This is a genomic window from Amycolatopsis anabasis (genome assembly GCF_009765355.1).
GTDB classification, from domain to species: Bacteria; Actinomycetota; Actinomycetes; order Mycobacteriales; family Pseudonocardiaceae; genus Amycolatopsis; species Amycolatopsis anabasis.
Genome location: NZ_VTHK01000006.1, coordinates 226192 through 283451 on the forward strand (window position 1 = coordinate 226192; position 57260 = coordinate 283451).

General features: G+C 69.0%; 55 protein-coding genes (2 of these 55 only partly in view). 23 read left to right on the forward strand and 32 right to left on the reverse strand.

Going from position 1 to position 57260, the window contains the following annotated elements; all coding sequences use genetic code 11:
• The 3 genes in view from FXO23_RS10610 to FXO23_RS10620 are tightly spaced (at most 6 nt apart) and all read left to right on the forward strand, a layout consistent with a single transcriptional unit that may run on beyond the window.
• A protein-coding gene (locus FXO23_RS10610; RefSeq protein ID WP_158883434.1) for an FG-GAP repeat domain-containing protein crosses the window boundary here: on the forward strand, positions 1–1145 show its 3' portion. 814 nt of this gene lie to the left of the window's left edge; 1145 of the gene's 1959 nt are visible here — the last part of the coding sequence; its start codon lies beyond the left edge, outside the window; it ends in the stop codon at positions 1143–1145.
• Between the two features lie 5 nt (positions 1146–1150).
• Positions 1151–2191, forward strand: coding sequence for an enediyne biosynthesis protein (locus FXO23_RS10615; RefSeq protein ID WP_246257110.1), 1041 nt, complete (start codon positions 1151–1153; stop codon positions 2189–2191).
• 6 nt (positions 2192–2197) lie between these two features.
• Complete coding sequence (locus FXO23_RS10620; protein WP_158883436.1) at positions 2198–3556, forward strand: cytochrome P450; 1359 nt, start codon at positions 2198–2200, stop codon at positions 3554–3556.
• 64 nt (positions 3557–3620) lie between these two features.
• On the opposite strand, the gene FXO23_RS10625 is transcribed toward FXO23_RS10620, so the two are convergent.
• On the reverse strand, positions 3621–4394 hold the full coding sequence (locus FXO23_RS10625) for a helix-turn-helix domain-containing protein (protein WP_158883438.1): 774 nt from the start codon (positions 4392–4394) through the stop codon (positions 3621–3623).
• 482 nt (positions 4395–4876) lie between these two features.
• On the opposite strand from FXO23_RS10625, the gene FXO23_RS10630 reads away from it, so the two are divergent.
• The 10 genes from FXO23_RS10630 to narI all read left to right on the forward strand — a co-directional run bounded on the left by FXO23_RS10630 (position 4877) and on the right by narI (position 18181).
• Positions 4877–5446 (forward strand): DUF5987 family protein, encoded by a 570-nt coding sequence (locus FXO23_RS10630; protein ID WP_425484854.1) that lies wholly within the window; start codon positions 4877–4879, stop codon positions 5444–5446.
• Positions 5443–7101: a GMC family oxidoreductase N-terminal domain-containing protein gene (locus FXO23_RS10635; protein ID WP_158883442.1), complete on the forward strand. Its 1659-nt coding sequence runs from the start codon at positions 5443–5445 to the stop codon at positions 7099–7101. Before FXO23_RS10630 ends, FXO23_RS10635 begins: the two co-directional genes overlap by 4 nt.
• Positions 7102–7154: 53 nt before the next feature.
• A complete protein-coding gene (locus FXO23_RS10640) occupies positions 7155–8243 on the forward strand; it encodes a carboxymuconolactone decarboxylase family protein (RefSeq protein ID WP_158883444.1) in 1089 nt (362 codons plus the stop codon).
• 49 nt (positions 8244–8292) lie between these two features.
• Positions 8293–9105 carry a TIGR03084 family metal-binding protein gene (locus FXO23_RS10645; protein ID WP_158883446.1) on the forward strand — a complete coding sequence of 271 codons (813 nt, stop codon included), beginning with the start codon at positions 8293–8295 and terminating at the stop codon, positions 9103–9105.
• A gap of 65 nt (positions 9106–9170) precedes the next feature.
• Positions 9171–10052 carry an NAD-dependent protein deacetylase gene (locus FXO23_RS10650; RefSeq protein WP_158883448.1) on the forward strand — a complete coding sequence of 294 codons (882 nt, stop codon included), beginning with the start codon at positions 9171–9173 and terminating at the stop codon, positions 10050–10052.
• A 111-nt stretch (positions 10053–10163) separates the two neighbouring features.
• A complete protein-coding gene (locus FXO23_RS10655) occupies positions 10164–10985 on the forward strand; it encodes an NmrA family NAD(P)-binding protein (RefSeq protein ID WP_158883450.1) in 822 nt (273 codons plus the stop codon).
• Positions 10986–11444: 459 nt separating this feature from the next.
• Positions 11445–15074, forward strand: a complete 3630-nt coding sequence (locus FXO23_RS10660) for a nitrate reductase subunit alpha (RefSeq protein WP_218951951.1) — start codon at positions 11445–11447, stop codon at positions 15072–15074.
• Complete coding sequence (narH, locus tag FXO23_RS10665; RefSeq protein WP_158883452.1) at positions 15074–16705, forward strand: nitrate reductase subunit beta; 1632 nt, start codon at positions 15074–15076, stop codon at positions 16703–16705. The genes FXO23_RS10660 and narH overlap by 1 nt, the downstream gene beginning before the upstream one ends.
• Before the next feature lie 73 nt (positions 16706–16778).
• Positions 16779–17447 carry a nitrate reductase molybdenum cofactor assembly chaperone gene (gene narJ / locus FXO23_RS10670; protein WP_158883454.1) on the forward strand — a complete coding sequence of 223 codons (669 nt, stop codon included), beginning with the start codon at positions 16779–16781 and terminating at the stop codon, positions 17445–17447.
• Complete coding sequence (gene narI, locus FXO23_RS10675; protein WP_158883456.1) at positions 17444–18181, forward strand: respiratory nitrate reductase subunit gamma; 738 nt, start codon at positions 17444–17446, stop codon at positions 18179–18181. The genes narJ and narI overlap by 4 nt, the downstream gene beginning before the upstream one ends.
• 19 nt (positions 18182–18200) lie before the next feature.
• On the opposite strand, the gene FXO23_RS10680 is transcribed toward narI, so the two are convergent.
• From FXO23_RS10680 to FXO23_RS10690, 3 genes are all read right to left on the reverse strand, one after another.
• Positions 18201–18875 (reverse strand): GAF and ANTAR domain-containing protein, encoded by a 675-nt coding sequence (locus FXO23_RS10680; protein WP_158883458.1) that lies wholly within the window; start codon positions 18873–18875, stop codon positions 18201–18203.
• A gap of 117 nt (positions 18876–18992) precedes the next feature.
• Positions 18993–19316: a DMT family transporter gene (locus FXO23_RS10685; RefSeq protein WP_158883460.1), complete on the reverse strand. Its 324-nt coding sequence runs from the start codon at positions 19314–19316 to the stop codon at positions 18993–18995.
• 77 nt (positions 19317–19393) lie between these two features.
• Complete coding sequence (locus FXO23_RS10690; RefSeq protein WP_218951943.1) at positions 19394–19948, reverse strand: TetR/AcrR family transcriptional regulator; 555 nt, start codon at positions 19946–19948, stop codon at positions 19394–19396.
• Positions 19949–20088: 140 nt separating this feature from the next.
• Here FXO23_RS10690 and FXO23_RS10695 point away from each other — a divergent pair, with 140 nt between their 5' ends.
• Together FXO23_RS10695 and FXO23_RS10700 are read left to right on the forward strand one after the other, a co-directional pair.
• Positions 20089–21540 carry an amidase gene (locus FXO23_RS10695; RefSeq protein ID WP_158883464.1) on the forward strand — a complete coding sequence of 484 codons (1452 nt, stop codon included), beginning with the start codon at positions 20089–20091 and terminating at the stop codon, positions 21538–21540.
• Between the two features lie 105 nt (positions 21541–21645).
• A complete protein-coding gene (locus tag FXO23_RS10700; protein ID WP_158883466.1) occupies positions 21646–22596 on the forward strand; it encodes a pseudouridine-5'-phosphate glycosidase in 951 nt (316 codons plus the stop codon).
• 47 nt (positions 22597–22643) lie between these two features.
• On the opposite strand, the gene FXO23_RS10705 is transcribed toward FXO23_RS10700, so the two are convergent.
• The 14 genes from FXO23_RS10705 to FXO23_RS10770 form a co-directional block, all read right to left on the reverse strand.
• Positions 22644–23663, reverse strand: a complete 1020-nt coding sequence (locus FXO23_RS10705) for a hypothetical protein (RefSeq protein WP_158883614.1) — start codon at positions 23661–23663, stop codon at positions 22644–22646.
• A 1035-nt stretch (positions 23664–24698) separates the two neighbouring features.
• A complete protein-coding gene (locus FXO23_RS10710; RefSeq protein ID WP_158883468.1) occupies positions 24699–24956 on the reverse strand; it encodes an RICIN domain-containing protein in 258 nt (85 codons plus the stop codon).
• Positions 24957–25044: 88 nt separating this feature from the next.
• Entirely contained in the window at positions 25045–25398 is a 354-nt protein-coding gene (gene mihF, locus FXO23_RS10715; protein WP_158883470.1) for an integration host factor, actinobacterial type, read from the reverse strand.
• A gap of 165 nt (positions 25399–25563) precedes the next feature.
• The gene (locus FXO23_RS10720; RefSeq protein WP_158883472.1) at positions 25564–25983 is read right to left on the reverse strand and encodes a hypothetical protein; all 420 of its coding nucleotides are present in this window, start codon (positions 25981–25983) and stop codon (positions 25564–25566) included.
• A 139-nt stretch (positions 25984–26122) separates the two neighbouring features.
• Positions 26123–26485, reverse strand: a complete 363-nt coding sequence (locus tag FXO23_RS10725; RefSeq protein WP_158883474.1) for a hypothetical protein — start codon at positions 26483–26485, stop codon at positions 26123–26125.
• Positions 26486–26860: 375 nt separating this feature from the next.
• Positions 26861–27241, reverse strand: coding sequence for a hypothetical protein (locus tag FXO23_RS10730; protein WP_246257112.1), 381 nt, complete (start codon positions 27239–27241; stop codon positions 26861–26863).
• Positions 27242–27498: 257 nt separating this feature from the next.
• The gene (locus FXO23_RS10735; RefSeq protein WP_158883476.1) at positions 27499–28059 is read right to left on the reverse strand and encodes a hypothetical protein; all 561 of its coding nucleotides are present in this window, start codon (positions 28057–28059) and stop codon (positions 27499–27501) included.
• Positions 28060–28218: 159 nt separating this feature from the next.
• Positions 28219–29106, reverse strand: a complete 888-nt coding sequence (locus tag FXO23_RS10740; RefSeq protein ID WP_158883478.1) for a hypothetical protein — start codon at positions 29104–29106, stop codon at positions 28219–28221.
• Positions 29107–29473: 367 nt separating this feature from the next.
• Positions 29474–30412: a glycoside hydrolase family 43 protein gene (locus FXO23_RS10745; protein ID WP_158883480.1), complete on the reverse strand. Its 939-nt coding sequence runs from the start codon at positions 30410–30412 to the stop codon at positions 29474–29476.
• A gap of 32 nt (positions 30413–30444) precedes the next feature.
• Positions 30445–31140 (reverse strand): hypothetical protein, encoded by a 696-nt coding sequence (locus FXO23_RS10750; RefSeq protein WP_246257114.1) that lies wholly within the window; start codon positions 31138–31140, stop codon positions 30445–30447.
• Positions 31141–31727: 587 nt separating this feature from the next.
• The gene (locus tag FXO23_RS10755) at positions 31728–32783 is read right to left on the reverse strand and encodes a lysyl oxidase family protein (RefSeq protein WP_158883484.1); all 1056 of its coding nucleotides are present in this window, start codon (positions 32781–32783) and stop codon (positions 31728–31730) included.
• Positions 32780–34015, reverse strand: coding sequence for a non-hydrolyzing UDP-N-acetylglucosamine 2-epimerase (gene wecB, locus FXO23_RS10760; protein ID WP_158883486.1), 1236 nt, complete (start codon positions 34013–34015; stop codon positions 32780–32782). Before wecB ends, FXO23_RS10755 begins: the two co-directional genes overlap by 4 nt.
• A complete protein-coding gene (locus tag FXO23_RS10765; protein WP_158883488.1) occupies positions 34008–35324 on the reverse strand; it encodes an FAD-dependent oxidoreductase in 1317 nt (438 codons plus the stop codon). The genes wecB and FXO23_RS10765 overlap by 8 nt, the downstream gene beginning before the upstream one ends.
• Positions 35325–35330: 6 nt before the next feature.
• Entirely contained in the window at positions 35331–36122 is a 792-nt protein-coding gene (locus tag FXO23_RS10770) for a glycosyltransferase (protein ID WP_158883490.1), read from the reverse strand.
• 263 nt (positions 36123–36385) lie between these two features.
• Here FXO23_RS10770 and FXO23_RS10775 point away from each other — a divergent pair, with 263 nt between their 5' ends.
• On the forward strand, positions 36386–37852 hold the full coding sequence (locus FXO23_RS10775) for a sugar transferase (RefSeq protein ID WP_158883492.1): 1467 nt from the start codon (positions 36386–36388) through the stop codon (positions 37850–37852).
• An 11-nt stretch (positions 37853–37863) separates the two neighbouring features.
• Complete coding sequence (locus FXO23_RS10780) at positions 37864–39069, forward strand: putative glycoside hydrolase family 15 protein (RefSeq protein ID WP_246257115.1); 1206 nt, start codon at positions 37864–37866, stop codon at positions 39067–39069.
• Between the two features lie 4 nt (positions 39070–39073).
• On the opposite strand, the gene FXO23_RS10785 is transcribed toward FXO23_RS10780, so the two are convergent.
• The 10 genes from FXO23_RS10785 to FXO23_RS10830 form a co-directional block, all read right to left on the reverse strand.
• Complete coding sequence (locus tag FXO23_RS10785; protein ID WP_158883496.1) at positions 39074–40195, reverse strand: glycosyltransferase family 4 protein; 1122 nt, start codon at positions 40193–40195, stop codon at positions 39074–39076.
• A complete protein-coding gene (locus FXO23_RS10790; RefSeq protein WP_158883498.1) occupies positions 40192–41301 on the reverse strand; it encodes a glycosyltransferase in 1110 nt (369 codons plus the stop codon). Before FXO23_RS10790 ends, FXO23_RS10785 begins: the two co-directional genes overlap by 4 nt.
• The gene (locus tag FXO23_RS10795) at positions 41298–42776 is read right to left on the reverse strand and encodes an oligosaccharide flippase family protein (protein WP_158883500.1); all 1479 of its coding nucleotides are present in this window, start codon (positions 42774–42776) and stop codon (positions 41298–41300) included. The genes FXO23_RS10790 and FXO23_RS10795 overlap by 4 nt, the downstream gene beginning before the upstream one ends.
• On the reverse strand, positions 42773–44068 hold the full coding sequence (locus FXO23_RS10800) for a glycosyltransferase family 87 protein (RefSeq protein ID WP_158883502.1): 1296 nt from the start codon (positions 44066–44068) through the stop codon (positions 42773–42775). Before FXO23_RS10800 ends, FXO23_RS10795 begins: the two co-directional genes overlap by 4 nt.
• Positions 44065–44967: a hypothetical protein gene (locus FXO23_RS10805; RefSeq protein ID WP_246257116.1), complete on the reverse strand. Its 903-nt coding sequence runs from the start codon at positions 44965–44967 to the stop codon at positions 44065–44067. Before FXO23_RS10805 ends, FXO23_RS10800 begins: the two co-directional genes overlap by 4 nt.
• The gene (locus FXO23_RS10810; RefSeq protein ID WP_158883504.1) at positions 44964–46043 is read right to left on the reverse strand and encodes a glycosyltransferase; all 1080 of its coding nucleotides are present in this window, start codon (positions 46041–46043) and stop codon (positions 44964–44966) included. Before FXO23_RS10810 ends, FXO23_RS10805 begins: the two co-directional genes overlap by 4 nt.
• Positions 46018–47199, reverse strand: coding sequence for an O-antigen ligase family protein (locus FXO23_RS10815; protein ID WP_158883506.1), 1182 nt, complete (start codon positions 47197–47199; stop codon positions 46018–46020). Before FXO23_RS10815 ends, FXO23_RS10810 begins: the two co-directional genes overlap by 26 nt.
• Positions 47200–47246: 47 nt before the next feature.
• Positions 47247–48230, reverse strand: coding sequence for a polysaccharide deacetylase family protein (locus tag FXO23_RS10820; RefSeq protein WP_158883508.1), 984 nt, complete (start codon positions 48228–48230; stop codon positions 47247–47249).
• Positions 48231–48266: 36 nt separating this feature from the next.
• A complete protein-coding gene (locus FXO23_RS10825; protein WP_246257117.1) occupies positions 48267–49109 on the reverse strand; it encodes a hypothetical protein in 843 nt (280 codons plus the stop codon).
• Positions 49110–49328: 219 nt separating this feature from the next.
• Entirely contained in the window at positions 49329–49727 is a 399-nt protein-coding gene (locus FXO23_RS10830) for a hypothetical protein (protein WP_158883510.1), read from the reverse strand.
• 306 nt (positions 49728–50033) lie between these two features.
• Here FXO23_RS10830 and FXO23_RS10835 point away from each other — a divergent pair, with 306 nt between their 5' ends.
• Positions 50034–51032 carry a ScbA/BarX family gamma-butyrolactone biosynthesis protein gene (locus tag FXO23_RS10835; RefSeq protein ID WP_281356507.1) on the forward strand — a complete coding sequence of 333 codons (999 nt, stop codon included), beginning with the start codon at positions 50034–50036 and terminating at the stop codon, positions 51030–51032.
• On the opposite strand, the gene FXO23_RS10840 is transcribed toward FXO23_RS10835, so the two are convergent.
• The 3 genes from FXO23_RS10840 to FXO23_RS10850 all read right to left on the reverse strand — a co-directional run bounded on the left by FXO23_RS10840 (position 50951) and on the right by FXO23_RS10850 (position 54078).
• Positions 50951–51631: a ScbR family autoregulator-binding transcription factor gene (locus FXO23_RS10840; RefSeq protein WP_158883514.1), complete on the reverse strand. Its 681-nt coding sequence runs from the start codon at positions 51629–51631 to the stop codon at positions 50951–50953. The genes FXO23_RS10835 and FXO23_RS10840 overlap by 82 nt on opposite strands.
• 219 nt (positions 51632–51850) lie before the next feature.
• Positions 51851–53023: a lanthionine synthetase LanC family protein gene (locus FXO23_RS10845; RefSeq protein ID WP_246257118.1), complete on the reverse strand. Its 1173-nt coding sequence runs from the start codon at positions 53021–53023 to the stop codon at positions 51851–51853.
• Between the two features lie 44 nt (positions 53024–53067).
• On the reverse strand, positions 53068–54078 hold the full coding sequence (locus FXO23_RS10850; protein ID WP_158883518.1) for a thiopeptide-type bacteriocin biosynthesis protein: 1011 nt from the start codon (positions 54076–54078) through the stop codon (positions 53068–53070).
• A gap of 378 nt (positions 54079–54456) precedes the next feature.
• Here FXO23_RS10850 and FXO23_RS10855 point away from each other — a divergent pair, with 378 nt between their 5' ends.
• The 3 genes from FXO23_RS10855 (at position 54457) to FXO23_RS10865 (ending at position 55711) form a co-directional block, all read left to right on the forward strand.
• The gene (locus tag FXO23_RS10855; RefSeq protein ID WP_158883520.1) at positions 54457–54792 is read left to right on the forward strand and encodes a WGxxGxxG family protein; all 336 of its coding nucleotides are present in this window, start codon (positions 54457–54459) and stop codon (positions 54790–54792) included.
• Between the two features lie 121 nt (positions 54793–54913).
• Positions 54914–55294 (forward strand): STAS domain-containing protein, encoded by a 381-nt coding sequence (locus tag FXO23_RS10860; protein ID WP_158883522.1) that lies wholly within the window; start codon positions 54914–54916, stop codon positions 55292–55294.
• 162 nt (positions 55295–55456) lie between these two features.
• Positions 55457–55711 (forward strand): hypothetical protein, encoded by a 255-nt coding sequence (locus FXO23_RS10865; protein WP_158883524.1) that lies wholly within the window; start codon positions 55457–55459, stop codon positions 55709–55711.
• Between the two features lie 35 nt (positions 55712–55746).
• Here FXO23_RS10865 and FXO23_RS10870 read toward each other — a convergent pair whose 3' ends face one another.
• Complete coding sequence (locus FXO23_RS10870) at positions 55747–56115, reverse strand: hypothetical protein (RefSeq protein WP_158883526.1); 369 nt, start codon at positions 56113–56115, stop codon at positions 55747–55749.
• 420 nt (positions 56116–56535) lie between these two features.
• On the opposite strand from FXO23_RS10870, the gene FXO23_RS10875 reads away from it, so the two are divergent.
• Together FXO23_RS10875 and FXO23_RS10880 are read left to right on the forward strand one after the other, a co-directional pair.
• The gene (locus tag FXO23_RS10875; protein ID WP_158883528.1) at positions 56536–56676 is read left to right on the forward strand and encodes a hypothetical protein; all 141 of its coding nucleotides are present in this window, start codon (positions 56536–56538) and stop codon (positions 56674–56676) included.
• A gap of 117 nt (positions 56677–56793) precedes the next feature.
• Positions 56794–57260 carry the 5' end (the start) of an asparagine synthase-related protein gene (locus FXO23_RS10880; RefSeq protein WP_158883530.1) on the forward strand. The gene runs 1390 nt beyond the window's last position, so the window shows 467 of its 1857 coding nt (coding positions 1–467); it begins with the start codon at positions 56794–56796; the stop codon falls past the right edge of the window.

Genomic DNA, 57260 nt, shown 5'->3' on the forward strand with positions numbered 1-57260 from the left:
CATTCCAGCGAATCGACGACGCACTGCCGGCCGAAGTCTCGAAGGGCTGGGAGCTCGCCGCCGCGGCGAATGATCTCGACGGCGACCTGCTGCCGGAGTTGTACTTGGCGAACGACTTCGGACCGGACCGGATGCTCTACAACCAGTCCACCCCCGGCGCCCTCCGGTTCTCGCTCGTGGAAGACATCCGTGCTCCCCTGACGCCGAAGTCGAAACAGGTTGGCCGGGATTCCTTCAAGGGAATGGGAGTCGACTTCGGCGACCTCGACGGCGACGGCCTCTACGACATGTTCGTCAGCAACATCACCACGTCCTGGGGTATCCAGGAAAGCAACTTCCAGTTCATGAACACCGCGAAGGATCAGGCCGACCTGCGTTCGAAGCTGGCGCGGGGAGAGCCTCCGTTCGAGGACCGCAGCGGTCCCGCGGGCACCGCGTGGTCGGGCTGGGGCTGGGACCTGAAGATCGCGGACTTCAACAACAGCGGCCAGCCGGCCGTCGCGCAGACCAACGGATTCGTCAAGGGCGAAGTCAACCGGTGGCCGCAATTGCAGGAACTCGCCACGACCAACGACGCGTTGCTGGACAATCCGTACTGGTGGCCACGGGTGAACCACGGTGACGACATCGCCGGGAACCAGCGGCTGCACTTCTACGCCAAGGGACCGGACGGCCGATACGTCAACCTCGCGCCACGGCTCGGGCTCGACGTCCCGGTGCCCACGCGCGGCGTCGCCACCGGTGACGCCGACGGCGACGGCAGGCTCGACCTGGCCGTGGCCCGGCAGTGGGACCAGCCGGTCTTCTACCGCAACACGAGTCCCGCACGCGGCGACTTCCTGGGCCTGCGCCTGAGCCACGACACGGCGACGCCCTCGGGGCCCGGCTCGCCGGCCGTCGGGACACAGGTGACCGTCACCAGGCCGGACGGGCGCCGGCAAGTCACCCGGGTCGACGGAGGTGGCGGACACGGCGGCAAGCGCAGCAACGAGGCACACCTCGGCCTCGGCGAGAACGTAACCGGCCCCGTCGCGGTGCACCTGAAGTGGCGCGACCGGTCCGGTCAGGTCCACGAACAGAACCTTCAGCTGACGCCGGGCTGGCACACGCTACGACTCGGTTCCCAAGCCCAGGAAGAGAGGTAACCGACATGCCGGAGAATGCAGTGACGCCACCCCACCACCCGCCTCAAGTCACCATCGCACTCCGCAATTTCGCCATATCCATCACCGTGTTCAACATCGTCGGATACGCGCTGCTCGGCTTCGAACAGCCGTGGGTGTGGCCGTTCGTCGCCTTGGCGACCGGCTATGTCGTCGAGCTGGGTCTGGAAATGATTGCGTCCAAAGTGGAGGGTCGCGAGCCGCGATTCGCCGGCAACCGCGTACGTGGGATCGTCGAGTTCCTGTACCCGGCCCATATCACCAGTCTCGCGATGAACATGCTCATCTACGTCAACGACCAGATCCTGGTCCTGATCTTCGGTGTCACGGTCGCGGTCGGCGCGAAATGGGTGTTGCGAGCTCCGGTGCGCGGCAAGCTGCGGCACTACATGAACCCATCGAACTTCGGCATCTCGATCATCCTGCTGCTGTTCCCCTGGGCCAGTATCGCGCCGCCGTACCACTTCACGGAGCACATCGCCGACTGGATCGACTGGCTCGTCCCCGCCATCATCGTGCTCGGCGGCACCATGCTGAACGGCAAACTCACCGGCAGGATGTGGCTGATCGGCTCGTGGTTGTTCGTATTCGCGCTACAGGCGATAGTTCGCGGAATCTTCTTCGGCACCTCCATCCCGGCCGCGCTCGGCATGATGACCGGGGTGGCCTTCGTGCTGTTCACCAACTACATGGTCACCGACCCCGGCACCAGCCCGTCCAAGCCCGCCGCCCAGGTGGCATTCGGTGGTGGAGTCGCCGCGGTCTACGGCTTTCTGATGGTCGCGCACATCGCGTACGGAATCTTCTTCGCCACCGCGATCGTCTGTCTCATCCGGGGCGGATTCCTCTGGGGGCTGCACTTCGCCAACAAGGCCAGGGACAGGTTCGAAGCACAGCAGCGAGCCGGCGCGGAACCAGCCCCGCGGACGCCGAACGGCAACGGAGAGCTTCCGGTGCTTGAAACGACCGGCACCGCCGCTGGCGCGCGGTCGCCGGCGTCGTCCGGGACCGCGAGCGGGACGAGGTGAAGCAAAGTGGCTCTCGTCGACCGACCGCGCGAAGTGCCACCGGGCCCCTCTCGCTCCGCGACCATCGCGCTGCTCAGAAAGCTGGCCGGTGACCGGCTTGAGCTGATGACCTCGTCCGCCTCGGTCTACGGCGACGCCGTCCGGCTGGCGATCGGCCCCAAGACCCTCTATTTCTTCAACCACCCCGACCACGCCAAGCATGTGCTGGCCGACAACAGCGACAACTACCACAAGGGAATCGGATACATCCAGGCGAAGCGAGCGCTCGGTGACGGGCTGCTGACCAGCGAGGGCGACCTCTGGCGCAAGCAGCGCAGGACCATCCAGCCGGTATTCCACCCCAAGCGCATAGCCGCGCAGACCGGGATCGTCGCCGAGGAAGCGGCGAAGCTGGTGGCCCGGCTGCGTGCCCACGTGGACGGGGAGCCGTTCGACGTACTGGCGGAGCTGACCTCCCTCACCCTCGGCGTGCTCGGCCGCGCGTTGCTCGACACCGATCTCGGTGCCTTCGACTCGATCGGGCATTCGTTCGAAGCGGTGCAGGATCAGGCGATGTTCGAGATGGAAACCATGGGGCTGCTTCCGACCTGGTTACCGCTGCCCAAACAGCGCCGGTTCCGGCGGGCCCGCCGGGACCTGCAACACGTCGTCGACCGGCTGGTCGCCGAGCGTCTCGGCAACCCGCGGCGGGAAAGCCGCGATGTGCTGACCAGACTGCTCGATTCCACCCGTCAGGAGCCCAACCCCCGGGTTGGCGCGCAACGCAGGCGCGACGAACTGGTCACCTTGCTGCTCGCCGGACACGAAACGACGGCCAGCACCCTCGGCTGGACCCTGTTCCTGCTCGACCGGCACCCGGACGTGCGGGAACGACTGCGTGCCGAAGCCGTCGAGGTGCTCCAGGACCGGCTTCCGGTCCACCAGGACCTGCATCGCCTGACCTACACGACCATGGTGATCGAGGAGGTGATGCGGCTCTATCCCCCGGTGTGGATTCTGCCGCGGCAGGCCCTGGCCGACGACGACGTGGGCGGTTACCACGTGCCCGCGGGCACCGACGTGCTCGTGTGCCCGTACACCCTGCACCGCCACCCGGCGTTCTGGCCGGCACCATCCAGATTCGACCCGGAACGTTTCGCTCGGCACCGGAAGGACCATCGCCCCCGGTACGCGTATCTCCCCTTTGGCGCGGGCCCGCGATTCTGCGTCGGCAACACGCTCGGCATGCTGGAGGCTGTCTTCGTCACGGCCATGATCGCCAGGGAACTCCGGCTGCGCACGAAGCCCGGCTACCAAGCGGTTGCTGAGCCGATGCTGTCACTTCGCGTCCGCGGTGGCCTTCCGATGACCGCGCACCCATCCTGAGCCCATGGGGAAAGGCCGCTGGAGCGGAAGTTTCCCCCGCTCCAGCGGCGGACAGCACTCGTAGTCATCCCACGTTGGCGTGGAAAGCCCATTCCCGGATGTCGAGCAACGCGAGAAGCACCGGTGGATCGAGGGCACGCTTGGGCCGAAGCGAAAGGTCGATCAGCATGGTGGATCGGCCGGGTCTTACCGTGAACGGGCCGGCCGCCCCGATCGAGATTCCGGCGTACTCACCGAGGGGGGCGCGAATCGCCTCGTCGCGGTCCGCGGACACCGAATGCGCCAGCAGATACCAGTTTCCTTGCGGAACATCCTCGAGTACGTATGGTCCCGGGCGGGGGATCACGGTGCAACGCAACGGACGCCCCTCGGGAATCCGCCCAGGAAAGACCCCGGCGAACACCAGCCCGAGATCCTCCGGGTGCTGGGCACGGATACGCCCGCGAATGGTCGACCCCCCGGCGCTTCGGGCCGGACGAACGTCGGAGTAGCAGCTCAGCGGGGAGAAACCGCCGCGCTGACGGTACGTCGTCGGGGACGCGCCGACGCTGCTGGTGAATCGGGTACTGAACGTGCCGACACTCGTGTAGCCGACCCGGTGACTGATCTCGGTGACGCTCAAGGAAGTCGACACGAGCAGGCGTTTGGCCTCGTACAACCGCAACGCGGAAAGAAATCTTGCCGGCGAAACACCGGTGGCCTGCTGAAACAGACGTGAAAAGTGGAACCTGCTGAACTTGGCCACCCGGGCCATGTCTTCAATAGTCAGGTTCTCGCCAAAATTCTTGTGCAGGGAATCAACAACTTGAATTATCGCTTGTTCTGCATTTCGTTCCATTACTCCTCCCCGATCGCAGGAAATCAAATAGAAACCCTTTCGCACACCGACGAGACACCCCCAACATGCCTCCAACCCCCAGCCTTAAGTCGACAATAGCAAAACTTGCATTCACTAAGAAATTGTCAAGTTTTTACCGACTCTTTGCAAGGTAGCAGGACCGTTAGCGGCCCGCAACCTGCTGACTGTCCCTTTAGCAAGATCGTTAATTGATCACACAAAGTGACGTGGTGATGCGTAGCGCGAACCACCAAGATCCATAATTCGATGAAGAATCGCATTTCAGAAGTTGCACGAGCAAGTCCGCACCGGGAAGATCGAAGTTGGGACAGGGTGGGCCGACACGAAGTGTGGACAACACGCGGCCTCGTCGCCAACCGGCACGTTCATTTCCTGCCGAGGTCTCCCACTTACCGGCCCCGCCTGCCGAGTCCCCCTATTCGACTGCGCGCGGACATTCACAAGGCACACTGGAGGTACCCATGCACTCCGCCGGCCCGCACACAGAACGGTCTCGGACAATGACGCTGGAGGCATTCGCGGACACCATAATTCCCGGTGAAAAACGCACCGGCGACGACCGGGCGATCGCCGGCGCCGCCACCGGGGGTGGCGCGGTCGCCGCGGGGGCACTTGAACTGCTGCGAATGTCCGCACCGGGCCTGGACACCGGGCTGGACGGATTCGCCGACAGGCTGAACGAGCACGCCGGGGCCTACGCGGCCGAGCATGAGCTGGCACCGGAACGATCGGTGCCGCCGTTCGTCGCACTGCCCTACCGGCACCGGGCGGCGCTGGTCGAACGGCTGACCTCGCCCGGGCACCCGGAGAAGGACGGGTGGGTGCTGCTCGCCCTGTTCTCGAACATGGCTTTCGACAGCGCCGCTCACCGCCACACCGCGGAGGCGTTGCGGGCCGGGCATCCGGGATTGGTGGCGATGGGCTTCGCCGAACCGGACTCGGACGGCGTATGGCGCTTCCCCCAGTACTCCTACGGGCGACCGCTCGCCGACCTGCACCCGGCCACCACCGATTCGGGGAGCCCCGAATGACCGCCGTCGAACGAACCGACGTGGTCGTGGTCGGCAGCGGGTTCGGTGGCGCGGTCGCGGCCTATCATCTCGCCGCGGGCGGAGCCGAGGTCGTCGTTTTCGAACGAGGGCCTTGGCTGACAGGTAAGGACTTCGACCACGACTACCTGCTCGGATCGTCCTATACCCGGGTATTCGACTTCGTAGCCGGGGACGGAATGAGCGTGCTCGGTGGCAACTGCGTCGGTGGCGGCAGTGTCGTCTACTTCGCCGCGTTGCCCCGTGCGCCGAAGTTCGTCTTTGAGCGCACTGGCAGCATTCGCCGGCGCATGTGGCCTGCCACCATCTCGCGGGAGACCCTGGACCCCTGGTATGACCGGGTTTCCGAAGCCATCCCGGTTCGCAAGCAGCATTGGCACGACGTGAGTTACGCGGGCGGTCTGTGGGCTGCGGCCTGCCGCCACGCGGGCAGGACCGCGAACCCGGTGCCGGTGGGGGTCGACAACACCAAGTGCACGAACTGCAACTGGATGATGGCCGGTTGCCGCTTCGACGCCAAACAATCGCTGCTGTTCAACTACCTGCCCGGCGCCTTGGCGCATGGCGCGGAAATCCGGCCGCTGCACGAGGTGCAACACATCGCCAAGACCGACGACGACCGGTATCGGTTGCATTACTCCCAGGTGGACGAGGTCGACTACCGGGTGCACACGGGGGCCGGGGCCATCGACGCGAAGATCATCGTGCTCGCCGCGGGCGCCGGCGCGACACCGGTGATCCTCAAACGGTCGGAGCCCTTTCTCGGTACCATGCCGTTCGCGGTCGGCCGGTATTTCTCCGGCAACGGCGAACGGCTGAACACCGCGGTCATCAACGAAGACCGGGTGCGCGAGGTGCTGGGGCTCGATCGCGGCAACGGCATTGCCTACCAGGCCAACCAAATCGGCAAAGGTCCGGTGGTCGCGAGCTGGGACAACCTCGACGGTGCCCTGCCGGAGTACACACGATACTCGCTCGAGCAACTGTACTTTCCGCCCGGCCTCGGGACGATACTGGCGCAGGCCCCCGGCGCCGACAACGCCGCATGGTTCGGCGTCGCGAAGAAGGAAATGCTCCGGCGATGGCGGTCCTGGCTGACCATCTTCCTGATGACCGAGGACGACAACGAGGGCGTGTTCGGTGCTCCCCCACCGACCGGTAACGCATACCGGATCTCTCAGCAGATGCTTGGCAGGGGCACACTGCGCTACGACCCGACACCCAACACCCGGCGCGGGTGGGCGCTGGCGGACGCCGCGGTCAAGGAGATTCTCGAGCGTGACGGGCTCGCGTCGGTCCGGCCATGGACCAACGACCTGGTCGGCGCCTACACGGTGCATCCGCTCGCCTCCTGCCGAATCGGTGACGATCCGGCGACCTCGGCGCTGGACGACCGGCACGAACTCCGCGGACATGACGGAATCTTCGTGACGGATGGCTCCGCGGTGCCCTGCGGCCTCACCGTGAACCCCGCGCTGACCATCGCCGCGCTCGCCGAGCGCGCGATTCCGTCCATTGTGGAATCGGCGCGTGCTCGGGGAGTGCCGGTGAGCTACGGCGCTCCGCTGCCGGGCAACGGCACCACCAGTCCGTTGTATGCGAACGGCAGGACGGCACAGCCGGGCATCCTCCGGTGACCACCCGTCGGACCACCGTCCCTTCGAACCCCGACAGCGACCTAGGAAATCCCATGGCAAACGAGGCATTGGGCGCGGGCCTGAGCCGAGCCGTGTTGCGGCGGGCGCCGAATCGGATCAACCATGTCACGCCGATCCCCCGCCGGGCCGCCGGGGGACTCGTGGCCACCGTTTACGCCCAGGTCGAACGCGAATTCGGTCTGCTCGCGCCGCCGATCATGCTGCACTCGCCGGCGCCCGCGGCGCTCGCCGCGGTGTGGGTCCTGCTGCGCGAAACCCTGCTCGCCGACGGCGTCGTGGACCGCGCCACCAAGGAGGCCGTCGCCACGTCGGTATCACTCGCCAACGACTGCCCGTACTGCGTGGAGGTGCACGCGACGGCGCTCGACGGCATGGGCCACGCCTCAGCCGAAGACACGATCGCCCACCGGCAACTGGACTCGATTTCCGATCCCAGCATCCGCACGGTAGCGGCATGGGCTCGCGAAAGCGGGACCCCTGACCACACGGTGACGCCGGCGGTCACCCCAGCACAGCTCTCCGAGTTGCTCGGCGTGGCGACCACTTTCCACTACCTCAACCGCATGGTGAACGTATTCCTTGAGGATTCGCCATTGCCGCCGGCCGCGCCGTCTCCGGTACGAGTTCTGGCCAGGAGGGTTCTCGGGCTGTCCCTCCGGCCGACTCGCCCCATTCCGCCTGGCGCCGCGGCGCGACTGCTCCCGGCCGCGATGTTGCCGAACGACCTCCGCTGGGCCCGGGCCAGCGCGCCAGTCGGCACAGCCATGGCCCGCGCGGCGCACGCGATCGACCAGGCCGCGACGAGTTCGGTCCCCGAATCGGTGCGCGATCTCGTCACGCGAACGGTCGCCGAATGGGATGGCACGCCGGCGGGGCCGAGCCGCCGGTGGGCTCGGACGGCGGTGCGGCCGCTACCCCCCGGGGACCGGGCCATCGGCGAGCTGGCTCTGCTCACCGCGCTCGCGTCACATCAGACGAGTACTGCCGACATCACCGCGGTTCGGGAACATGGCGCCGATGATCGCGCATTAGTCGAGCTCACCTCGTGGGCCAGCATGCTCGCCGCCCGGCAGATCGCCGAACGAAGTTCCCACCCCTCGACGAAGGCAGCCGGAACCTAGTGGCTCGATCTCTGTCCCGCCTACACAACCCACGACGAAAGGACAAGAGGTGACCCGTCCCAAGGAAGTAATCTCCGACTTCGTCACCGATGGTGAAGAGCTCGACCGGGCGGTCGCCACATTGCGGCCGGAGCAGTGGGAATTGCCGACCCCGGCCCCGGGCTGGACCATCGCGCATCAGGTAGCCCACCTCACCGCGACCTTCAACCTGGCCGCGCTCGCCGCGTCCGACCCGGCGGCCTTCACCCGGTTGGCCAACGGGTTGTCCGACGACTTCGCCAAGAACGTCGAGGACGCGCTCGCGCCCTATCTCGCCAAGCCGCCGGACGAACTACTCACCCACTGGCGCGGATCACGCAGCAGCGCCGCGAACGCACTGCTGGCGGCGCCGCCCGAGGAGATGCTCCCCTGGCTGGTCAATCCGCTGCCACCGGCAATCCTCGCGGCGGCGGGCGTGATGGAGTTGTTCGCGCATGGCCAGGACATCTTCGACGCACTCGGGGTATCGCCGGCTCGAACCGACCGGATCCGGCATCTCGTCGCGTTTTCGGTCCGAACCTGGACCTTCGGCTACGTCGCACGCGGCCTGCCCGTTCCTGACGTGGCGTTTCGGTTCGAGCTGGTGGCGCCCTCCGGAGCGCTCTGGACTTACGGGCCGGCCGATGGCGACCAGACGATCCGCGGTCCAGCGGTTGACTTCTGCCTCCTGACCACCAGGAGGAGGCATCGCGCCGACCTCGCGCTGCGCGCGGTCGGCGCCGACGCCGACCACTGGCTCGACATCGCCCAGGCGTACCGAGGGCCCGCGGGCGCCGGCCGGCGACCCGGCCAGTTCGCCACCACCGCCGCGAAACACACCTGACTCGCATCGGCGAAGGTCACATCCGCCAGCCCATCCGCGGGATCGGCGGACGTAAGCTGCGTGGTGTGCGGACCCGACCCACGCTGAGCTGGACACCCACCGGTGCTCCGCTGCCGCGCACGGCCGAGCTGGGCGAGGTGGTCGAACTCGTCCGGCGGGGCGGGGTGCTGGTGCTCAGCGGGGCGGGGCTGAGCACGGAGTCCGGCATCCCCGACTACCGGGGCGCGGCGGGCAGCCTGCGCAAGCACACCCCGATGACCTACGGCGAGTTCGTGGGCAGTGCCGAGGGCCGTCGCCGCTACTGGGCGCGCAGTCACCTGGGCTGGCGCACGATCGCTCGCGCCCAGCCCAACCACGGCCACCGCGCGGTGGCCCGGTTGCGTGCGCTGGGGCAGGTGTCCGGGGTGATCACCCAGAACGTGGACGGGCTGCACCAGGCCGCCGGCACCACCGGCGTGGTGGACCTGCACGGCAACCTGGACCGGGTGATCTGCCTGTCCTGCGGGCGAACCAGCCCGCGGGAGGAACTGGATCGGCGGTTGCGGGCGGCCAACCCGGGCTTCCGGGCCGCCGCGGCCGCGATCAACCCGGACGGTGACGTGGACCTGGCCGAGCACGAGGTCGCCGGGTTCACCTTGGTGGACTGCGCCGACTGCGGCGGCGTGCTCAAACCCGATGTCGTGTTCTTCGGGGAGAACGTGCCGGGGGCGCGGGTCGAGCAGTGCTACCGGATGGTGCGGGACTGCTCGGCGCTGCTGGTGCTGGGTTCCTCCCTGACGGTCATGTCCGGCCTGCGTTTCGTGCGGCGCGCGGCCACGGCGGGCATTCCGGTCGCGATCATCAACCAGGGCGTCACCAGAGGCGACGAGCACGCGGCCGTGCTCGTCGACCGGCCACTCGGCGACGCGCTGACCGAACTGCTGGCCAGGGTCGCTCCCACCGGCTGATGCGTGCCAGCTCGGTGCACGTCGAGTTTCTCGTTGATTTCTCCCGGAAATCGCGGACAGCAGTTGACCGCCACTGGTCATAGTGTCGCTGCCGCAACGAAAGGAGAATTCATGACCATTCTCGTGACCGGCGCCACCGGCAACGTCGGCCGTCCCCTGGTGGCCCAGCTCCTGGCCGCCGGGCACCCGGTTCGCGCCCTCACCCGCGGTCCGGCGAGGGCCGACCTTCCGGCGGGCGCCGAGGTGGTGGCCGGCAACCTGGCCGAGACCGCGAGCCTGGCCGCGGCCTTCGACGGCGTCACCGCCGCGCACCTGGTCACCTTCGGCGGCGACGACTTCTCGCCGCTGACCAACGGCGCCGAGATCGTGGACCTGGCCAGGAAGGCCGGTGTGCGCAAGGTGACGGTGCTCAAGGGGGACGTGACGCAAAGCCCGCTGGAAGAGGCCATCGAGGCCGGTGGCCTGGACCGCACCTACCTGGCTCCCGTGGAGTTCATGTCCAACGCCCTGGAGTGGGCGGAATCCGTGCGGACCGAAGGCGTTGTCCGGGAAGCCTTTCCCGACGCCAAAAGCGCGATGATCCACGACGCGGACATCGCCGCGGTGGCCGCGGCCGCGCTGACCACCGACGGCCACACCGGCCAGGAGTACTGGCTGACCGGGCCGGAGGCGCTGACCCCGCCGGAGAAGGTGCGCACCATCGGTGCCGTGCTCGGCCGCGAGGTGCGGTTCGTGGAGCTGACCACGGACGAAATCACCGCGCAATGGCGCCGGACCGGCTACTCCGACGACGACATCGAGTTCTTCCTGGCCATGCGGACCGATCCGCCGGAAGCCGGCTACACCGTGCTGCCCACCGTGGAGCAGGTCACCGGCAAGCCGCCCCGGACCTTCGCGGAATGGGTGCGGGAGAACGCCGCCGCCTTCCGCTGACGGTTGCGCTGACCGGTTCAGGTGCTGCGGATTACTGACCGGATTGGCAATGAAATGCGCATTGCGCAACTCTTTCGAAAATGAAAAAACTTGTCCCCGCACATTAAGCCGCGCGAACCGGACGTTAAATATTGTTCGACGAGGCACGCCTCGCCCTCGCCCCGGAGCGACGGCGAGGCGTGCCGCCGGGTGCGCGGCCACCCGTGTTTCCCCTGCTAGTGGCCGATGTCACGGCAGCGGTAAGGACGATCGACGGTGAAGCTCGTGTTACGGACGGCTCACCCGACCACTGGGCGTTGAGTGAGAATTTAGCGTCATTCTGGCAAAGTGGAGTGACACCTTCTAGGCTACCGCTGGAACGACGTCGATGACGACGGTCGAATTAGCCCGGAGGTGGCGGCGTTGTCAGATTTCGCCAACCCTGAAACCAGTGTCCGCGGCGCTACCGACGAGGTCGGCATCGGCGATTCCCTGCTGCGGTTCGGCAGGCATTTTCAGCGCGGCGAGACGTCGGCGGACGGGCGCACGCTGCATCAGATCGGCGGGCGCGGCGCCGACGCGTTCTACCGGGACCGCTGGGCCTACGACAAGGTGGTGCGGTCCACCCACGGCGTGAACTGCACCGGCTCCTGCTCCTGGAAGGTGTACGTCAAGGACGGGGTCATCACCTGGGAGGCGCAGCAGACCGACTACCCGTCGATCGGGCCGGACAAGCCGGAGTACGAGCCGCGCGGCTGCCCGCGTGGCGCGTCGTTCTCCTGGTACACGTACTCGCCGGCCCGGGTGCGCTACCCCTATGTGCGCGGCACGCTGCTGGAGTTCTACCGCGAGGCGAAGCAGCGGTTGAAGGACCCGGTGCTCGCGTGGGCGGATGTCGTCGAAGATCCCGAGAAGTCGCGCCGGTACAAGGCCGCCCGGGGCAAGGGCGGGTTCGTGCGCGCCGAGTGGTGGGAGGCGGCCGAGATGGCCGCGGCCGCGCACGTGCACACGATCAAGCGGTACGGCCCGGACCGGGTGGCCGGCTTTTCGCCGATCCCGGCCATGTCCATGGTGAGCCACGCGGCCGGCGCCCGGTTCATCTCGCTGATCGGCGGCAGCATGCTGTCGTTCTACGACTGGTACGCCGACCTGCCGGTGGCCAGCCCCCAGGTGTTCGGCGACCAGACCGACGTGCCGGAGTCCGCCGACTGGTTCGACGCCGGGTACCTGATCATGTGGGGCTCCAACGTGCCGGTGACCCGCACACCGGACGCGCACTACATGACCGAGGCGCGCTACCGCGGCCAGAAGGTCGTGGTCGTGTCACCGGACTACGCGGACAACACCAAGTTCGCCGACGAGTGGCTGCCCGCGCGGCCGGGCACCGACGGCGCGCTGGCCATGTCGATGGGGCACGTGATCCTCAAGGAGTTCTTCGTCGAGCGGACCACGCCGTACTTCACCGACTACGTCAAGCGGTACACCGATCTGCCGTTCCTGGTCACGCTGTCCGAATCCGGCGAGGGGTACGTGCCGGGCAAGTTCCTCACCGCGGCCGATCTCGGCGAGGACGGCGACGGCGCCGAGTTCAAAACGGTTCTCCTCGACGCACAAGGGAACCCGGTGGTCCCGGCCGGTTCGCTCGGGCACCGGTTCACCGACTCGGGACGGGGTGCGTGGAATCTCGACCTCGGCGAGGTCGACCCGCTGCTGTCGTTGAAAGAGGGCGAGCCGGTGACGGTGGCGTTGCCGCGGTTCGACACCAGCGAGCCGGGCGTGCTGCACCGCGGGGTGCCCACCCGGATGATCGCCGGGCACCGGGTGACCACGGTGTTCGACCTGCTGCTGGCGCAGTACGGGGTGTACCGCGACGGCTTGCCCGGCCAGTGGCCCGGCGGCTACGACGACGCGAGCCAGCCGTACACCCCGGCCTGGCAGGAGGCGATCACCGGCGTACCGGCCGCGGCGGCGGCCCGGATCGGTCGGGAGTTCGCCGACAACGCGGCGAAGTCGCGGGGCCGGTCGATGATCCTGATGGGGGCGGGCACCAACCACTGGTTCCACTCCGACCAGATCTACCGGTCGTTCCTCGCGCTGACCATGCTCACCGGCTGCCAGGGCGTCAACGGCGGCGGCTGGGCGCACTACGTCGGCCAGGAGAAGTGCCGCCCGATCACCGGGTGGTCCACGCTGGCGTTCGGGCTGGACTGGCAGCGCCCGCCCCGGCACATGCAGGGCACGGTGTTCTGGTACCTGGCCACCGACCAGTGGCGCTACGACCCGTTCACCGCGGAGGCGATGGCCTCGCCGCTGGGCACCGGGCGGTTCGCCGGGCGCACCGCCGCGGACAACATCGCGCTGGCGTCGCGGCTGGGCTGGATGCCGAGCCACCCGACGTTCAACCGCAACCCGCTGGACCTGGCCGACGAGGCGCGGCGCCTCGGCAAACCCGCGGCCGAGCACGTGGTGGACGGGTTGAAGGCCGGTCACCTGCGGTTCGCCTGCGAGGACCCGGACGCGCCGGAGAACTTCCCGCGCTGCCTGACGGTGTGGCGGGCGAACCTGCTCGGCTCCTCGGCCAAGGGCAACGAGTACTTCCTCAAGCACCTGCTCGGCACCGACGCCAACCTGCGCGCCAGCGACGCGGACGGGGTGCGGCCCGCGGAGCTGCGGTGGCGCGAGGAGGCCCCGGCCGGCAAGCTGGACCTGTTGCTGTCACTGGATTTCCGGATGACCTCGACGACGCTGTACTCCGACATCGTGCTGCCCGCCGCGACCTGGTACGAGAAGCACGACCTGTCCTCCACCGACATGCACCCGTACGTGCACGCTTTCTCCCCGGCGATCTCCCCGCCGTGGGAGACCAAGACCGACTTCGAGGCGTTCCACCGCATCGCCCGCGGATTCTCCTGGCTGGCCGGGAAACACCTCGGCAAGCGCACGGACATCGTGGCGGTCGCGCTCACCCACGACACCGCGGACGCCACCGCGCAACCGGGCGGGCGGGTGCTCGACTGGAAGGCCGGTGAATGCGAGCCGGTGCCCGGCAAGACGATGCCCCGGCTGGTCGTGGTCGAGCGGGACTACCCGGCGACCGCGGAGAAGCTGGCCGCGCTCGGCCCGCTGGTGGAAAAGGTGGGGCTGACCACCAAGGGCGTCACGGTCCACCCGGACGAGGAGGTGGCGTACCTCAAGGGCGTCAACGGCGCGATCACCTCCGGCGTGGCGGCGGGGCGGCCGTCGCTGGCCCGGGACACGCACGCCGCCGAGGCGATCCTGGCGCTGTCCGGCACCACCAACGGAAGGCTTGCCACCGAAGGATTCCGTGCCCTGGAACGCAGAACGGGCACCAAGCTCGCCGACCTCGCCGCCGAGAGCGAGGGCAAGCGGGTCACCTTCCCGGACACGCAGTCGCGGCCGGTGCCGGTGATCACCTCGCCGGAGTGGTCGGGCAGCGAGACCGGCGGCCGCCGCTACTCGCCGTTCACCATCAACACCGAGCGGCTCAAGCCGTGGCACACGCTGACCGGGCGGCAGCACTTCTTCCTCGACCACGACTGGATGTTCGAACTGGGCGAGCAACTGCCGGTGTTCCGGCCACCGCTGGACATGACCGCGCTCTTCGGCGAGCCGAAGGTCGGCGCGGTGCGAGGCGGGGTGACCGTGCGGTACCTGACACCGCATTCCAAGTGGTCGATCCACTCCGCCTACCAGGACAACCTGCACATGCTCACGCTGTCCCGCGGCGGTCAGGCGATCTGGATATCCACTCCGGACGCCGAGAAGATCGGGGTGGCGGACAACGACTGGATCGAGGCGGTCAACCGCAACGGCGTCGTGGTGGCGCGCGCGATCGTCAGCCACCGCATGCCCGAGGGCACCGTGTTCATGTACCACGCCCAGGACAAGGCCGTCGGGGTACCGCGCACCGAGGCGACCGGAAAGCGCGGCGGCATCCACAACGCGCTGACCCGGCTGATGATCAAGCCGTCGCATCTGATCGGTGGCTACGCGCAGCAGTCGTTCGCGCTCAACTACCACGGCCCGACCGGCAACCAGCGCGACGAGGTCACCACGATCCGCCGCCGGTCCCAGGAGGTGCAGTACTGATGCGCGTGATGGCTCAGCTGGCCATGGTGATGAACCTGGACAAGTGCATCGGCTGCCACACGTGCAGCGTGACCTGCAAGCAGGCGTGGACCAACCGCGGCGGCGTGGAGTACGCGTGGTTCAACAACGTGGAAACCCGCCCCGGGCAAGGGTATCCGCGCCAGTACGAGGACCAGGGGCGCTGGAAGGGCGGCTGGACGCTCACCAAGCGCGGCAAACTCACCCTGCGTTCCGGCTCCCGGCTGCGGCGGCTGCTGAACATCTTCGCCAACCCGGACCTGCCGACCGTGTCGGACTACTACGAGCCGTGGACCTACGACTACCAGAACCTGCTGTCCGCCCCGCCCGCCGACACCACGCCCACCGCCAAGCCGGTCTCGTCGATCACCGGCGAGGACACCGCGGTCACCTGGGGCGCCAACTGGGACGACGACCTGGGCGGCGGGCCCGCGCAGATCGGCCGCGATCCCCTGCTGGGCAAGGTTTCCGAGCAGGTGAAGCTCGAGTTCGAGCAGACCTTCATGTTCTACCTGCCGCGCATCTGCGAACACTGCCTCAACCCCTCGTGCGCGGCTTCCTGCCCCTCCGGCGCCATCTACAAGCGCACCGAGGACGGCATCGTGCTGGTGGACCAGGACCGCTGCCGCGGCTGGCGGCAGTGCGTCACCGGTTGCCCGTACAAGAAGATCTACTTCAACCACAAGACGGGCAAGGCGGAGAAGTGCACCTTCTGCTACCCGCGGGTCGAGGTGGGCATCCCCACGGTCTGCTCGGAGACCTGCGTCGGCCGGTTGCGCTACATCGGCGTGCTGCTCTACGACGCCGACCGGGTCGGCGAGGCGGCGTCGGTGCGCGACGAGAAGGACCTCTACCCGGCGCAGCTGGGCGTGTTCCTCAACCCGCACGACCCGCGGGTGATCGCCGAGGCGGAGCGGGCGGGCATCTCCCCCGAGTGGCTCGAGGCCGCGCGGAACTCCCCGGTGTACCAGCTGATCGTCGACTACCAGCTGGCCCTGCCGCTGCATCCGGAGTACCGCACCATGCCGATGGTGTGGTACGTGCCGCCGCTTTCGCCGGTGGTCGACGTGCTGGCGCAGACCGGGCACGACGGGGAGAACGCGGGCAACCTGTTCGGCGCGATCGACGCGCTGCGCATCCCGGTCGAGTACCTGGCGGAACTGTTCACCGCCGGTGACGTCGGCCCGGTGCGCGCGGCACTGCAGCGGCTGGCCGCGATGCGCGCGCACATGCGCAAGGTCAACCTCGGCGAGGACGTGGACGACTCGATCGCCGCGTCGGTGCGGCTGCGGCCGGGCGAGATCGAGTCGATGTACCGGTTGCTGGCCATCGCGAAGTACGAGGACCGCTACGTCATCCCGGACGGCGCGGGATCGGACGCGCACCGGCTGGACGCGCTGGCCACCGGGTGCAGCCTGGACGGCGACGGCGGACCCGGCATGACGGCGTTCGACGCGATGGCGGAGAAGTTCCACCTCACCGACACCAACGGCGCCGCGGCGCCGCCGGACAAGGCGAACCGGATCAACTTGCTGGACTGGGACGGCACCAGCACCAAGGGGCTGTTCCCGACGAACGGCAACGATGTCACGCACGAGTCGGAGGCCGTATGAGCACACAATCGCGAAGCGCTGCTCATGCGGCCGACCGGGTGCGGGTGTCCCGCAAGACACCGAAGGCCGTCTGATGGGCCGCCGGTCGCGGGCCGACAACGGCGCACTGTCCGAAAGGGACAGTCGGCTGGTGTGGCGGATCGCCGCGCTGCTGATCGACTACCCGGGTGCCGCGACCCTGGCCATGCTGCCCGACCTGCGCACGGCGGCGGGCGCCATCCCGCCACCGGCCGGTGCCGCCCTGGTGTCCTTTGTGGACTACGCGCGGTCCAGCGGCGAAACGGAGCTGGCCGCGCACTACGTGGAGACCTTCGACCTGCGCAAGCGCAACTGCCTGCACCTGACTTATTACGCCTACGGTGACACCCGCAAACGCGGCATGGCGCTGCTGCGGTTCAAGCACGCCTACCGCAACGCGAACGTGGAACTCGGCGAGCACGAGTTGCCCGATCACCTCGCGGTGGTACTGGAGTTCGCCGCGACCGTCGATCCGGTCACCGGCCGCCGATTGCTGGCCGACCACCGCCCGGTGCTGGAACTGATCCGGATGTCCCTCGCGGACAGCGGATCGCCGTACCGGGCCGTGCTGGACGCGGTGTGCGCCACGCTGCCGGAAATGGGCGCCGCGGACCGCCGCAAGATCGCCGCGCTGGCCGCGGAAGGGCCGCCGGAAGAGGCCGTGGGCCTGGAACCGTTCGCGCTGGACCCCAGTTCGCAGCCCGAGTTCGGAGGACGACGATGAGCACGCTGCTGTGGATCGCGTGGCCGTACATGGCGCTGACCTCGTTCCTGGTCGGCCACATCTGGCGGTACCGGCACGACCAGTTCGGCTGGACCACGAGGTCCTCGCAGCTGTACGAGAGCAAGCTGCTGCGCCTGGGCAGCCCGCTGTTCCACTTCGGGTTGCTCGCGGTGCTCGGCGGGCACGTACTCGGCATCGGGGTGCCGAAGAGCTGGACCGCGGCGCTGGGTGTCTCCGAAGACGTCTACCACGTGCTGTCGGTGTCCGCGGGCACGGTTGCGGGCCTGGCCACCGTGGCCGGTCTGGCGATCCTGGGGTACCGGCGGATCACCGTGCCCGCGGTGCGCAAGGCCACCACCCGCGTCGACAAGGTGATGTACGTGCTGCTCGCGGCGGCGATCAGCACCGGCATGCTGAACACGGTGGGGGAAAACCTGTTCGGCGGCGGCTACGACTACCGGGCCACGGTGTCGGTGTGGTTCCGGGGGTTGTTCACCTTCTCCGCGCGGCCGGACCTGATGGCGAGCGCACCGCTCAGCTTCCAGGTGCACACCGCGATCGTGTTCGTGCTGCTGGCGATCTGGCCCTACACCCGCCTCGTGCACGTGTTCAGCGCGCCGGTCGGCTATCTCGTCCGCCCCTACGTGGTCTACCGCAGCCGTGATCCGCGGCGCCCGGACACCCGCCGCTACGCCCGAGCCTGGAGCGACCCGCACCCCGTCAAGCACCGGTAGCCCGCCGGGCCCGTGCCCATCAGGCCTTGTGTCGTTGTGGCGGCAGGGTGCCGATCACCATGCGGGCGGTGGCGTGCAGGCGCAGGCGTTCCCTGCTGGCGTGGCCGCGCAAGCGGTGGAGGGCCTCGTCGAGGGTGATGTGACCGCGTTCGGCGAGCACCCCGGTGGCCTGTTCGATGACGCTGGCGCTGGCCAAAGCGGTGCGCAGGGAGTGCCGTTCGCGCCACTGCCGGAGCCCGACGCTGGCGGCTTCGCTCAGCAGCTGCGCGAGGTGCTCGGTCCGGGCCGGGAGGGCGCTGCGGGAACGGTGGAGCGCGACCGCGCCGAGCCGGTGGTCGCCGTGGCGCAGCGGCAGCGCGGTCACGGCGGTGATGCCGTGCCCGAGCGCGGCCTCGGTGAAGGCCGGCCACCGCCGCGTGGTGCGCAGATCGGCGACCGTGATGGCCGCCGCGGTGTCGCAGCAGTCCACCGCGGGACCGGCCAGCGCCGGCTCGAGCAGGAACCGGATCCAGGCGGGCTCCCCCGCGCGTGCCGCGATCCTGCCGGACGGCCCGGTGAGCAGCACGGCCGCGCCGGTCACCGGCAGCAGCTGCGCGCAGCGCACGGCCAGCCGGTGCGCGTACTCGGGCAGATCGTCCAGGGCGGTGGTGTCGGCCAGTTCCACCAGTGTCGGTTCCAGCGCGGAATCGGGCATCGTCGGTGTCAACCCCGTCTTCGTGGTGAGCGCGAGCAGAAGTTACTAACAAGTAGCGCTCTTGCCACCCCCGGGGCATCCGGCATTCGAGCGACTCCACGCGGCGCCGGAAGCCGGTCAGTGCGCGGCGCCCAGTTCCAGGGCGAGCACGCCGCCGATGACCAGGGCGATGCCGCCGGTCTGCACCAGGGTGAGTTCGTCACCGAGAAACAGCGCGCCGATGAGCGTGACCGCGGCTACCCCGACGGCGGCCCAGACGCCGTAGGCCACCCCGAGGCTCATTCCGCGTGCGAGCGCGAGCGAGAGCAGGACATACGCGCCCACTACGCCGACGACCGCCACCGCCGACGGCACCGGTTTGGTGAAACCGTCGGAGAACCGGGTCGCGATGGTGCCGGTCACCTCGGTGACGATGGCGGCGAGCAGGAACAGGTACGCCATGGGTCCCCCTGGGAGAAAGTTGAACTTCTGTACAACTACATGGGCAAGCATATCCAGGTACTTGAACAGAAGTCCAACTAGTTCTTCGGGTGCACCGCACGCCGGAGCACCGCGAGGATCTCCGGCATCGCGGGAGGTTCGTCCTCCAGCAGCACCCGGGTGCACAGCCCGTCGGCCGCGGCGACCAGCTCCTCGACGGTCAGCGGATCGTCGGTGTACCGCCACGCCACCGCCGCGACCGTGTCCCGCCAGTGCCGGGCGACCGGGCGCAGCGCGGGACGTCGCACGGCCAGCAGCTCCAGCTCGCGTTCGGCCAGGGCTCGCGCCCGGCCAGGGCCGCCGCCATCCGCGATGAGCTGGGCCAGGCCCTCGATCTCGTCGCGGCCGCCGTCGACGATCTCGCGCAACTGCCGCGCGTACTCCTCGGCGGCGGCGGTCAGCGCCGCGACGAGCAGATCGTCGAGCGTGGCGAAGTAGTAGGTCGCCGAACTGGCGGGCACCCCCGCCTCGCGGGCGACGGCGCGATGCGTCACCCCGGCGACGCCGTCGCGCTCCACGACCCGAAGCGTCGCGGCGATGATCGCCGAGCGCCTGCGCTCACCCCGAACCCGGCGGCCATCGGACCAGTCCACGGTTGCCAACCCTACTTGACCTCAGAAAACGAGCGGGGACGCAGGACATGAAATGCCGCTTCGCGCAACACGACGGATGTCTCAATGCTCATCAGGTTTCTTTCCAGCCATGGACTATTCACCCAGGTAGGGTCGGATTAATGGAATGGAGTTTTCAATCGGCCGAAAGTCTTTCGGCCGCCTTGCGTGCCGGTGCGGTGACATCGGTGGAACTGACCGATGAGGCAATCGCTCGTATCGAGCGGGACGACAAGGTGATCAACGCGATCTGCGTGCCGGACTTCGATCGCGCGCGGGCCGCCGCGCACCGTGCCGACCAGGCGCGCGCCCGCGGCGAGGACGGGCCGCTGCTCGGGATTCCGGTGACGGTCAAGGAGTCCTACAACATCGCCGGGCTGCCCACGACCTGGGGCATGCCGCCGCACCGGAACTATCTGCCGGCCGAGGACGCGGTACAGGTGACGCGCCTCAAGGCCGCGGGCGCGGTGGTGCTCGGCAAGACCAATGTGCCGTTGGGGCTGCAAGACATCCAGAGCTTCAACGAGATCTACGGGACCACCCACAACCCGTGGGATCACGATCGCACACCGGGCGGATCCTCCGGCGGGTCGGCGGCGGCCCTGGCGTCCGGGTTCGGCGCGCTGTCCCTCGGCTCCGACCTCGCCGGTTCGCTGCGCACCCCCGCGCATTTCTGCGGCGTCTACGCGCACAAGCCGACGCTCGGACTGGCGGCGACCCGCGGTATGGTCCCGCCGTCCGAGCCGGCCCTGCCGACCGACCTCGACCTCGCCGTCGCCGGTCCGATGGCGCGCACCGCCCGCGACCTCGCGCTCCTGCTCGACGTCATGGCCGGACCGGACCCGCTGACGCTCGGCGTCGCCTACGATTTGGCACTGCCGCCCGCCCGCCACGAGCGGCTCCGCGACTTCCGGGTCCTGGTCCTCGACGAGCATCCGCTCATTCCGACCGGGTCCGCCGTGCGGGCGGGCGTGCGACGAGTGGCCGACGCGCTCGTCGACGGCGGCGCCCGCGTCGAACGGCACAGTCCGCTGCTGCCCGATCTGACCGAAGCCGCGACGCTCTACATGCAGTTGCTGATTTCGGGCGCCGTTGCGCGTTTTCCCATCGAATCGCACGAGCAGCTGGCGACCCGCGCCGCCGGGCTGAGCGCGGACGACCAGAGTCTCGACGCCGTGCGGCTGCGCGCCATGGTGTTCAGCCACCGCGACTGGATCGAGGCGAACAACCGCCGCGAACTCCACCGCCACGCCTGGCGGCAGCTGTTCGCCGAGTTCGACGCCGTGGTGTGCCCGATCACGCCGACGCCCGCGTTCCCGCACGACCACAACCCCAATCCGCTGGAACGGCGCATCGACATCGACGGCGTCGAGCACCCCTACTTCGACCAGTTCGTCTGGGCCGGTCTGGCCACCATGCCCGGCCTGCCCGCCACCGCCATCCCCGCGGGCCGGTCCCCCGAGGGCCTGCCGGTGGGGGTGCAGCTCATCGGCCCGATGTTCGAGGACCGCACCCCGCTGCGGCTGGCCGACCTGCTCGAGCAGCGGATCGGCGGCTTCCAGGCACCGCAGTAGGGCATGATCACGCGTCTGGCGCGCACCGCTCGCGGTGCGCGATCCTCGATGTCGCGGTAAGCACGGAAACGAACAGGTCCCACCGAAACGAGCGAGGGGTTGCTGATGCGCCATACGCACCACGAGGACGTCCCGCTGGTGTTCAGCGAAGAGGTTTCCGACGCCCTCGGCGAGGGCAGGCCGGTCGTGGCGCTGGAGTCGAACGTCATCACCCACGGCCCGCCGTACCCGGAGAACGCGGCCACCGCCAAGGAGGTGCAGGACGCCGTCCGGGCGGGCGGTTCGGTACCGGCCACGATCGGCATCGAGCACGGCCGCATCGTGGTCGGGATGACCGACGACGACGTCGAACGCTTCGCCTCGGCGAAGTCGGTCGCCAAGGTCAGCAGCCGGGACCTGCCGATCGTCCTGGCCACCGGGGGACTCGGCGCCACCAGTGTCGCCTCCACACTGGTGGCGGCGGATCTGGCGGGGATCCCGTTCCTCTCCTCCTCGGGCATCGGCGGGGTGCACCGGGGTGCCGAGAAGACCATGGACATCTCCGCGGACCTGATCCAGTTCACCCGCTCGAAGGTGGCCGTCGTGTCCGCGGGTGCGAAGAGCATCCTCGATCTGAACCTGACCATGGAGTACCTCGAGACGCAGTGCGTGCCGGTGATCACCTACCGGGCCGACGACTTTCCCGCGTTCTACAGCGTTTCCAGCGGTATCCGCAGCCCGCACCGGCTGGACGACGAGGAGGCGATCGCCCGCGCGGTCGAATTCCACTGGGCGCTGGGCAACCGCGGTTCCGTCCTGATCGCGAGCCCGATCAAGGCAGAGGACGCCATCGACAGCCGCGAGGTCGACGCGGCGATCGCGGAAGCGATGCGCGCCGCCGACGAGGAAGGCATCCGCGGCGCCGCGATCACGAAGTACCTGATGCGGGTCGTCGACAAGGTGACCGAGGGCCGGACCGCCAAGGCGAACAGATCGGTACGCCTGAGCACGGCGGAACTCGCGGGCCGGCTCGCGGCAGCGCATGCCCGGTACCGCGCGCGGAACGCCGCTCGCTGAAGTCCGCGGAGTTCCCGTTTTGAGAGCTGGTCGCGTCGAAGCTCCGGTCAGCCGCGGTAGTGGTCGGCCAGCGCGGTGAAGGCGGCCTTGGGTTCCCACGGCATGCCTGGATAGGTGTCGCCGTTGCGGTCTTCGAGAACCTTGACGATGCCGAAACTGGCCAGGTCGAGGTCGTGGCGAAGATCATCGGGGCGGTGCGGGTAGTTGTAGAGCGCGAAAAGATACACGAAGGCGCCGTCAACGCCTTCGGCGTCGAAGATCTCCAGCAACTCGCGCAGGTAGGTGGCCTGACCGGCCTCGTCGCGGTCGTACTCCCCAGTCAGCCGGACCGGGTGGCCGGTCTCGTCGTGCTCGACGATCTCCATGCTGCGCGGCGCCAGGTCACCAGACCCGCGCCAGGTGGCCGTGCCGAAGCCGGTGATCGCGACCGGCTTTCCCTGCGCCACGAGGGTGCGCACGCCTTCCTGGAATCGGTCGGCCACCTCGGCGGACCGGATGAGTTCGACCGACACGATGTCGAAGCGGGTCCAGTCGACGCGCTCGAACGGGATGCAGGCGTAGGTGATCTTCCCCCGAAAACGCTCGCGGACCGTGGCCACGGCATCGCCGAGGAAGTCGTTGAGCCGTGCACTCGCCTCGGCAATTCGCTCGCCGAGGCCGTCGGGCTGGCTGAACAGTCGATCGAGCCGCTCGGCGATGTCGTCACCGGGCAGGAATCCCCGGTCCATGAGGCTCAGCTCGACCCCGGCGACGAACACAACGTCGGCTCCCGCCTGCCGGACCCGCTCCGCCCGCTGGGCGCATTCGGCGAACAGCGACAGCATCTCCGTGGTCGTGAGGTCCAGCGGATAGGGCGAGAACCAGACCTCCAGCCCGAGCTCGGCGGCGCGGCGGGCGGCCAGTTCCAGCCGCTCCGGATCGCCACCGACGAGGTGGACGGCGTTGCAGTGCAGGTCGTCACGGATGATGGCCAGCTCCCGCTGCACCATGTCGAGATCGAAGCTCGCACGGGAGATCTCGCCGTTGCGAACGAAGCCGGTGTCGTACGCGATGCCCTTGGCCCGCATAGGTCTGGTCCTTTCCCGTCGCGATGTGACGACCCCGAGACTAGACACAAAACATGCGTGCACGCAAATTTGCGTGCACGCATGTCGCCGGGTCTCGGCGGCCGGCGCGTTCGACCACACCGGGCGGTGGCGCAGGCCCGGAGCCTGGTCCACGTTCGCGCCCCTGGTCAGGGGACGTTTCCCTGGGTCGCCACGCAAGAGTCAACACCTCGACTCTTCTCAGCCGCCCTCAGCACGGGCGATCATCGACTTCGCCTACTGGGGCCGACCTGACGACCATCGCATCAAAGATCAACACCGATGATCACGATGTGGAGGTTCCGATGGCCCGCGCTTGGTACGATCCAAGGAGATCTTGAATGCGCAAGTTCGGTAAATCATTGGCCGTGATCAGCAGTGGTGTCGCATTGGCATCGCTCTTAGGGGCCGGCACCGCGGCCGGGACCGACGCAACGCGGGGGCAGAACAGAGTGGCCGTTCCCGCTGAATATTCATGCTATACCGAGGCAATCGAGGATGCGAGAGTTCGAATCAAATGCATCTACGTTAACCGTGGAAAAGTCCGCGGGTACGCCGTGTGCGCTGGAGTGGACAGCAACATCGCCACCCGATGGATAAGCGCTTACGCGGAGAACGAGGAAACAACCTCAACGGCCAAATGCAGGTGGGGCATCCGGAGTCATTACGTTGAAGCGGAGGGCTGACGTCGGTTGCTGGGCCGCTCGCTGCGGGTCGCCGCAGCGAGCGGCCCGCACCGCCGGTGAACCGGCCGAATCTTCTTCCGGCACGACATCTTTCGCCGCTGCCGCGACGCCGCGCAGACGCCAAATCTCGCCTGCCGCGGGTAGCGACCGGGTTCCCAACGGCTCATGACGTGGCAGGTGGCGGCGATGTCGACGGCGCTGATGTCCAGATGGGTGTGGTCGTCGATGAACGCGATCGCGGCTCGGCGGCAGGCGCCTACGACGTCGTGATCGACGCCGCGGGCAGCGAGGCCGGCCTCGCCCGGTGTGCCGAACTCGCGTGCCCTGGCGATCAGCCAAGGGCTTCCTCTTTGGTGACCTCGTGGCATCGGGCCACGACCGGTTCTCCGGCTCCCCGGGCGGTCAGGCAAAGCGCGAGCCGGGACCACGCGATCTTGAACGTCACCGGCGTGCCGGGCTCGCCGGTCAGGAACATCTGTTCCGGGCTCCCGTCGGCACACCGGGTCATCACGGCGGGCTCACCCGCGCCGTTGTTGGTGAGGCATCGGCCGTGGACCTCGTTCTCGACGTGCCTCCCCCGCGTGTTCATCCGCTGGCCGGGGCTACCGTCGCACGGAGCCGCCCGGTGGCCACTGCGGTGAGCAGAACACGGCAGCGCATGTGCGACCCCTCGCTGGTCAAGAGGTCGCCCTGGATCGGGTCAGCACATCGCGGCAGGCCCGGGCCAACGCGTCCAGCAACGCCGTCCGCTCGAGCGGGTCCAGCTTGGCCAGGGTGCGATCGGAAGTGATTTCGGCCTCGGCCATGAACCGGGACGCCTTGGCAGCACCGATTCTGGGCAGGTGCCGCAACGCCACCGAAACCTTGATCCGGCCGACAACCGGATCGCGCGTGGCCTGCTCGAGCAGAACGAGCAAACCCAACTCACCGGCCTTGAGTTCGCGCAGTATTTCCGCGCGCCGACGTCGGACTTCGGCGGCCTTGAGCAGCGCACTCTGGCGTTGTTCGGCCGTCGGGTGGGGAACAGGCATGATCCTCCGGCTCGGAATCGGCGCATTGGGACAGCGCCCGGTTCGGCAAAGGGGCGGTCTGACGCACTGCCCGGCGCCGCAAGCCGACCGGCTCCGTCGCGGCCTCGGAGGAGCCGGTCGGCCAGGCTGCCGGGGGCGGGTTGGAGGTGCCCTACCCCGGCGGGATCATCGCGCCGACTCGAATGGGGCGAGCACCTCGTCGATTACGGCTTCGGAAACACCGAGTTGCTGTGCGGCTATCTTGACCTCTTCCGGATCGACGTTGCGCTGGAGCGCCGCGAGCAGTGGAATCTTGGGGTCGATCTCGGCGTCAATGGCGGACTTGATGACCTCCACCGGGTCGAAACCCTCATCCAGCGCCTTGTTGACAGCGGCGACGGGGGCATCGCCCGCGGCCAGAGCCTTGCCGATGAACTCGTCCAGGTCCGCATCCTCCCCGAGGAGATTGCTTCCCAGCACGAAATGCTTGTGGTGGGGCTCGGGTGCGGGAGGGGTGCCCACAACGGCCGCCTGCGCCACCCCACCGCCGATGATCATGGCGATGGCCGCCGCCATCGTGCCGCCGATAACTTTCGTCTTGTTCATTTATACTTCCTGATCTTCTTTCCCAACGGAATGCCGATGTCGCACGGGTGCGGGATCCGGCCTCGCACCAGGTCCGAATCCCGCACCGCGCGCTCTCCCCCGGGCCGCCCGTAGCGGACGGCCGCGGTCCCTGCCCGGGTCAGTTGCCCTGAGCCGTGCCACCGTCCTTGATGCCGCCGGAGGCGCAGTTCTCCGGGTCCTGGTCCTTGGCCTTGTTCGTGCCCTTGGACAGGATCGGAATCTGCGGGTTGTTCAGGACGTCCTCCAGGTATGCCTGGATCGCGATGATGTTGATGTTGTTGTCGCAAACGCCGAGCACGGCATCCACGTTGTGCAGCACATCCGTGTTGTTGAGGTTCAGCACGCCCGACTGTTCGGCTTCATCGGATACGCTTGAGTTCGGGTAGTCGTCCTGCTGAGCCGGACTGGCCGAAGCCATCCCGCCGAAGAAGAAAGCCGAAGCGGCCATTACAGCGCCGACGATACCTACCTTTTTCAGCATTTTACTACTCCATTCTTATTTAACTGACCAACTTTTGTAAACGCGGCATCGGATTGGGTCTGGTACGAGCTGTCCGGGGTACCGGGGTAAACCAGCAGCACGCTTGCTCGCGGTGACCCGCAGAAACGCGTCGAACAGAGATACGGGGCCGACCTGGGCATGCGGCCCCGTATCTCCTTGTCTCGATGCGCCGCGCCTTCGAGACGAACGTTTGGCGGTGGGAGTGTGCAGTTCGCCCCCGATCAATTCGTTCGCCCGCGTCCAGAACGACGCCTGCGCATCGAATCGCCAAGCCGCGGCCCCGGCGCCCACCGATCATTCGGCCAGGAGATTGCCTTCTCATGGTCGGCGACACCGGGCCCGCACTCGACGAAGTCAGTTGTTCTGACTGCTTCCGCCGTCGACGAGGCTGCTGGACGAGCAGTTGTGCGGATCCTGATCCGTTGACTGGTTGTGCGTGGTGGACAGGATCGGGATGCCAAGGTTATTGGCGACATCCCTGAGGTATGCCTGGATGGCGATGATGTTGATGTTGTTTTCGCACAAGCCGAGGTCGATGTTCACGTTGTGCAGCAACTCGGTGTTGTTCAGATTGACCAGCGCGGTCTGCTCGTTCGAATCTTGCACGGGGCCGGTGTCCCGGTCGTGACCCTCACCTGCCGAGGCCACACCTCCCAGCATGAGCAGGCTCGCGGCCGCGGTGGCCGCAACGAACCCAACCTTCTTCAACACGGCGATCTCCTCAATGACGAACAATCAGGCATCTTCCTACGCGATGGGGATTTCCTTGCGCGACAGGAAAATGATCTCCTCCACCCGCGCCCAGAAACTTACCGGTCGTCGGGAAGTGATTCCAGGTGGTAACCCCATTGTGTCCACGGCCAAGCTTCTGACCGCCGTTTTGTACACCCGTCCGGGTATTGACTTCACGTGCATCTGCGCGAGCACCGCAACGCTTTGCGCCCCAACAAGATCAACAACTGCGGGGCGGGCGGCCCGGCTGCCGTGTCCGGTCATCGGCGCGCCTGGCTCAATCTGTCGATCAGGGCGTGCAGCTGGTCCGGCGTCGGGTCCGTTCGCCCGAGCCATCTCTCGATACGCCGGTTGAACTCGGCGGCCAGCGGACTCCGCAGGCCGATTTCCAGGATGCGATGCACATGCACCATCCACACCGGGCCGACACGCAGCGGAAGAAGCCCAACGGTGTCCAATCCTCCCTCGTTCAGTTCCTGCTCCGCCCAGCCTTCGAGGCAACGCTCCAGTTCGCCGGGCCGATAGGAGAAGACGAGTGCGACCTGGTAGGCGGGGAACCAGCAGCCGAACGGCGGACTCTCCTCCTCGAACCACACTTCGACCACGCCGTGCCCGAACAGGTTCAGGGACTCGTCCGTCCAGGCGACTTCGTGCTGCAGGCTGAAGATCGCGCACACCGCCGCCATCTCGCGGATCTCGGGCTCGAGGGAACGATCGGCGACGTACGCCAGCCCGAGGCGGTACCAGAACTCCCCCACGGACTCTCCCGCCCGTCGGTGCACGCCATATCTGCGCAGCGCCTCCGAAACGTCCCAGGTCATCGAACACCTCCGAGCACGAGAAACGGCTCTGCGCCGGCAACTGGGCCGACGCAGAGCCTTGGGTCCGCACTAGGCCGTACTAGCGCGGCAATGTGGGAAATTTCGTTGTACGGCTCCGTGGTTCGTCCGGTCGCTCGCTCCGGACGACACCCCGGGCGGCTACCTGGTGCCCGCCGCGCTCGTCTGGTTGTACGAGGACGCGCCGTGGCGGCCGGCGGCCGACCCATTCATCGCGTGCAGCGAGAAGTGGGTACTCCCGAAGCTGGTGAGCGAGTCGCTGCTCGCCCCCTCGAACCCGGCTGCCGTGGCGGATTCGTGATAGGCGCTGAAGCTGCCGGGAATGGCGTGGTGATGGTGGTGGTGGCCTTCGTCATCGCCAACGCGCTGCTCCCGGTAACCCGCACCGGTGGTGGTCTGCTTCGGCGCCCGGTGGGTCACCGAAGAGAACCGGTGCACGGGCGCGGCTTCGGTCGCCTCGGCTTCCTCGCCCTCGGTGGCTTCCTCGGATTCGGTGGCTTCGTCGGCCTCCGACTCCTCGACCTCGATGGTGGTGTTCTCGGTGGCGGTGTTCTCGTCGTCGGACTCCACCTCGGCGGCCTGCCCCTGGTCCTGAGTCTGGGACTGGGTCTGGTTGAGGTTCACCGTCACGTCGTCGTCATCGTCGCCATGCACGATCAGCCAGGGGTGGTGGTGGTGACCGTCATGGTCGCCATCCACCATCAGCCAGGGATGGTGATGACCGTGATGGCTGTGCGGATGGTGGTGCCAGTTCCAACCGGAGTTGTACGACGCGGATCCCGTTTCGTAGGTGCCCGCGCCGCCGAGCCCGGCGTAGGTTCCGGACTGCGCGTGAACGGCGAATTCGTCGCCCCAGCCGTGGCTGCCGGCCGCTGAGGTCGCATCGACGGTTCCCGCGCCGCCGATCCCGGCGAACGTCCCGGACTCGTGGTACGCGCTGCCGCTTCCGGTGGTCCCGGGCACTTCGGCCTGGCCCGTCCCGGTGAGGAACAACACCAATGGCACGACCAGCGCTCCCGCGCCTGCCATGCGTCGGATGATAGACATCTAGTACTCTCTCCCTTTCTTCAACAGTCAGGCGTGACCTTTTCTGTTGACGTGACGAAAGGTCGCCTGGTACGTACGAGGCCCGTTCCGGGAACCTCACGTCGAAAATACCCAGGAATCGCCGAAATGAACCCGTCGCGGAACTTGTGACACTCAATCGAGTGGGCAGCGGATATCCGATTCTCCGGGCCGCACTCACAAGATCCCCTTGCGGGAGCGATATTCCGCTCATCGGCTCGGTTCACGAACGTGCGACCGCCTGCTTTCGCAAAATTGTGCGCAGCACAATATCGCCGCACCCGGGAGGCCTACGGACACGACGTGCTGCTCGCTTTTATCCTTTTGGCCGTCAGGCCAGCTCCGGGCGGCCGCGGACGAACGCGATCGGCAACAGGTAGAGGCCGCGTTCCTTGCGCTCACCGCGCAGCCATCCGTGGAAGAAGACGAGTTCGCCCAGCACGTCCGCGCCACCCGGACCGTCCACCGCGCCGTCCAGCCGTGCACTGGTCAGCAGCGGCTCCTTCGCCTTGCGGTACGGCCCACCGACGGTATCGGCGGTGGCGAAGGCCGTGTGGTAACCGCCGCTGAGGAAGTTGTCGGCGGAGTAGAAGAGGACATAGCGCAGTCCCTGCTTGATGATCACCGGGGCCTCGACGACGCCGTTCTCCGACGGATCGTCGGCGCGGAGGAGCTCCTGCCTGCCTCCGACGAGCGCGGTGCCGTCCCGCGTGGTCCGCTGCAGCCAGATCGCGGACGGGGGCGTGGAACCGCTTTCCGACTTGTACGCCAGGTAACGCGTCCCGTCGGAGTCGACGAAGGTGCGCGGGTCGATGTCGGTGGAATCCGCCGGGTCGCAGACCAGCGGGCGATCGCCGAACGGGGTGAACGGCCCGGTCACCGCGGCCGCCACGGCCATGCCGACGCATCGGCGGCCAGGGGCGGACTCGACGGCCGCGAAGTACATCAGGAACGAGCCGTCGTCGCGGCGGAAGACCTCGGGCGCCCAATAGCCCCCCGCGGGGTCGGCCCAGGCGGGATCCGCGGCCAGCGCGTCCCCGACGACGCGCCACGGGCCGTCCGCCCGCTCCGCCCGGGCGAAGGGGACCCGGCCGGACGCGCTGGTGGTGGAGAAGGCGAACTGCCCCTCGTCGGTCACCACGACATCGGGATCCGCGAAGTCCTGGTCTAGCAGGAGCGCGGGCCGATCGGCGCGGGCGGCGGACGCGGCGGCCGGGGCGAACCAGCCGAGCAGGAGGACCACCGCGGCCAGCAGGCCTGTCCACTTCATACACACCTCCGATCTGGCGACGGGCTCGGCCGTCACTCGTAGACGACGTACTTCGGCCGGGGCGCGAGGGCCATCACTTCGGCGGGCGAAAGCAGGGGCTGCCCGTGCCTGGTGTCCTCCTCGTAGAAGAGCTTCATCCCGGCGTGGACGTGTGCCGGTTTCCGCGCCATCACCTGTTTCCACGTGGCCCGCTTGAGCGCCGGCCCGCCGATCCCGTCGGCCACCTTGATCATCGAAACCCCGGGATGGGGTCGCAGCTTCTCCTCGTCCCGGACCACCGAAGCGGCGACTTGGTGGTAGACCATCACCTTGTCCGGCAGTCCCGAGGTAGCGACCAGCTCGGCGAGGTAGGCGGCGACCCCGTCGAGTTCCGCACCGGTCGTCGAGCCGAACTTCGCACCGGGGACCACACCTTCCGGCACCGCCCACTCCGGATCGAGGGCGACGCCCACGTCCGGGTTCAGGAGCCACCGCCGGTACCGGGCGACCTCGTCGAGAAAGGGCGCCCTCCCCGGCTGAATGTTCAGCAGCAGCAGGGAATTCGCCGATCGCGCGTGCTCCAGGTACCGGTGGATCGTGTCTTCACCCACGTGGGTCCGATAGCGCCCGTCCGGTCCCGGCGCGGACTGGACCATGGTGGCGATGAGTTCGATGACCGAGCGCCCGGCGCCGTATTCCGCCGACTGCTTCCGCAACAAGGCGGACGCCACCCGCAGATCCCCGGTCATCTTGCCCAATGACTTCGTACCCGCGGCACCGCAGAAACCGACGAGCAGCGAATCGGCAACCGGTTCGCGCTTCGGGGCAGGCGTGGACGGGGCTGGGGAAACCGGACGTTCCACCAAGGAGCCTTGCTGCGTCGCCGGCGCCGAGCACCCGCTCATGGCCGCCGACAGGAATCCCACCATCGCGGCACGTCTGCCGATTCCGGCCGAACGGCCGCTATCGGCGGACAAGGGCACAGCAGCTTTTCCGACCACTGGGATTCCAGCTTTCCTTCCGTGCGGAGCCAACAACTGCCGCGACCGGAATCGGTATTCGTAAAATAGATTGGCGTGGGGCGAGGGCCGGGGCACTTGCTCGCCCCACGCCAAATAGCCGGAAAGCGCCGACGGCGGAACTCTGCCTGATTCGGCCATCTCCGCGAATTACCGGCCGTCATGCGAACTCGACCAAGGTCCGCGAATATTGATGATCTTTGTTCAACGCGGATGACGTTACCGCAGTGTTTTCCGGCTTACCACCGGTCCACGCCCTTTGTGCGAAGCCCTGGACGGTCAGCCCACCAGCCGGGTTCCCGTTCGGGGGATTCCTGTCATCCATGTCCCTGGTGGCCGCCGTGCCGCGGCGGCCCGGGCTCACCCGTTCTGATCGGCCCGGACCGCGTCACCCGCGCGTCCGCGCGCTCCTGCTCCCGCGCGACCGGACACCGCGCTCGTCCGGGGCAGCTGCGCAGGAGGGTGACCGTCGGCGCCGCCGTGATCGGTCTTCCGGCCCTGCTCGCGCCGCCCGGCCACTGGACGGCGATCGCGATGGACGAAGAATTGTTCGTGTAGTCCTTCTCCAGCAGGGTACGCCCGGCATTCACCGTGGTGACGACCTCGTACCGGCCCGAGGGCACTTCCGTGATGTCCAGCCACTGGTAGTCGACATCGAACACGTAGTCGTCGGCCCAGCCGACCGAAATTCCCTCGAGGACGTCCAGCGCCGCGGGATCGCCGAACCGGCAGAGGTTCCCCTTCAGCTGCCCGGCCAGGCGGCCCGCCGGATCCACCGGGGAACGCGGGGTGTTCCGCAGCACCACGGCGTCCGCCGTCGGATGCCGGTCCCCGAGGCAGAAGCCGTTCTTCCGATCGCTCACCACCAGTCCTCCCTTCGGGGTGCGCAGCTGGAAACGTTCGAACTCCATCAGATGCCAGTGCTGGTGCATCGGGGCGGGTTCGTAGTACATCGACGTGGCAGTGGGTTGCTGGGCGTCGTCGAAGCGACCGGGAATTCCGCCGTTCGGTCCCTTCTGCAGGGCCTGGCGAACCGCCATGGTCGGCTGCTGCTCGCTCTTGCGGTTCCCGTACAGGAGCAGCGGCCCGTCTCCGACGTTCTCCTCGGCGGTCGTGAACCGCAGCCGCACGGCCTGGATGGCGCCCGAGGTGACGCAGGGGCCGTTGGGCGCCGCGCGGTCGGCGACCGGGCAGACGTCCCAGTCCTCGCACCGGGCCGGATCGCCGCCGTAGCCGCCCGGGCAACCGACCGGAGCCTGCCGCAGGTCCGGCAGCAGTCCCGGGTTGCCCGCTTCCGCCGCGGGCACGGTGGCCAGCGCGGCCGTGGCCAAGGCCAGCACCACGGCCGATCGGCGGCCGCGTTTCCCGTTCATGAGCCAACCTCGGTCAGCGGATACGGGGCCGGAAGCACCGGGCCGTGTGTTCGGCCCGTCGGCGCGCGGAAAGGGGATGGGGCGGCCGTGGTGAGCCCCAGGAGTTTGGCCACGGCCTGTTCGGTCCGCTCCGCGGCGTGACCGTCGCCGAACGGATTGCCCGCGGCCGGCGCGGCCTTGCCCGGGGCGGGGCCCGCCAGCAGCGGGCGGGCGGCGGCCAGGATGCGGCTCTCGTCCGTGCCGACCAGGACGGCGCATCCGGCTTCCACCGCTTCGTGCCGCTCGGTCACGTCCCGCAGCACCAGGACGGGAACCGCGAAGGTGGGGGCTTCCTCCTGGATCCCCCCGGAATCGGAGAGCACGAGTGCGCTGGCGGAGAGGACGCGCATCAGGTCCGGGTAGTCCAGCGGGTCGGTGATCAGCACGCGCTCGGTGCCGCCCAGCTCCCGGTACACCTGGCTCCGGACCGCCGGATTGGGGTGCGCGGGGAGCACCACCTCGAGGTCGGGATGCGCCGCCACCAACGCGCGTACCGCGCCCAGCACCCGGGTCGTGGGCGCGCCCCACGATTCGCGGCGGTGGATGGTGGTCAGGACGATGCGGCTGTGCCCGCGGCGCGCCCTCCGCTCCAGGTCGGCCAGGCGCGGTTCGGCGAACGCGCGCGGGTACGCGGCGATCCGGTGCACCGCGTCCACCGAGGTGTTGCCGGTGACCAGGATCCGGGCCTCGGGTACGCCCTCGTTGACCAGATGACGGGCGGCGGCCGGGGTCGGCGCCAGGTGGAGCGCGGCGACGACGCTGAGGAAGCGGCGGTTGGCTTCCTCCGGAAAGGGCGCCGCCAGATCGTGCGAACGCAGCCCCGCCTCCAGATGCACGACCGGAAGCCCGGTCCAGAAGGCGGACAGCCCGCCCGCGAACGCGGTCGACGTGTCCCCCTGCACCAGGACGGCGGCGGGGCGGCGGCCTTCCCACAGCTCGGCCAGCGGCGGCAGCAGGCGGGCGAAGAAGTCGGCTTGACCACCGGCCCGGCGCCCGACCGGCAGCACCACGTCGGGCTCGAGGCCGAACACCGCGAGCGCCTGGTCGACCATCGCCGGGTGCTGGCCGCTGGCCACCACGACCGGCCGGATCCGGCCGCGCCGGGCGAAGGACTCGATCACCGGCGCCACCTTCAGCGCCTCCGGCCGGGTGCCCACCACCAGATGGACTTCCGGCGCGACGGACTCAGGCACTGGGCGCTCCCCGGAAGGCGGCCCGGCGATCGCCGATGACCCGGGCCGCTACGTCGTTCGCCAAACCGACACTCGAATTCCAGCTGGTCACCGCCGGGTAGACCTGGGCGGTGGTCGCCAGCAGGAGGCCGGTGCCCGGCACCTCGACCGGCGGCCGCTGCTCGAGGTAGCCCAGTGGATACACCGGTTCGACGAAGGGCGCTTTGCAGACTTCGACGTGGTCGATGTCCTCCCGCTGCAGCCCGAGCCCCGCGTAGAGCCGGAGCAGTTGCCCGGTCCAGCGTTCGGCGACGGCCGCCTCGTCCTCGGCGTGCAGGGCGGCCCCCTGGTCGGTGTAGCGCATCGCGTAGGCGAGGTGTCGCCCGCACCGGGTTCCGGTGAGCGCGCTCATCTCGACAACGCCGTCGAATTCCGTTCCCGAACGCACCACCGGCGTCCAGTAGTGCCCCGCAAGCGGGCGGCGGAGGAAGAACAGCGCGTTCACCACGCCCCGATACGGCAGGCGGGTCTTGGGCAACCGCCGCGCGAGTTCCGGTTCGGCGAGTTCGCGCAGCAGCGGCAGCGGCAGGGTGGAGACCACCCGGTCGTAGGTGAGCCCGGCGCCGCCGGGCACGGTGAGGTGCAGGGCGTTCCCGAGGACGCGCAGCCGCCGCACCGGCGTCGAGGTGCGCACGTGCCCACCGCCCGACTCGATCGCGGAACGCAGTCCGTCGACGATCGATTTGTATCCCCCGGCCGGGTAACCGCGGGTAGCGACATTGCGTTCGCGGCCCAGCCGTTGCCAGAGGTACAGCGCGGGCACATCCGCGAAGCCGGACCCGAATTTCGATCCGAACATCGGCACGAGCAGTTTCTCCCAGATCTCCTCCCCGTACAGGCGGCGAAGCCAGTCCCCGGTCCGCGTCCGGTCGAGGTCCCGGCCCCGGCCGAGGTGGCGCAGGGAGACCGACACCAGCCCGAACCGGATCCGCTGGGCCGGTGTCAGGGCGGTGAACCGCAGCAGATCGATCGCCGAGTTGAACGGGAAATGCGCGTGGTCGACGACCATGCCCATGCTGGTGCCGCGCCACCGCACTTCGTCCCGCAACCCGAGTTCTCCGAGCAGTGCGAGCAGATGCGCGTCGGTCGGCATGACGCAGTGGTAGAAGCGTTCCACCCAGCAGTCGCCGTAGGGGAGGAAGGTGCCGAGGCCGCCGAGTTGATCACTGCTCTCCAGCACGGTGACCGGGATGCCGGCCCGGACCAGCCGGTAAGCGGTGGCCAGCCCGGTGATCCCGCCACCGATCACCACGGTTTCGGATTCGGACATACCGGATCAGAGGTTCCGGGGTGGCGCCGGTGCGAGCCGGTCGCGAGCCATCAGCTTCACGTACTGGAGAACAGCCCGCCGCAACCTCAGCTTGCTGGCTCCTTGTTTGCGGTCGTACCGCAGCATCAGCGGCACTTCCCGGATCACCGGGCGGCAGTGCCGCAGTTTCATGAGCAGTTCGACCATGCAGGCGAAACCGCGCTCCTCGACCAGGCGCTCACCCCAGTGACGCACCGCCCGTTCGAGCAGCTCGACCCGATAGGCCCGGAAGCCGCTGGTGAAATCGCGCACGCCGTCGACGCCCAGGACGCCGTGGAAGAGCACCGCCGCTCCGCGGGAAAGCACCCGGCGGAACAGCGGCGCGGTGCCGTCGTGCCCACCGGCGGCGAAGCGCGAGCAAATGACCAGGTCCGCTCCCGCCGCCAGTTCCTCCCGCAACCGGGGTATCAGCGCCGGGTCATGCGTGTCGTCGGCATCCATGACGACCACGAAGTCGTGGTGGCACGCGGTTTCCAGTACGGCACGGAGTCCGGAGTGGACCGCCTGACCGAGTCCCAGGTTGGCGGGGTGGCGCACCACCCGGAGGTCGAGGCCGGGGGCGGCCGACTCCGCGGAAGCGGCGGTGCCGTCGGAAGACCCGTCATCGACGACCCAGACGACCATCCGCTCGGTCCGGGCCATCGCCGCGAGCCTGTCCAGCAACGGCGGCAGGGAGCGGGCTTCGTTGTAGGCGGGCAACACGACGTGCGCCGTGGGTCGCGTACCACCCTCGCGCGTTTCCAGGTTTTCGACCGTCACTGCCCCTCGATTTCCACACCGCTTGCCGCCGACACCGGATTCGGCTCGGCCTTGTCAGCTCTTTCGACCGCCCGGCAACACTTCTTGACCGCGGACACCGAGAAGTGAAGGCCAATGCGCCGTCCACTCGGGTTCGGCGAAAATGGCATACACCTGAAAAGGTGGTTTCCCTTTCGCGACCATTGCGTCCCAGCCGCATCAAGAAGGGCAGGCAAGGAGAAAGGACCGATCGGAATGCAAACGTCCGCGAGAGGCGATCTCCGGTGATCGAACTGGACACGGCCTCGGACGTCGCGGTGAGACCACCCCGGGGTTCGCGGCTTCGCGACGGGGAGTCCGGGTGGCGGCGGTGGCAGGCGGCGCTGGACCGGGTGAACGCGGTCGCGGTCCTGCTGGTGCTCTCGGACGCGCTGGCACTGCTGGGATCGATCGGCATCACCGCGCAGGGCCGCCGGTCGGGATGCGCGGCAGCGGCCGTGCTGCTGGGGATCCGCGCCTGTGCCGGCCTCTACCGCAAGCGGCTGTGGCTGTCCTGGTTGCAGGATCTCCCGCGATCAGCGGGCGCCACGATGATCGGCTGGGGTCTGCTCACCGGCGTCCTCCTGCTCACCTCGGGGGACACCGAAGCCGCTGCCACCACCGGATCTCTGGTGCTGGTCTTCGCGGTCACCGGCGAACTCTTCCGATTCACCGCGTTGACCCTGGGCCGGTGGGCGCGCCGCCGGCTCGGCCGGTGCGATCGGTGCGTGGTGGTCGGCGCGGGAGAAATCGGGGTCGCGCTCGCCAGGACCATGCTGGCGCATCCCGAATACGGCCTGAGACCGGTGGGCTTCGTCGACGTCGATCCGGATCTCGACCGGGACCGGTTGCCGCTCGACCTGCTGAACGGAGACCTGCCCGGCCTGCTCACCCGGCTCCGGGTGGGCACGGTGGTCCTCGCGTTCTCCTCCGTCCACGACTTCCCGTCCGCGGACATCGCGGCGGTGGTCCATCGCCGGGGCCGCACCACCCTGGTCGTCCCGCGGTTGTTCGAACTCTGCCAGGACGACTCGAAGCACGAGCGGCTCCGGAGTTATCCGCTGGTCCGGCTGAACATCGCACCGACGAGCCGGCCGACCTGGTGGCTCAAGCGCGTTTCCGATCTCGTGCTCGCGGCGGCGGCCCTGGCCGCGCTGGCTCCGGTGATCGCGACGTGCGCGCTCGGGGTCCTGCTCGAGAGCGGCCGGCCGGTGTTCTTCCGTCAGCTGCGCGTGGGCATGGACGGCCGCACCTTCGTGCTGTTCAAGTTGCGCAGTGTCCGAACGGGACGGGAGGATGACTCGCAGACTCGGTGGTCGGTCGCCGGCGACCCGCGGGTGGGCCCGGTGGGCGCCTTTCTCCGGCGCACCTCGCTGGACGAACTCCCCCAGTTGTGGAACGTCCTGCGCGGTGACATGTCCATCGTGGGACCGCGGCCGGAGCGGCCGGGGTTCGTGCGGGAGTTCTCCGCGACCCACGACCTGTACTGGGCCCGGCACCGCGTTCCCGCCGGGCTCACCGGGCTCGCGCAGGCACACGGTCTCCGCGGGGACACCTCGATCGCCGAACGTGCCCGGTACGACAACTACTACATCGCGAACTGGTCCCTATGGCTGGATGTGAAGATCATGCTCTTGACGGCGAGGGAGCTGTTCCGCGGCGCGCGACCTCGCGCCACCGGCGGATCGGACGCCGCGCCGCCGCGGTCCTGACGGTCACCGCGGTGGTGGCCGCATGCGCCACCCCGGCCGCGGACGAAGATCGGGCGCCACCGCCCGAGCCGGCCGCGCCCTGCGCGTGGTGGTACGGCATCGGGGACAGCCCCACCGCCGCGGAGCTCGAATCCGCGGCCCGCCGGTACCGGGTCGTGGTGCTCAACGCCTCGGAGATCGCCGCCATGCGGCGCCTGCGCGAGCTCAATCCCCAGATCACCGTGCTGGTGTACAAGGACCTGTCCAGCACTCGCAACTACCCCGGCGCGGTCAACGGTGACGTCGACGCGCAGTGGCTGCCGACCGGGATCGGCTACTACGCCGCGCAGCGCGAGCATCCCGGCTGGTTCGCCCTGGACGTCGAGGGCCGCCGCATCGAATGGCGCGGGTACCCGCGCCACTGGCAGATGACGGTCTGGGATCAGGCCTACCAGCAGGCCTGGGCCGCGGCGGTGACCGCCGAGGTGGTCCGGGAAGGCTGGGACGGCGTTCTGGCGGACAACGATTTCAACTCGCTCAGCCACTATTCGCCCGCGGTTCTCGCCGGCACGCCCGATGCCGCCGCGACCGACCGGCTGCTCCGGGACGGCCTCGACGCGTTCCTCGCCACCGCGGGCGACGCGCTGGCCAAAGCCGGAAAGTCGTTGGTGCCCAACGTATCCGAAACCCACTTGATCCCCGGCCGCTGGACCGCGCATTCCCGGTTCGGCGGGGCGATGGAAGAGAACTTCGGCTTCCGCGACGACGGCGGTTCCGGTGCGCTGCTCACGTTCCAGGGCAACGAATGGCAGGAGTTGCGCGCACAGGCCACCCTCGGTGAATCCTGGCTGCTGCTGGTCACGCGGACCCCGGGCCCCCGGGAGGACCGCGCCGGATACGCCAGTGCCGCGATCCTCGCCGGACCGCGGACGTGCTGGACGCCCGCGAAAGCGCCCAGCTACTCCGAACCCGACTGGTCGCCCCTGCAGGATTCCGGGCTGGGCAAGGCCGTCGAGACCGCGAATCGCCTCCCCAACGGCGTCTGGACCCGGGAGTTCACCGACGGATGGGTCGCGGTGAATCCCACCACGACGGCGGCGCCGGTCACCCCGCCCGCCGGAATGGTGACCCTCGAGGGCACGCCGGTCGCCCAACTGGACCTCCCCGCCGCCGACGGCGTGGTGCTCGTCCGGCCGAAAACGCCACCGGCCTCGTCCCCACCGCCTCCCCCGCGCTGAGCGCTCAGTTCCCCAGCAGGGTCCGGTACAACTCCAGGTGCCGCCGCGCGCACGTCTCGGCCCCGAATCGTTCGCGGGCGAACTCGGCGCAGCGGCGCCCGGCCCGCCCGGGTTCCGGATCGGCGAACACCGCGCGCAGCTTCTCGGCCAAGTGGTACGGGTCGCCGGGGGTGGCCAGGTATCCCGCCGCACCGGGCAGGGCCAGCATGTCCGCGACCCCACCGGTGTCCGTGGCCACGACCGGTTTGCCCGCCGTCAGCGCCTCGGCGACGACCAGCGGCTGTTGCTCCATTGTGGACGGAAGCACCAGCGCGTCGGCCCGGGCGAGCCAGTCCGGCACATCGGCGCGGAAACCGAGGAAGCCGACCCGCCCGGCCAGGGGCGGCCGGTTCGCCAATTCCTCCGCCCCGGCGCGCTGGGGACCGTCGCCCAGCACGGTGAGGTGCGCGTCCGGCGGCATGACCCCGGGCATGGCCAGGGCGCGCAGCAGGGTGAGCAGCCCTTTCCGCTCGACCAGCAGACCCAGGAACACCAGGTGGCGCACCGGCCGGTCCGGTGGACGGAGGGGCACCGGATCGACGCAGTTGTCGATCACCGTCAACCGGGCGGTGGGAACCCGCAACCGCTCGCGCAGGAATCGCGCCATCGCGGAAGCGGGCACCACCGTCCGGCGCAGCCTCCTGGCGACCACCGCGTCGGCGGCCAAGACCGCGCGGGTGTAGCGGGAAGGAGGCTGCGCGCCACGACTACCGCGGAACCACGGTTCGGTGACGTCGTCCGGTACTCCGTGATACGTCTGCACAACCGCGACCGGCTCCCGGCGGCACCGGGACAGGGGCAGGCTGATCAGCCCGGCCCGCCGGTCCTGGGCGTGCACCACGTCGGGCCGCCAGGCGCGCAAGAGCATGCGGGCACGCCCGCTAGCGGCGAGATCTCCCTTGCGCGGCACGGAAATCTCCTCGAAGTTTCCCGACAGCCGGTCGAGGTCGCGGGCGGGACGCGGGCCGAACACCCGGACCTCGGCGTCCCCGGTGGCGTTCACCGTCGCGGCCAGGCGAACGGTGACGTCCACCGGGCCGCCCCGGTCCTGGGTGAGCAGATAGGCGATCCGCGGGCGCCGGGTCATCCGCGGCTCCGGTCGTCGACGAGCTTCTCGACGAGCACGGCGGTCTGCTCGCCCATCCGGCACCGGTCGAACAGTTCTTCGGCCCGCCGGCGAGCGCGCAGGCCCTCGCTGATCGCGAGTGCGGGGTCGGCGAGCCGGGACGCGATCCCCGCGGCCAGCGCGGCGATGTCCCCGGCGGGCACGACCGCTCCCGCGTCCCACAAGCTCTGGCGTACGCCGCCGACGTCGAACGCGACGACCGGCCGACCGGAAGCCATGGCTTCCAGCGGCACCAGTGCCATGCCTTCGGCCCGGGACGGCAGCACCACCACGTCGGCCGCGGTGTAGAAGTCCGCCGTGCGGTGTTCGTGCCCCTGCCAGAGCACGGATCCGTCCCCGGCGATCGGATGGGTCTCGCGCCACGCCCGGCCCATCGGACCGGCGCCGACCAGCACCAGCCGGGCGCTGGGCACGGCGGCCAGCACCCTCGGCCATGCCGTCAGCAACTGGTCCTGGCCCTTGAGCCAGGCGAGCCTGCCCACGCACACCGCGGTGGGGGCGAACTCGTGCAGCCCGAGTCGTCGGCGGGCATGGACCCGGCTGCCGGGGCGGAGGCGTTCGGTGTCGACGCCGTTGCAGACGACCGCGGCGGGCGAGTGCACCGCCGCGGCACGGCCGGTGACGAGTTCGTCGTCACTCACGCAGATCAGCTGGTGCGTCCACCGGGAGGCGGCCCTTTCCCAGCCACGGCAGGCCAGGCGCAGGAGACCGCGCGCCGATTCGAACGACCAGAGGTGCGGCTGGAAGAGCGTGGGAAGGCGGCCGCGAAGCGCTAACCGCCCGGCGAGCCCGGCCTTCGAGCTGTGCAGGTGCACGACGTCCGGATCGAGCCGATCGAGCAGGCGCCGCAGCCGGAACGTTTCCGCCACCGAGCTCACCCCGGGCTCGCGCCGGGCGGACCACGCGTGCACCTCGACTTCCGCCTCGCGCGCGCGGTCCACCAGCCAACCGGCCGGCGGGCACGCGATGGCGACGTCCCAGCCGCGAGCCTGCTGATCGGTGGCCAGGTCCAGCACGACCGACGCGACCCCCGCGTCCACCGGCTGGGTCACGTGCACGATCTTCACCGTTGACCTCCTACGAGTCGTGCGGACCGGCCGCGGCGCGTGCGCAACGCGCACAGCTCCTGGACGGCCTTCCGCTGGGTGAGTACGGTCGCCGCGGCGTAGGCGGTGAGCAGCACCACGGCCTCCGCCAGCGCACCGAGAACCGACGTCGGCGGGCCGAAGCAGCCGAGCCCGTCGAGGACGAGAACCGGGACGGCGCTGACCAGTGCGGCGACGAGCAGACCCGTGACCTGACGCGCCAGCCCCCGCGCGGAGGGGGCGAGGTCGAGCCGCATCAGCACGAACCAGGCGACCGGGAGGAGCAGCCATACCGCCAGGACGTGGGACGCCGCCGCGGCCAGCACCCCGAACCGGGTCAACGACGCCAGCGCGACGAGCAGCACCAGCAGGTGCAGGCACTGCAGGACCAGGTACGACCGCGGACGCCCGGCCGCGCGGATCGCCTCGTACCAGCCCTGCAGCAGGCAGGTCGCCAGCCCGTGGGCGCACAGCACGACGAGGACGCCGGAGGCGGTGCTCCACCGTTCGCCGAGCAGCACCACCCGGTCGCCGAGCGCCGCGGCGACCAGGTACAGGCCGCCGGTCGCCACCAAGGTGGCCCAGGTGAAACGGCCGACCGCCACCGGCAGTTCGGCGGACCGTCCACTGCGGATCAGTCTGCTGTAGACGGGGAAGGCGACCGCGCCGAGCACGACCGCCACCGTCAGGAGGGGGACGGACGCGATCCGGTACGCCAGCGAGTAGCTGCCCATGACTTCCGGGCCGAGCACGTGCCCGATCACCGGGTAACCCACGTTCAGCAGCAACGCCGCCACGATCGCGGCCGGTCCGACGACGCCGACCCACCGCAACGCCTCGCCCGCGCGGGCGCGATCCCACCGCGGCCTGACCCGCACCCCCGCCAGGAAGGCGAACAGCGGCTGGGCGATCGCGGTGCACAACAGGCCGAACACGAGTGCGCGCGGCCCTTCCCCGCAGACCGCGAGCACCACCGTCACCACGGCGCCGAGGACCGCGCTGCCCGCGTCGGGGAACAGCCGGCGGCGGAAGTTCAGCTCGCGGTGCATCAGTCCCATTTGGACACCCCCGACCGCGGAGAACGGCAGGCAGAGCGCGGCGAACTGGAGCAGTCCCGCCGTGGCGGGGGAACCGAGCAGGGCCGCGATCGGCCTCGCGGTGACCAGCAGAACACCGGTGAGCACGAGCGCCGTGCCGACGCTGAGCGTCAGCACGATCCCGGCGGTGCGGCCGGGATCGCTTTCGGCCCGGCTGATCAGGTCGTACACCCCCATGGACTGCACGACCTGCCCGATGTTGACCAGGGAAACGACGAAGGTCACCAGCCCGAGGTCGCCTTCGGTGAGGAAGGCCGCCAGCGCCACGGTGACCACCACCTGGCTGCCCTTGCTGATCAGGTTGATCAGACCCAGCCACAACGAACCGCGCACGGCCGCGGTCGCCAGCCGTTCGCTCATCCCGGCCGTCCCGGCACCGGGACGGCCACCGCATGGCGCCGGGTGAGCACCGCCGCGGACACCACGAGCGCGCACCAGCACGCGACGACGGCCACGCCGTCGACGGTGGCGGCCGTTCGCTCGCCGAACACCGGAATGAGCACGCGGTCGACCAGGTGCAGGTGCAGGAAGGGCACGGCCAGTGCCAGCACGGCGAATCCCAGCGCCCGGCCACCGGGTCCGTTCCGGCGCCGCCACCAGGCCATCGCGGCCGCCGCCATCGCGGGCACCGCGATGAGGACGTCACCCGGCTGGTGCACCACGGCGACCACCACCGCCACGCAGACGAGCAGATCCGCCACCGCACCGGCCGCGGGGTCGGCCAGCCGGTTCAGCCGCCGGACCAGGATCGCGGTCACCGCGAGCACCGCGACCAGCGTGACCAGCTCCGCGCCCGGGGCGAGCCAGCCGGTGGAGCGGAACAACACCGCGGCGAAGTCGATCCGCTCACCGGTCGGCGAATCCACCGCGCCGTAGCCGGTGCCGCGGGCATGGGTCAGATTGGCGGTGATCGTCCGGGCGAACGAGCCGATGCCACCACCTTCCACCACGAGCCAGACGACCACCGGCAGGCTGGCCGCGGCCGCGGCCAGGGTGCCGCCCAGCGCCACCCGGCGGAATCCCTGGCACCACAACAGCACCGCGAGCGGAAACCCGAACTGCGGCTTCAGCCAGGCGAACGCGAGTGCCACGGTGGCCCAGCCGGGCCGATCGCGCCGCAGTATCAGCACTCCCGCGACGGCGACGGCGATCAGCGGATTGATCTGTCCCAGGTACAACTGGGCCTTGCCGACCTGGCTGCTCACCATCAGCGCGGCGGCCACGACCGTCCCGAGCACCACCGGGACCGGCGCCCACTCGCGCATCCGATGAACGGCCAGTCGCCCGAGCAACCCCAGCAATCCCAGCGAAAGCAGGACGAAGGTCACCGCGCCCAGCCGGTACTCCGGCCGCGCGAACGGCAGGTGCAGGTACAGGTGGTAGGGCTGGTAGAGGTTGAAGCTCTGGCGTACCGGCCAGTGCTCGAACATCGCCGCGGGATCGTAGGGATTGCCCCCCGCGAGGAACTCCCGGATGGGGAAGTACAGCGCATCGCGGAAGTCCTGCAGCCGTTCTTCGGCACGGTTGCCCGGGCCGGGCGCCGGTACTTCGAAGGCGGGGCGGAGGGCACGCCAAGCGCTCACCGCGGCCACCGCCGCCGCCAGCGCGGTGAGCAGGGCCGACGCGGACCCCGTCCGGCGCCGGTGGGTCATGCGACCACCACCGCGGCCAGCAGGGTGTTCTCGGGCAGGACCCCCACCGCGGCGGTGAGCCCGTCCTGCCGTCCCCCGCCGCGCGTCATCGCGACCACCGCGGCGCCGGCCAGCCGATCCGAAGCCCGCTGGGCGCCGAGCCGCTCGCTCAGCGATTTCGCCGGGCCGGCCAGTTCCTCGTCCACCGCGAGCACCCGGAGCGGGCGGGCCGTCGCCTCGCCGAGCATCGCGAGGCGAGCGGTCAGCACGGGATCGTCCACCCGCAGCACCGGCACCGAACGGCGGGCGCCCGCGGCCACCAGCGCGTCGCGCACGGCCTCGCCGTCCCGCCGCCCGAACGGCACGGTGCGGCGCAGCACCAGGATCGCGACGGCGGTCGTGACGGCGGCCGCGAGCGCCAGACCGGCCGCCAGCAAGGGATCGGGCGCCACCCGGGAGATCTCGACCCGCTCGTCGAGCAGGCGCAGCCGCCCAACCGGTGCGAGCAGATCCGCGTCGATCATCGCGCGGGCGATGGCCGAAGCCAGGATCCGCGCGTTGTGCTCGCTCGGCGCCCGCACGGAAAGCCGTGCGAGCCCCGACGCGGGCACGAGTTCGACCGCGACGCCCTTCGCGAGTTCGTCGATCCCGGGTGCGTCCGGGACCGACGCCGCCGCCGCGCCCAGCACCGAGGGGCTGCGCGTGAGCTCGACGAGTGCGGGCAGCGTGAGCGCCACGACTTCGCCGTACCGCGCTTCCGCGGCGGGCCCGTTGGTCACCGGACTCGCGACCAGCCCGACCCTGCCCTGGTAGACGACGTCGCGCAGCCCCACCGCCAGGAGCACGGCCGTGCCCACGGCCACCGCGACCGCGACGGTCAGCGCGACCGTCCGGACGGTTCCCGCGTGGAGCCGGATCACCGCCGCCCGCCGACGAGTTCGGAGCGCAGCAGCTCGTCGTAGGACCGCATCAGCACATTCGGGTCGTGCCTGCGCCGGATGGCCGTCAAACCCATTGCCGCGGCGATGTTCCGGGCCCGCCGGTCGGCCAGCAGGCCGCGCAGCGCCTCGGCCGTGGCGTCCGGGTCCCGCGGCGGCACCAGGACACCGCCACCGTCGGCCAGCAACTCACGGACTCCGTCCACATCGGTCGCGACCACCGGGCACCCGGCGGCCAGCGATTCGAGGACGGCGATCGGCAGGCCCTCCCAGTCGCTGGTCAGCACGGTCACGTCCGCCGCGGCGAGCAGGGCGGGCACATCGTTGCGGTTCCCGAGAAATCGGACCCGTTCCTCGATGCCCAGGTCCGCGCAGCGGCGCTCCAGCGCGCCCCGCAGGCTGCCGTCCCCGGCGATCAGCAGGACCGCCGGACCACCCAGCCTCGCCCACGCCTCCAGCAGCACGTCGTGCCGTTTCTGCGGTTCCAGCCGGGCCACGCACAGCGCCACGGAATCCTGGGACGACAAGGTGAGCAGTTGGCGCGCCGGGCCCCGGAGGCTCGGCTGGCAGACCGGTGAGACGGCGTTGCGGATCACGGCCGGCTTGGTCAGCCCCGCCGCGGCCAGGCGGTCGGCGATCGCCGTCGCGACCGCGACCACCTGATCGGACGTCCGGTGGAGAATGCGGGCGGCGTCGGGATAGTCGGCCTCGGCCACCCCGTGGAACACGGTCAGCAGCGGTACCCGGCGGCCGGGCAGCATCGCCATCTTCGCCGACGCGCTCGCCGACACGTTGTGCGCGATCACCGCATCCGGCTGGAACCGGCGCAGCGCTGTTCTCGTCGAGGCGGCGGCACGCAGCAGGCCACCCGCGCGGCGCCGGGCGACGGGGACCCCGAAGATCGGAATTCCCTGTCCGCCCAGCTCTTCGGCGTGCCGGCCACCGCCACTGGCCACTCCGGACAGCCAGCCGAAGTCCTCACCTCGCACGGCCATCTCCCGGACCAGGGCTTCGGCTCCGCCCGTCCCCATCTCACTGATCACGTGCAGGACGCGCATTCCCGCATTTCCTTCCACTCAACAGATCGATCGCGCACGCGAGCGCGACCGCGAACCACAACGGCAGGTAGTGCTGCTCGGACAGGAAGCAGGAGGCGACCAGTGCGGCGATCAGGCTGGCCTGCACCGCGATCACGAACCGCCGGTCCGCTCCCCGCCGCAGGGCGCGTTCGCTCGCCACCAGCGCGGTGCCTGCCAGGCCCAGCAGCAGCACCAGGCCGGGGATGCCGAGTTCCGCTCCTGTCTCGAGATAGATGTTGTGCGCCACCGGGAGCTGTTCGGCCAGTTCGGCGAGATCGGACGCGGCCACGTACTCGCTCCGGAAGCCACCCGGTCCCACGCCGTACAGCGGGTTCTCCACCAGCATCCGCGCGGCGGCCTGCCAGCGGAGTTCCCGCGCATCCACATTGGACTGCGCTATGTAGGCCTTCTCCTGCGTCGCCCGGGCCAGTTCGCCCGGCACGAAGGTCACCGCGATCAGCGTCAGTCCGGCGACGAGCGCGACGGCGCCGGTGAAGATCCGGGCCGGCAGGACACGGCGGACGGTCAGCCATCCGGTGGCCGCGAGCAGGGCCAGCATTCCGCCACGGGAAAAGGTGGCGAGAATGCCCGCCAGCACCACGGTGGCCGCGACCCCGGCGAGCAGCACCGACCCGCGTCCGGTTCGGCTCGCGACGATCGCGACCAGCAACGGCAACGCGGTCACCAGGACGTACGCGAGGTCGTTCGGATCCTCCAGCGGCCCCGCCGCCCGCGACTGCTCCTCGGCGATCAGGCTGTGCAGCGCACCGGTTCCGGCGGCCACGGCGCCGCCGACGGCAGCCGCGCACAACGCCACCGGCGGCACCTCGCGGGACGCGACGTCGACCAGGACGACGGCGACGGCGACGAAGGAGAGCCATCGCACCGCGTACTCCACGGTGAACGGCTCGCCCGCGTGCACGGCGGCCGAAGCCAGCACCGCGGATCCGAGCAGCAGGAGCACGGCGTGCACCGGATGCGCCGACGGCGCCCGCCGCTGCCGCAGCCGGACGACGGCCCAGGTACCCACCAGCAGCAGCGCCGGCAGCTTGGCCAACTGGGCGTGCAGTTCGGTCAGGTATCCCTCAACCGGCGCGCATACCACCGTCAGGCAAGCGAAAGCGATCAACCACATCCGCACTGCCGGTCGTATCGGCATCTCGCGGGACCGCACCCCGACGATCATCCGCAGCGGTCCAGCTCTCGCACATCGCGCACCCGGTTCAATCCGGACGAGCACAACCCGGCCACCTGCGTGCCGATGCTCACGACCTCGAAATGCCGCCGCATAGCGCTCAACACCCAGCCCAGCAGTTCAGCCTTGCGAGCGCGCGGCACCCCCGCACCGGGGAAGAACTCCATACCCGGCATCTCGGCGCCGGTGAGCACATCGGTCGGATGCAGCAGCAGCGAAGGCGTCACCCCGCGGATCCGGCACAACCGCAACGCCGTGGCGAAATAGGCCCGGGCCAGCCTGGGCGAAGCTTCGAACAGCCGGACGAGGTAGGTCCCGTGGAAGGGAAGACGCAGCAGCGGCATCGTGGTGACCGGCACCTCGACCAGGCGCGCCCGGTCGCCGATGCGCCACCGGTACGCGCCGATCGGAGCACGCACCCGGGAAAACCCGCCGAACAACTCCTCATGTCCCGTGCCCCGCTCCGCGGCGGGGGAAAGCTTGCGATTGTGGTAGGCCCGCGCGAGCGGGCCGATCCAGGTCGGCAGGGTGCTGGCGTCGTAGGAATACCCGCGCTCGTCGAGAAGTTCGAGCAGCGGCCGGGTGACGCTGAATCCGGGACCGCGGAAACCGACCGGCCTGGGCACGCCCGCCGCGACGATCGCCTCCTCGGTACGGCACACCTCCGCTTCCAACCGGCGCCGGGAGAACCGGTGCAACCACGGCTCGTGGAGGTAGGAATGGTTACCCACCTCGTGGCCCTCCGCGGCGAACGCCGCCACGGCCTTCGCACCGTCCTCCCGGGCCACGTCGGCGCCCACGGCGAAAACGGTCGTGGTCAAGGAATGCTCGCCGAACAGCTCGATCAGCCGGGGCACCGCCGCGGCCAGGAAACTCGGCCGGCGTTCCCACCTGGAATCGCCGTGGGTTCGCAAATACGCCCACAAGTTGTCCAGATCGAGCGAAATGCTCGCCCTCGAGGTCGTCGTCATCCTGAGCTCCTACCGATTCCGGCTTGCCACTGCTGGTCAGGCGGTGCCATGCGCTCTCACTCCGTCGACCACCGGCGTCTGCCGGCACGAACCGAGGACGAGGACACCGGCCAGAACCAGCGACAGTCCGGACGCGACTGACCATTGCCGCCCCGGCACGATCTGATCCCCGAGAACGGTCATTCCGGCCACGGACGCGAGCACCACGCTGGTCGCGTCCATCGACGCGACGACGGAGGTGGCCGGGCCTGATTTCAAAGCCAGCGCGAGACCGCTCTGCCCGACGACCGCCGCCAGCACCATCAACCAGGTCAACGGGGAGAACAGCAGCCCCGCCAACGGCTCGTCGGCGAGTGTCCGGCTGACCACGGCGACCACTCCGAACGCGACACCGGCCAGCACGGCGGAAGCGAGTCCGGCGTTCACCCGGCTGACCGGTATCAGCACCACCGCACCGGCCGCGACCGTCCCGAACAGCGCGACGGCGAAGCCCGGGGGAATGTCCCGGGCCACCGAGACCGTGGACGCTCCGGCCAGCAGCACCAGGCCCGCGGCGATGATCGCCAACGCGGCGAGTTCGGCGGGGCGGATTCGCCAGCGCAGCACCAGTGCTCCGAGCAGAGCGCCCACCCCGATCGCGGCGCACGAACCGGCCTGCACCAGGTACAGCGGCAACGAGGCCCTGGCCAGGAACGCCAGCCCGAAGGCTCCGATCTGGCTGGTGAAGCCGAAAAGGTAAACCTTGTCCGCGAGCAGCCGGGAGAGAAAACCGATTCGTGACCGCGATCTTTCACCGACCCGGCAGGCGGCCGCACTCTGCGCGACGATCCCGAGGCCGTACAACGTCATGGACGCCGCGAGTTCGAGGTAGCCGGACACAGAGATCCTTCCGCATCGTTTGTGGGAATGGGCCGAACGCGACTTGGTGCGTCTCGAAAAACCTTACAAGCCAAGCAGTCCGATCCCATTCGAACGAACGCACAATGCGGCGGAACGCTGTCGACGTCGAGAGTTGTCGAGCCGGGAAATCACAATCGGGTGCAATCGGGGCGGGAGGCTAACGATTCATCGGGTACGACCCGAAGGGCGTCTCGATTGTCAGTGACGAGCCATGGACTCTCCGCCCGGAACGCGCTGGGTGCGGGCGGCCGGACCGAGTTTCCCTTCCGGCCACACCTCGGCCTCGGCGCTGAGCGCGGTGGCCACGTCGATGTCTCCGGAACGGACCATGTCGGCGAGCGAGCCCGACTCCGGACGCAGCATCAGCCAGCCGGCCACCTCCGCATCGGTACCGAAGATGTCCTCGCCTTCTCTCCTACGTTTGGCGAAGTAATCACTCGCCGTCTTGGTCTGCGGCACCCAAACCGGGCCCCAGCGCAGCACGATCCGCCCGATCTCGTTGGGCTGATCCGCTGGATGGATCAATCGATCGCCGGTAACCGGCGTGACTCGCCAGTCGAAAGGAATTCCGGGTGCGTAGATGGTCAAGGTGTCCAATGCTGCTCTCCTCCGGGGGTCCACAGTTTCGCGAGAATTGAAGTTCTTTCACGTCAACCCAACGAGGCTTGCCTATGGCGGCATCACTGTACCTCGAAACATACCGACCGCCCCGTTTTCTGTCTGGAACCACACTAATGAGTGCATCTCTGGAGGTGTCACCGTCGCCCTCTCGGGTATTCGACTTCAGCTACTCCACCCACGGAAGGGCACAAACCAAGGAGCGGGGACGGGCACTTTCCCCGAGGCCGGAAACCGCTCGGTCGGTTTGGCGACCTACCCCCGCTCCTGACGAGAGGTAGAGCTGTGACTTGCGATCGAAGCCAATCCGGGTCCCCGGGCCACTCCCCGTTGGCTTTCACTTCCACGGTCCCCGCCCACCTGGTCCACCGTCGCAGCGTGGCGGAGGTCTTGATCATGGATTGGCGCGTACTCGGTCCGAACCACTTCGAGTGCGCCGCCCAATGGCCGCGCGGTCACCGCGTCTTCCGCACCCGTGATGGCGGGCATGATCCGCTGCTGATCGCCGAAACCTTGCGTCAAGCAGGGATTTTGCTGTGCCACACGGCCTACGGGGTGCCCGAGGGAGCCCGGTTCCTGATGGACCGGATCGGCTTCGACGCGGATCCGTGTCAACTGGCCGACGTCGGAGAACCGGCAGAGGTGGTCGTGCGTGTCCACGCGGCACCACCCCGCCGCACCCGTCTGCTGACCCAGGTGTCCTACGACTACGAATTCTCCCGGTCAGGACAGCACCTCGCCCGGGGTGTCGGCGGGGTTCGGTGTGTCGCCCCGGCACTGTACGAACGCATCCGCGCCCGCGCCACGCAGGACGCCGAGACCACGACCGCCGCATCCCCGGTCAAACCTTGGCGGGTCGGCTTGACCGACTACGGCGACGTGGCCATCGGGGAGCGATCAGGCCCGGCCACCGTGCCGATGCGAGTGCCGATGGGCCATCCGGTCCATTTCGAGCATCCGCTGGATCACGTCCCGGGGATGCTGGTGCTGGAGTCGATACGGCAGGCCACACGGGTTCTGCTGGATCGGCCGGAAGCCCAGCCGATCGCCGCCAAGTTCGAATTCCACCGGTTTCTCGAGCTCGACCTGCGCAGTGAAATCAGCGCGCTGATGAAGCGCGCCGACGGCGAGACCGTCACGCTGGACATCAGCGTGGTCCAAGGCGGCCAGTGCGCCGCGGAGGGCACCCTGGTCGTGGCCGGTCAGGGCTCCAGTTGCTCCGGCCGCCGGGGCGTCGGTGTCTTCACCTCGCCCGTGGCGCCCATCCTGACGAACTGGCGGTAGTGCGGCAGTTTCCGTTCCGGAACCAGCGTGGGGAGCAGCATTTCCCACATTTCCCGAATTCTTTCCCAAAGGTCGTTCCGGCCAGTCATGACTTGAGACAGAATCTGCACTCCGGTGAACGCGCCGACCACAAAGCGCGCAACCACCGCCGGCCGAACCGCGCCATCGAGCTCGCCGGATTCGCTCGCATGCACCAGGAGACGTTCGGTCACGGCAATCCAACCTTCATAAGGCTCCGAGGTGGATTCGCCGAAAGTCCCGTGTTCCAGGGTCAACCTGATTCCCGCCCGCACCATGGGATCGTGCATCAGCTGCAGGGCGAGGCTCTGCGAAAGCCGGATGACCGCCTCCAGCCCGGTCTGCCCCTCCTCCAGCTCCTCGTTCGCCACACCCACGGCCCACAGATGTTGGTAGGAGATCACCGCGCGCGCAAGCTCCTCCTTCGAAGAGAAGTGGAAGTAGAGCGCGCCTTTGGTCACGCCCGCGAGCTTCAGCACGTCGTTCAGGCTGGCGCCCCGGTAACCGTGCCGGTCGAATAGCTTCGCGGACGCTCTCAGGATCGCCTCCCTAGTAATCTCCGCACGAATCTGCTTCGCCATTACCGACTCTCTCATGCCCAGGAATTTCTGCCAAAACAGTACGCGCCGCGACGGTCACCCGCCAATCCACCACGGCTAACCCATTGACAATCCCAAGCGATTCACTCGAACGGGTTCGCTGGCAACGTTTTCATAAACCAGCAACCCAAACCGGGGTCGGCTACTATCTTATATCCTTCCTCTCGGCGTGGACGAGGGCCGCCGACCTGGCCTTCGGTGTCAGTACAAACCGGTGCAACGCAGCCAACTCCGCCCGGCCCCACCGGCGGTCAGCAGGCCCGCGAGCACACCGGTCGCTCCGGTGAGCAGCGTGGCGTCCGACTCGCCCAGCTCGGCGATGTCACCGAGCCGATTCCGGAGCAACCCGGCCAACTCCGAGCGCAGTGCCGCGGCCGGAGCCAGCGCCGCGTGCCGGGCGAAAGCGTCGGCGACGAGCAGGACCCCCGCCGCACCGTGGCAGATGGCCAAGCGGTCGCTGAGTGAGGTTTCGCCGAGTTGCCCGGCTTCCTCGTAGACGGCACACACGGTTCGGAACGAACTCAGCCCGATCTCGCACAGTGATCGGCTCTCCGCTGGATCGGTCCAGCGCAGGGCGCGTCCCGCCGCCCACAGGGCCCAGCTTATCCCCGGACTTCCACGGCACCAGCCATGATGACGTGGCTCGCCGCGCCGGGGCTCGTCCCATGCGCGCACCTGGCGGGGCCACCAGGCGACCCCGCGGTCGTCCTGGCGGCGCTGCGCGACCAGCCAGCAGGCCATGTTCCGGATGGCCCGCACGGTCACCCGATCGCCCCGGGGCGCCGCACTCAGCGCGGCGAGCGCACCTGCGACACCGTGGGCGAGGCCGGTGACGATTCCGCCTCGCGTCCAGCCCCCCAACGGGTGTTCCTGGGCGCCGATGCGGAACCCGGTGAGATCGGCGTCCGAACCCAGTTCGGCCAGCCGGCTCACGCACGGCGCGAGCTCGCCTGGCCGCGGCGGCACGTTCCCCACCAGGTGCGCCAGCAGAAGACCGGCCGGCCCGCTGAGCAGATCGTAATCGTCGAAGCCCACGTCGGAGGCACGCCACCGGCGGTGCGCGGTCGCGCGGGACAGGCGCGCCGCGGTTCGTTCGGCCGCCGGCGCCACCGACGGATACAGATCGGAGATCAGCCGCTGCCCGGCAAGGACACCGGCCAGGCCTCCGAAGAGCGCGACCCCGCGCGTGCCGCGGCCCGTTCCACGGAGCCAGGCATGTATCGCGTCGTGGCTCGTCCGGTGGTCCGAGACGCTCGCACCCGGCGCCTCGGCGACCAGCACCGAGAGCACCGCCGGCCCCGGATCGGGTGCGACCGCGCTTCGGGCCCCGCGCGTCGTCCAAGCGGAGAGCACCCGCCTGGCGGCGGCCAGCACACCCCGCGATGATTCGCGGAACCAAGCAGGTGAGGCCGGGCACGTCATCGCCGATCCCGCTTGCCCTGCTTCCGCCACGGCGGACGGTCAGCTCCGAACGCGGCATAACCCTCGACCTCCGCGAGCGATTCGGCGATCAACGCCTGCCGGGGGATGCCCAGGGCCCCGCGATTCCAGTGGAACACCGTGTAGTACGCGGCCGCCTGGCGCGGACCGAGACGGGCCCGCTCATCGTCGAAGTACTCCGCTCGCCACCTGCCCAGCAGGGGGCGCGCCTGCTCCGCGTGCCGATCGACCAAGCGGCGGACATCCTCCACCAGCGCGCCCCGCGACAGGTCCGGCCGCTCCCACGTCTGCCGGATCCGAGCGCGAACCGCTTCGGAGCCGGACGGCTCGTCGCCGGGGCACAGGCGCTTTCCCGCAGCGCCCACCCGGGCCCAGACATCCTGACATTCCCAGCCGAAGAGCTGCAGCCCCTCGAACACCGTGCGCAACATCAACAGGGACAGCACCCATGCGGGCACCGCGCTCGGTTTGCCGTGGTACTCCAGCCAGGCCAAGGAATCCACGGTGAAGAGCCGATGCACGTGTCGCATCGAGCCAGGACCGCCGAACAGTTGCGATTCGGGCTCGTAAACAGCCGACCGCACACCCCGGGTCAATCCCGCGTCGCCCCATTCCCCGGCACGACGCTGGAATTCGCCGCGCACCCAGTCGGCGCGCCCGGAGGCCGGGGCGAACCGGATCCGCAGACCGGGCGGCTTGTGCATGAAGAAGAACTCGGAAACATCACCTTGGTCGAGCCATTCGCACACGAGACCCCGGATCCGCGGATACACGAGCGGGGCTTCGAGTTCCGTCATCGCCAGGTCTGCCTGCACCCATTCGCCGTCCCGGGCCAGCAACGCCGCGACACCCGCGTTCAGGAATGTTCGCTGAGCCTCGTCGAGCCCGCCCACGCCACCGTCGCCCAAGAGCGTGCCGGCGCAGCCGTAAAGGAACTCCGCCAGCGAGACCGCGCTGGCGCACTCCGGCACGGAACTGGGGCTGGGCATGCTTTTCTCCGCTTCAGGAGTTCCATCGCGATGTGGGAACTGAACGACAAGTCTGCCCCAAGGATTTCATTTCCGAACCGGAGGAAAACAGCTATCGCGAGTGATTTACCCGATGAGGTGGGCCGGCCGGACGGCGGAGCGACCGCGGGCCGGACCAGGGCGTGCGCCGCCTCGAACACATCCACCTGCGGCTTGTCCGCGAATCGTGGAGGGAGCGCACCGCGCTCGTCGGCACCCCGGGAGCACCCACACGAAGTACACCGAAGCCTCGGAAACTTCCACAATTCGCACTACGGCCGCTTGAAATCGGAGACACGGGGTACCTCCTCCTCGACCTGCCACCGGCCCGGTAAGGACGAAAACGAACGGAGCACGGACATGCGGACAACGACCCGAAAACGACTCGCCGGAATCGGTTGCGGCGCCCTGCTCGCCCTGACTCCGTCCATCGCCGCCGACGCGGCGCCTCAGCCGAGCAATCCTTTTGCCGGGCAACAAGACGACGACCGGAACACGCACGCCGAACACGACAACGACAACGGACTGTGGGGACTGCTCGGTCTGGTGGGGTTGCTCGGCCTGCTGGGCTTGCTGCCCCGGAGGTCGCAGCCGAAGGGCGACGCCGCGATGAGCGGCTATCCGGCCGCGGAGCCACCGGTCAACACCTACCCTCCCGCCCGGCCGTCGACCCGTCCCCCGGGAACGGAAAGGTGAGATAGCAGCACACGGCCGGCGCGGGTAACAGAGGCCGGACGCGGGTCACCACACCAGGAAGAACACCCGATGGTGCTTCTGGTGGGGTTCCGAGCCGTGTCCCCGAATTACCATGATCGATGTGACAACTTGGCAGCCTGGCGTCGGTGAACCAGCCGAGCGGCCCACCGAAGTGTTCGCGGTGGCCGCGCAACGGTGTGGTGCCGCGATCGTCCTGCGGGTGGCCGGAGAAGTCGACCTGGTGACCGCGCCGGAACTGGAAGAAGCGCTCATCCGCGCCCAGCACGCGCATCCGGAGATCCTCGTCGTGGACCTGTCCGAGGTGACCTTTCTGGGCTCGGTAGGCCTCGAAGTGCTGTTCGGCTCCCACCTCCGGGTCACGCCGCGGACGCAGCTGCGCATCGTCGCCCCGAGCCGTGCCACCTGGCGGCCGTTGGAAATCACCGGGCTCGGCACCGAATTGGCCGTCTACCCGAATCTGGACGAAGCCCTGTCCCGCTGACGAACCTTCGCTCTCCGCCGGGCAAGATCCCCCGGTCAACAGCTGGCCGCCGGGTTACCTGCCCGTACTCGCGTTCACTCGGTCGAGCCAACACTGAGCATCACCAGCACATTCCTTGCTCAAATTCTCTTGCACACCAATTGATCAAGAGAAGGAGCCAGCATGGAAGAGAACCTCGTCTTGTCGGCCGAACTCCCCCGCACGATCAGGATTCCGGTGGCGGAAGCGCACCGGGATGCGGTGGTCATCAAGCGAAGAGCGGCCGCGAAGCCCCCGCGATGGTACTACTGCCTCGGCCACAGAACCGTTGAACGGGAGTACGACTGCCCGGAAACCGACCGCTTCGGTCCCTATCCTTCCCGAGGCGAAGCCGTCAACTCGATAACAGGGGCACTTCAACACGGTTTCGTCTGGTAGTTCGGTCAGCCCGGGCACGAACCAGCGGGCACGCGCTACGCCGTGCCCGGGCCGAGCGCCGCCCGGCTGCCCGGTCCACGCGCCAGGAACATGCCGTGACCGGGACGGTACCGGCGCAGAAAGCGGAGAAGCTGGCCATGCGCGTCGGCGAACTCGGAGACCGTTTCGTTGTGCTGACTGGCCTTCGCGTATGCGAGGCCGCGCCGGATGGCGGTGAGCGCCCTGGGCGCGGTGTCGGCCAGGGCCGGGCCGGCGCGCGCGACGGTGACTTCGAGCCCGGCGAGCATTGCTCTGATCGCAGCGTGCTCAGGAGCGACGGTGACCGCGGGCACCAGGATGCGTAGCTGAGTCAGCACCGTCAGGACCGCGACGGCGGAATTCGCGCCGTTGGAATGATCGTTCACCCGACCGTCTTTCAACTCTTGTTGGAGGGTAGGCTTTGTCGCGTCATGGTGACGCCGGATCCGGCAGCGGCAGTGCCGATTCCGCACTTCGTGTTCGCTTTCTCGTCGGCCACGGCGGTGGGGTTCACCGGTTCAGGGGAACGCGCCCCGCGAACGCGATGAGCTGGTGTGAACCGGCGCGCCGGCACACGCGCGGGCACCTGGACGAGTGGGAGCACCGGACGCCTCCTCGTCGGCGAACGCGGGACGGAAAACCGCCCTTCGCAGGCGATCATGACTGTTCCTCACTATTACTCGCGCGTAATCGCGGCCGCACGATCGGGTCAGCCACCGGAGTTCACCACCTCCTGTCTGCTCCACTTCTCTTTCGGGAAACGCATTTCCGACGTTGACCCGGGCCGTCGCAGCGAGGAGGCCGACATGACAACCGAGACCGGGCATCCGGCACGTGGAGCTTTCCTGGAGGAATTGAAACGGACCTGTGAAGACGAAGGGCAGGGTGCGCTTTCCCCGTGCGGGAGTGTCGCCAATGCCAGCCTTGGCGGACAGGTGTGCTTCTGACGCACATCATGGATTTGGCGGGTGCTCCCGATGCATCCGCCATCTTCTTGCGCGGAAGGACAACACCACGAACACACCGCGGGAACGTCCGCAGTTCACCCGGTTTGTGGAGGCCACATGCACGCGTTGACCAACAGCCTGGTCGCCTTCCCGGACTCTCCCGGCGGCGTCTGGGCGCACCGGCGGGTCCCGCACCACCGGCCCACCATCGTGACGCACCCGTCCGGGCGGCCGTGGCTGGTGGGCCACTGGCCGCCGGAGGAACTCGTGGTGGCCCAACTGGGGCAGGTACGGATCGCGGTATTCGGCTGCTGCCCGATCACCGCCGGGAAACTCGCCGCGCTCGCCGACCGCGTACGCGGACTGGCCGATCTGGACGAGGTCGCGGGGGCGTTGCCGGGAAGTGCGCATCTCGTCGCGTCCGTTCACGGCCAGGTCCGGTTCCAGGGCACCATCACCGGGACGCGCCGGGTCTTCGGCGCCCGGCTGGACGAGGTGCCGATCGCGAGCGACCGGGCCGACGTGCTGGCCGCGATGATCGGCGCCGAACCGGACGAAGACCTGCTCGCGGCGAGCGTGGCGTA

Coding starts and splice junctions, on each gene's coding strand:
- FXO23_RS10615 (WP_246257110.1), top strand. CDS start 1,151: ATGCCGGAGAATGCAGTGACGCCACCCCACCACCCGCCTCAAGTCACC.
- FXO23_RS10625 (WP_158883438.1), bottom strand. CDS start 4,394: ATGGAACGAAATGCAGAACAAGCGATAATTCAAGTTGTTGATTCCCTG.
- FXO23_RS10630 (WP_425484854.1), top strand. CDS start 4,877: ATGCACTCCGCCGGCCCGCACACAGAACGGTCTCGGACAATGACGCTG.
- FXO23_RS10635 (WP_158883442.1), top strand. CDS start 5,443: ATGACCGCCGTCGAACGAACCGACGTGGTCGTGGTCGGCAGCGGGTTC.
- FXO23_RS10640 (WP_158883444.1), top strand. CDS start 7,155: ATGGCAAACGAGGCATTGGGCGCGGGCCTGAGCCGAGCCGTGTTGCGG.
- FXO23_RS10655 (WP_158883450.1), top strand. CDS start 10,164: ATGACCATTCTCGTGACCGGCGCCACCGGCAACGTCGGCCGTCCCCTG.
- narH (WP_158883452.1), top strand. CDS start 15,074: ATGCGCGTGATGGCTCAGCTGGCCATGGTGATGAACCTGGACAAGTGC.
- narJ (WP_158883454.1), top strand. CDS start 16,779: ATGGGCCGCCGGTCGCGGGCCGACAACGGCGCACTGTCCGAAAGGGAC.
- narI (WP_158883456.1), top strand. CDS start 17,444: ATGAGCACGCTGCTGTGGATCGCGTGGCCGTACATGGCGCTGACCTCG.
- FXO23_RS10680 (WP_158883458.1), bottom strand. CDS start 18,875: ATGCCCGATTCCGCGCTGGAACCGACACTGGTGGAACTGGCCGACACC.
- FXO23_RS10685 (WP_158883460.1), bottom strand. CDS start 19,316: ATGGCGTACCTGTTCCTGCTCGCCGCCATCGTCACCGAGGTGACCGGC.
- FXO23_RS10695 (WP_158883464.1), top strand. CDS start 20,089: ATGGAATGGAGTTTTCAATCGGCCGAAAGTCTTTCGGCCGCCTTGCGT.
- FXO23_RS10700 (WP_158883466.1), top strand. CDS start 21,646: ATGCGCCATACGCACCACGAGGACGTCCCGCTGGTGTTCAGCGAAGAG.
- FXO23_RS10705 (WP_158883614.1), bottom strand. CDS start 23,663: ATGCGGGCCAAGGGCATCGCGTACGACACCGGCTTCGTTCGCAACGGC.
- FXO23_RS10710 (WP_158883468.1), bottom strand. CDS start 24,956: ATGAACACGCGGGGGAGGCACGTCGAGAACGAGGTCCACGGCCGATGC.
- mihF (WP_158883470.1), bottom strand. CDS start 25,398: ATGCCTGTTCCCCACCCGACGGCCGAACAACGCCAGAGTGCGCTGCTC.
- FXO23_RS10720 (WP_158883472.1), bottom strand. CDS start 25,983: ATGAACAAGACGAAAGTTATCGGCGGCACGATGGCGGCGGCCATCGCC.
- FXO23_RS10725 (WP_158883474.1), bottom strand. CDS start 26,485: ATGCTGAAAAAGGTAGGTATCGTCGGCGCTGTAATGGCCGCTTCGGCT.
- FXO23_RS10735 (WP_158883476.1), bottom strand. CDS start 28,059: ATGACCTGGGACGTTTCGGAGGCGCTGCGCAGATATGGCGTGCACCGA.
- FXO23_RS10740 (WP_158883478.1), bottom strand. CDS start 29,106: ATGGCAGGCGCGGGAGCGCTGGTCGTGCCATTGGTGTTGTTCCTCACC.
- FXO23_RS10745 (WP_158883480.1), bottom strand. CDS start 30,412: ATGAAGTGGACAGGCCTGCTGGCCGCGGTGGTCCTCCTGCTCGGCTGG.
- FXO23_RS10750 (WP_246257114.1), bottom strand. CDS start 31,140: ATGACCGGGGATCTGCGGGTGGCGTCCGCCTTGTTGCGGAAGCAGTCG.
- FXO23_RS10755 (WP_158883484.1), bottom strand. CDS start 32,783: ATGAACGGGAAACGCGGCCGCCGATCGGCCGTGGTGCTGGCCTTGGCC.
- FXO23_RS10765 (WP_158883488.1), bottom strand. CDS start 35,324: ATGTCCGAATCCGAAACCGTGGTGATCGGTGGCGGGATCACCGGGCTG.
- FXO23_RS10785 (WP_158883496.1), bottom strand. CDS start 40,195: ATGACCCGGCGCCCGCGGATCGCCTATCTGCTCACCCAGGACCGGGGC.
- FXO23_RS10795 (WP_158883500.1), bottom strand. CDS start 42,776: ATGAGCGAACGGCTGGCGACCGCGGCCGTGCGCGGTTCGTTGTGGCTG.
- FXO23_RS10800 (WP_158883502.1), bottom strand. CDS start 44,068: ATGACCCACCGGCGCCGGACGGGGTCCGCGTCGGCCCTGCTCACCGCG.
- FXO23_RS10810 (WP_158883504.1), bottom strand. CDS start 46,043: ATGCGCGTCCTGCACGTGATCAGTGAGATGGGGACGGGCGGAGCCGAA.
- FXO23_RS10815 (WP_158883506.1), bottom strand. CDS start 47,199: ATGTGGTTGATCGCTTTCGCTTGCCTGACGGTGGTATGCGCGCCGGTT.
- FXO23_RS10820 (WP_158883508.1), bottom strand. CDS start 48,230: ATGACGACGACCTCGAGGGCGAGCATTTCGCTCGATCTGGACAACTTG.
- FXO23_RS10840 (WP_158883514.1), bottom strand. CDS start 51,631: ATGGCGAAGCAGATTCGTGCGGAGATTACTAGGGAGGCGATCCTGAGA.
- FXO23_RS10850 (WP_158883518.1), bottom strand. CDS start 54,078: ATGCCCAGCCCCAGTTCCGTGCCGGAGTGCGCCAGCGCGGTCTCGCTG.
- FXO23_RS10855 (WP_158883520.1), top strand. CDS start 54,457: ATGCGGACAACGACCCGAAAACGACTCGCCGGAATCGGTTGCGGCGCC.
- FXO23_RS10865 (WP_158883524.1), top strand. CDS start 55,457: ATGGAAGAGAACCTCGTCTTGTCGGCCGAACTCCCCCGCACGATCAGG.
- FXO23_RS10875 (WP_158883528.1), top strand. CDS start 56,536: ATGACAACCGAGACCGGGCATCCGGCACGTGGAGCTTTCCTGGAGGAA.